General features: G+C 67.9%; 56 protein-coding genes and 1 tRNA gene (2 of these 57 only partly in view). 39 read left to right on the top strand and 18 right to left on the bottom strand.

What is annotated here, in order from left to right; translation table 11 throughout:
• The 6 genes in view from argS to scpB are tightly spaced (at most 13 nt apart) and all read left to right on the top strand, a layout consistent with a single transcriptional unit that may run on beyond the window.
• On the top strand, nt 1-1,419 hold the 3' portion of the coding sequence (gene argS / locus Y958_RS18155; protein ID WP_088873369.1) for an arginine--tRNA ligase. 336 nt of this gene lie to the left of the window's left edge; 1,419 of the gene's 1,755 nt are visible here — the last part of the coding sequence; its start codon lies beyond the left edge, outside the window; its stop codon occupies nt 1,417-1,419.
• Nucleotides 1,420-1,423: 4 nt separating this feature from the next.
• Entirely contained in the window at nt 1,424-2,425 is a 1,002-nt protein-coding gene (locus tag Y958_RS18150) for an SPOR domain-containing protein (protein ID WP_088873368.1), read from the top strand.
• A gap of 13 nt (nt 2,426-2,438) precedes the next feature.
• Entirely contained in the window at nt 2,439-3,473 is a 1,035-nt protein-coding gene (gene nagZ / locus Y958_RS18145) for a beta-N-acetylhexosaminidase (protein ID WP_088873367.1), read from the top strand.
• A gap of 5 nt (nt 3,474-3,478) precedes the next feature.
• Complete coding sequence (locus tag Y958_RS18140; RefSeq protein ID WP_088873366.1) at nt 3,479-4,171, top strand: site-2 protease family protein; 693 nt, start codon at nt 3,479-3,481, stop codon at nt 4,169-4,171.
• Complete coding sequence (locus Y958_RS18135; protein WP_088873365.1) at nt 4,171-5,022, top strand: segregation and condensation protein A; 852 nt, start codon at nt 4,171-4,173, stop codon at nt 5,020-5,022. The genes Y958_RS18140 and Y958_RS18135 overlap by 1 nt, the downstream gene beginning before the upstream one ends.
• Nucleotides 5,019-5,672, top strand: coding sequence for an SMC-Scp complex subunit ScpB (gene scpB / locus Y958_RS18130; protein ID WP_425600679.1), 654 nt, complete (start codon nt 5,019-5,021; stop codon nt 5,670-5,672). The genes Y958_RS18135 and scpB overlap by 4 nt, the downstream gene beginning before the upstream one ends.
• Here the strand turns inward: scpB and Y958_RS18125 are convergent.
• Nucleotides 5,669-6,160: a MarR family winged helix-turn-helix transcriptional regulator gene (locus tag Y958_RS18125; protein ID WP_088873364.1), complete on the bottom strand. Its 492-nt coding sequence runs from the start codon at nt 6,158-6,160 to the stop codon at nt 5,669-5,671. The two genes, scpB and Y958_RS18125, sit on opposite strands and share 4 nt — an antisense overlap.
• 65 nt (nt 6,161-6,225) lie before the next feature.
• Between Y958_RS18125 and Y958_RS18120 the strand changes: the two genes are divergently transcribed.
• Nucleotides 6,226-6,516: a DUF1330 domain-containing protein gene (locus Y958_RS18120; protein WP_088873363.1), complete on the top strand. Its 291-nt coding sequence runs from the start codon at nt 6,226-6,228 to the stop codon at nt 6,514-6,516.
• Between the two features lie 23 nt (nt 6,517-6,539).
• Here Y958_RS18120 and Y958_RS18115 read toward each other — a convergent pair whose 3' ends face one another.
• Nucleotides 6,540-7,004: a HEAT repeat domain-containing protein gene (locus Y958_RS18115; protein ID WP_088873362.1), complete on the bottom strand. Its 465-nt coding sequence runs from the start codon at nt 7,002-7,004 to the stop codon at nt 6,540-6,542.
• 153 nt (nt 7,005-7,157) lie between these two features.
• On the opposite strand from Y958_RS18115, the gene Y958_RS18110 reads away from it, so the two are divergent.
• Nucleotides 7,158-7,829, top strand: coding sequence for an SCO family protein (locus Y958_RS18110; protein WP_186291335.1), 672 nt, complete (start codon nt 7,158-7,160; stop codon nt 7,827-7,829).
• 55 nt (nt 7,830-7,884) lie between these two features.
• Here the strand turns inward: Y958_RS18110 and Y958_RS18105 are convergent, their stop codons facing one another.
• Nucleotides 7,885-9,000, bottom strand: a complete 1,116-nt coding sequence (locus tag Y958_RS18105; protein ID WP_004274220.1) for a branched-chain amino acid ABC transporter substrate-binding protein — start codon at nt 8,998-9,000, stop codon at nt 7,885-7,887.
• Nucleotides 9,001-9,039: 39 nt separating this feature from the next.
• Nucleotides 9,040-10,149 (bottom strand): branched-chain amino acid ABC transporter substrate-binding protein, encoded by a 1,110-nt coding sequence (locus Y958_RS18100; RefSeq protein WP_088873360.1) that lies wholly within the window; start codon nt 10,147-10,149, stop codon nt 9,040-9,042.
• A 191-nt stretch (nt 10,150-10,340) separates the two neighbouring features.
• On the opposite strand from Y958_RS18100, the gene gor reads away from it, so the two are divergent.
• Nucleotides 10,341-11,705, top strand: a complete 1,365-nt coding sequence (gor, locus tag Y958_RS18095; protein ID WP_088873359.1) for a glutathione-disulfide reductase — start codon at nt 10,341-10,343, stop codon at nt 11,703-11,705.
• A 32-nt stretch (nt 11,706-11,737) separates the two neighbouring features.
• On the opposite strand, the gene Y958_RS18090 is transcribed toward gor, so the two are convergent.
• Complete coding sequence (locus Y958_RS18090) at nt 11,738-12,934, bottom strand: hypothetical protein (protein ID WP_145727833.1); 1,197 nt, start codon at nt 12,932-12,934, stop codon at nt 11,738-11,740.
• Nucleotides 12,935-13,376: 442 nt separating this feature from the next.
• Here Y958_RS18090 and Y958_RS18085 point away from each other — a divergent pair, with 442 nt between their 5' ends.
• From Y958_RS18085 to Y958_RS18070, 4 genes are all read left to right on the top strand, one after another.
• On the top strand, nt 13,377-14,315 hold the full coding sequence (locus tag Y958_RS18085) for an aspartate carbamoyltransferase catalytic subunit (protein WP_004272168.1): 939 nt from the start codon (nt 13,377-13,379) through the stop codon (nt 14,313-14,315).
• Between the two features lie 58 nt (nt 14,316-14,373).
• Complete coding sequence (gene pyrC / locus Y958_RS18080) at nt 14,374-15,672, top strand: dihydroorotase (RefSeq protein ID WP_088873357.1); 1,299 nt, start codon at nt 14,374-14,376, stop codon at nt 15,670-15,672.
• On the top strand, nt 15,672-16,358 hold the full coding sequence (plsY, locus tag Y958_RS18075; RefSeq protein ID WP_244909448.1) for a glycerol-3-phosphate 1-O-acyltransferase PlsY: 687 nt from the start codon (nt 15,672-15,674) through the stop codon (nt 16,356-16,358). Before pyrC ends, plsY begins: the two co-directional genes overlap by 1 nt.
• Before the next feature lie 72 nt (nt 16,359-16,430).
• A complete protein-coding gene (locus Y958_RS18070; protein ID WP_088873356.1) occupies nt 16,431-16,661 on the top strand; it encodes a hypothetical protein in 231 nt (76 codons plus the stop codon).
• 18 nt (nt 16,662-16,679) lie between these two features.
• Here Y958_RS18070 and Y958_RS18065 read toward each other — a convergent pair whose 3' ends face one another.
• The gene (locus tag Y958_RS18065) at nt 16,680-17,453 is read right to left on the bottom strand and encodes an alpha/beta hydrolase (protein ID WP_088873355.1); all 774 of its coding nucleotides are present in this window, start codon (nt 17,451-17,453) and stop codon (nt 16,680-16,682) included.
• A 163-nt stretch (nt 17,454-17,616) separates the two neighbouring features.
• Between Y958_RS18065 and Y958_RS18060 the strand changes: the two genes are divergently transcribed.
• The 4 genes from Y958_RS18060 to Y958_RS18045 all read left to right on the top strand — a co-directional run bounded on the left by Y958_RS18060 (nt 17,617) and on the right by Y958_RS18045 (nt 19,559).
• On the top strand, nt 17,617-18,201 hold the full coding sequence (locus Y958_RS18060; RefSeq protein WP_088873354.1) for a sigma-70 family RNA polymerase sigma factor: 585 nt from the start codon (nt 17,617-17,619) through the stop codon (nt 18,199-18,201).
• Entirely contained in the window at nt 18,198-18,839 is a 642-nt protein-coding gene (locus Y958_RS18055; RefSeq protein WP_088873353.1) for an NrsF family protein, read from the top strand. The genes Y958_RS18060 and Y958_RS18055 overlap by 4 nt, the downstream gene beginning before the upstream one ends.
• 68 nt (nt 18,840-18,907) lie before the next feature.
• Nucleotides 18,908-19,168, top strand: a complete 261-nt coding sequence (locus tag Y958_RS18050) for an AbrB/MazE/SpoVT family DNA-binding domain-containing protein (protein ID WP_211098603.1) — start codon at nt 18,908-18,910, stop codon at nt 19,166-19,168.
• A gap of 10 nt (nt 19,169-19,178) precedes the next feature.
• Entirely contained in the window at nt 19,179-19,559 is a 381-nt protein-coding gene (locus Y958_RS18045; RefSeq protein ID WP_088873351.1) for a type II toxin-antitoxin system VapC family toxin, read from the top strand.
• Nucleotides 19,560-19,571: 12 nt separating this feature from the next.
• Here Y958_RS18045 and Y958_RS18040 read toward each other — a convergent pair whose 3' ends face one another.
• Together Y958_RS18040 and uvrA are read right to left on the bottom strand one after the other, a co-directional pair.
• Nucleotides 19,572-20,270 carry an alpha/beta fold hydrolase gene (locus tag Y958_RS18040; RefSeq protein WP_088873350.1) on the bottom strand — a complete coding sequence of 233 codons (699 nt, stop codon included), beginning with the start codon at nt 20,268-20,270 and terminating at the stop codon, nt 19,572-19,574.
• The gene (gene uvrA, locus Y958_RS18035) at nt 20,267-23,149 is read right to left on the bottom strand and encodes an excinuclease ABC subunit UvrA (protein ID WP_088873349.1); all 2,883 of its coding nucleotides are present in this window, start codon (nt 23,147-23,149) and stop codon (nt 20,267-20,269) included. The genes Y958_RS18040 and uvrA overlap by 4 nt, the downstream gene beginning before the upstream one ends.
• A gap of 319 nt (nt 23,150-23,468) precedes the next feature.
• Here uvrA and ssb point away from each other — a divergent pair, with 319 nt between their 5' ends.
• Entirely contained in the window at nt 23,469-24,014 is a 546-nt protein-coding gene (gene ssb / locus Y958_RS18030) for a single-stranded DNA-binding protein (protein WP_088873348.1), read from the top strand.
• A 62-nt stretch (nt 24,015-24,076) separates the two neighbouring features.
• Here ssb and Y958_RS18025 read toward each other — a convergent pair whose 3' ends face one another.
• A complete protein-coding gene (locus tag Y958_RS18025) occupies nt 24,077-24,427 on the bottom strand; it encodes a hypothetical protein (RefSeq protein WP_088873347.1) in 351 nt (116 codons plus the stop codon).
• A 244-nt stretch (nt 24,428-24,671) separates the two neighbouring features.
• On the opposite strand from Y958_RS18025, the gene nadE reads away from it, so the two are divergent.
• The 5 genes from nadE to Y958_RS32020 all read left to right on the top strand — a co-directional run bounded on the left by nadE (nt 24,672) and on the right by Y958_RS32020 (nt 30,972).
• Nucleotides 24,672-26,432, top strand: a complete 1,761-nt coding sequence (gene nadE / locus Y958_RS18020; protein WP_088873346.1) for an NAD(+) synthase — start codon at nt 24,672-24,674, stop codon at nt 26,430-26,432.
• A gap of 112 nt (nt 26,433-26,544) precedes the next feature.
• Nucleotides 26,545-28,257, top strand: coding sequence for a ShlB/FhaC/HecB family hemolysin secretion/activation protein (locus Y958_RS18015; protein WP_088873345.1), 1,713 nt, complete (start codon nt 26,545-26,547; stop codon nt 28,255-28,257).
• A gap of 144 nt (nt 28,258-28,401) precedes the next feature.
• Nucleotides 28,402-29,850, top strand: a complete 1,449-nt coding sequence (locus Y958_RS18010) for an MATE family efflux transporter (RefSeq protein ID WP_088873344.1) — start codon at nt 28,402-28,404, stop codon at nt 29,848-29,850.
• Between the two features lie 46 nt (nt 29,851-29,896).
• A complete protein-coding gene (locus Y958_RS18005; RefSeq protein WP_088873343.1) occupies nt 29,897-30,727 on the top strand; it encodes a helix-turn-helix transcriptional regulator in 831 nt (276 codons plus the stop codon).
• Between the two features lie 95 nt (nt 30,728-30,822).
• Nucleotides 30,823-30,972 (top strand): hypothetical protein, encoded by a 150-nt coding sequence (locus Y958_RS32020; RefSeq protein ID WP_186291334.1) that lies wholly within the window; start codon nt 30,823-30,825, stop codon nt 30,970-30,972.
• Nucleotides 30,973-31,027: 55 nt separating this feature from the next.
• Here the strand turns inward: Y958_RS32020 and Y958_RS18000 are convergent, their stop codons facing one another.
• The 5 genes from Y958_RS18000 to Y958_RS17980 form a co-directional block, all read right to left on the bottom strand.
• Entirely contained in the window at nt 31,028-31,840 is an 813-nt protein-coding gene (locus Y958_RS18000; RefSeq protein WP_211098602.1) for a DUF4198 domain-containing protein, read from the bottom strand.
• 8 nt (nt 31,841-31,848) lie between these two features.
• On the bottom strand, nt 31,849-32,325 hold the full coding sequence (locus tag Y958_RS17995; RefSeq protein ID WP_088873342.1) for a hypothetical protein: 477 nt from the start codon (nt 32,323-32,325) through the stop codon (nt 31,849-31,851).
• Nucleotides 32,322-32,906: a HupE/UreJ family protein gene (locus Y958_RS17990; protein WP_088873341.1), complete on the bottom strand. Its 585-nt coding sequence runs from the start codon at nt 32,904-32,906 to the stop codon at nt 32,322-32,324. Before Y958_RS17990 ends, Y958_RS17995 begins: the two co-directional genes overlap by 4 nt.
• Nucleotides 32,903-33,625 (bottom strand): hypothetical protein, encoded by a 723-nt coding sequence (locus Y958_RS17985; RefSeq protein WP_088873340.1) that lies wholly within the window; start codon nt 33,623-33,625, stop codon nt 32,903-32,905. The genes Y958_RS17990 and Y958_RS17985 overlap by 4 nt, the downstream gene beginning before the upstream one ends.
• Nucleotides 33,626-34,212: 587 nt before the next feature.
• Nucleotides 34,213-34,620, bottom strand: coding sequence for a VOC family protein (locus tag Y958_RS17980; protein ID WP_088873339.1), 408 nt, complete (start codon nt 34,618-34,620; stop codon nt 34,213-34,215).
• 233 nt (nt 34,621-34,853) lie between these two features.
• Between Y958_RS17980 and gyrA the strand changes: the two genes are divergently transcribed.
• From gyrA to Y958_RS17965, 3 genes are all read left to right on the top strand, one after another.
• The gene (gene gyrA, locus Y958_RS17975) at nt 34,854-37,652 is read left to right on the top strand and encodes a DNA gyrase subunit A (RefSeq protein ID WP_088873338.1); all 2,799 of its coding nucleotides are present in this window, start codon (nt 34,854-34,856) and stop codon (nt 37,650-37,652) included.
• 100 nt (nt 37,653-37,752) lie between these two features.
• A complete protein-coding gene (coaD, locus tag Y958_RS17970; protein ID WP_088873337.1) occupies nt 37,753-38,310 on the top strand; it encodes a pantetheine-phosphate adenylyltransferase in 558 nt (185 codons plus the stop codon).
• 165 nt (nt 38,311-38,475) lie between these two features.
• A tRNA-Lys gene (locus Y958_RS17965) sits at nt 38,476-38,551 on the top strand.
• 59 nt (nt 38,552-38,610) lie between these two features.
• Here the strand turns inward: Y958_RS17965 and Y958_RS32015 are convergent.
• On the bottom strand, nt 38,611-38,865 hold the full coding sequence (locus tag Y958_RS32015) for a hypothetical protein (RefSeq protein ID WP_186291333.1): 255 nt from the start codon (nt 38,863-38,865) through the stop codon (nt 38,611-38,613).
• On the opposite strand from Y958_RS32015, the gene Y958_RS17960 reads away from it, so the two are divergent.
• Entirely contained in the window at nt 38,837-39,673 is an 837-nt protein-coding gene (locus Y958_RS17960) for a SphA family protein (protein WP_186291332.1), read from the top strand. The genes Y958_RS32015 and Y958_RS17960 overlap by 29 nt on opposite strands.
• Nucleotides 39,674-39,675: 2 nt before the next feature.
• Here the strand turns inward: Y958_RS17960 and Y958_RS17955 are convergent, their stop codons facing one another.
• Nucleotides 39,676-40,368 carry an SOS response-associated peptidase gene (locus Y958_RS17955; RefSeq protein WP_088873335.1) on the bottom strand — a complete coding sequence of 231 codons (693 nt, stop codon included), beginning with the start codon at nt 40,366-40,368 and terminating at the stop codon, nt 39,676-39,678.
• 104 nt (nt 40,369-40,472) lie between these two features.
• Between Y958_RS17955 and Y958_RS17950 the strand changes: the two genes are divergently transcribed.
• The 3 genes from Y958_RS17950 (at nt 40,473) to Y958_RS17940 (ending at nt 42,948) form a co-directional block, all read left to right on the top strand.
• Nucleotides 40,473-40,919, top strand: a complete 447-nt coding sequence (locus tag Y958_RS17950; protein WP_088873334.1) for a nucleotide triphosphate diphosphatase NUDT15 — start codon at nt 40,473-40,475, stop codon at nt 40,917-40,919.
• A gap of 263 nt (nt 40,920-41,182) precedes the next feature.
• Complete coding sequence (locus Y958_RS17945) at nt 41,183-41,950, top strand: phosphatase PAP2 family protein (protein ID WP_088873333.1); 768 nt, start codon at nt 41,183-41,185, stop codon at nt 41,948-41,950.
• 620 nt (nt 41,951-42,570) lie between these two features.
• Complete coding sequence (locus Y958_RS17940; protein WP_186291331.1) at nt 42,571-42,948, top strand: PilZ domain-containing protein; 378 nt, start codon at nt 42,571-42,573, stop codon at nt 42,946-42,948.
• A 52-nt stretch (nt 42,949-43,000) separates the two neighbouring features.
• On the opposite strand, the gene Y958_RS17935 is transcribed toward Y958_RS17940, so the two are convergent.
• On the bottom strand, nt 43,001-44,245 hold the full coding sequence (locus Y958_RS17935; protein ID WP_186291330.1) for a putative bifunctional diguanylate cyclase/phosphodiesterase: 1,245 nt from the start codon (nt 44,243-44,245) through the stop codon (nt 43,001-43,003).
• 430 nt (nt 44,246-44,675) lie between these two features.
• Here Y958_RS17935 and Y958_RS17930 point away from each other — a divergent pair, with 430 nt between their 5' ends.
• From Y958_RS17930 to Y958_RS17890, 9 genes are all read left to right on the top strand, one after another.
• Nucleotides 44,676-45,377: a YdcF family protein gene (locus Y958_RS17930; RefSeq protein WP_244909447.1), complete on the top strand. Its 702-nt coding sequence runs from the start codon at nt 44,676-44,678 to the stop codon at nt 45,375-45,377.
• Between the two features lie 51 nt (nt 45,378-45,428).
• Entirely contained in the window at nt 45,429-46,538 is a 1,110-nt protein-coding gene (locus Y958_RS17925; protein WP_244909446.1) for a lytic murein transglycosylase, read from the top strand.
• A 43-nt stretch (nt 46,539-46,581) separates the two neighbouring features.
• Nucleotides 46,582-47,673 carry a septal ring lytic transglycosylase RlpA family protein gene (locus Y958_RS17920; RefSeq protein ID WP_244909445.1) on the top strand — a complete coding sequence of 364 codons (1,092 nt, stop codon included), beginning with the start codon at nt 46,582-46,584 and terminating at the stop codon, nt 47,671-47,673.
• A gap of 188 nt (nt 47,674-47,861) precedes the next feature.
• Complete coding sequence (locus Y958_RS17915; RefSeq protein ID WP_088873329.1) at nt 47,862-49,034, top strand: D-alanyl-D-alanine carboxypeptidase family protein; 1,173 nt, start codon at nt 47,862-47,864, stop codon at nt 49,032-49,034.
• An 8-nt stretch (nt 49,035-49,042) separates the two neighbouring features.
• A complete protein-coding gene (gene tmk, locus Y958_RS17910) occupies nt 49,043-49,687 on the top strand; it encodes a dTMP kinase (RefSeq protein ID WP_088873328.1) in 645 nt (214 codons plus the stop codon).
• On the top strand, nt 49,687-50,805 hold the full coding sequence (locus Y958_RS17905) for a DNA polymerase III subunit delta' (RefSeq protein WP_040847993.1): 1,119 nt from the start codon (nt 49,687-49,689) through the stop codon (nt 50,803-50,805). The genes tmk and Y958_RS17905 overlap by 1 nt, the downstream gene beginning before the upstream one ends.
• A 64-nt stretch (nt 50,806-50,869) precedes the next feature.
• A complete protein-coding gene (gene metG, locus Y958_RS17900; protein WP_088873327.1) occupies nt 50,870-52,423 on the top strand; it encodes a methionine--tRNA ligase in 1,554 nt (517 codons plus the stop codon).
• Nucleotides 52,423-53,268: a TatD family hydrolase gene (locus tag Y958_RS17895; protein WP_088873326.1), complete on the top strand. Its 846-nt coding sequence runs from the start codon at nt 52,423-52,425 to the stop codon at nt 53,266-53,268. Before metG ends, Y958_RS17895 begins: the two co-directional genes overlap by 1 nt.
• An 8-nt stretch (nt 53,269-53,276) precedes the next feature.
• Nucleotides 53,277-54,044 (top strand): MBL fold metallo-hydrolase, encoded by a 768-nt coding sequence (locus tag Y958_RS17890; protein WP_088873325.1) that lies wholly within the window; start codon nt 53,277-53,279, stop codon nt 54,042-54,044.
• A 34-nt stretch (nt 54,045-54,078) separates the two neighbouring features.
• Here Y958_RS17890 and Y958_RS17885 read toward each other — a convergent pair whose 3' ends face one another.
• Nucleotides 54,079-55,391 carry the 3' portion of an OprO/OprP family phosphate-selective porin gene (locus Y958_RS17885; RefSeq protein WP_088873324.1) on the bottom strand. 340 nt of this gene lie beyond the right edge of the window, so only the last 1,313 of its 1,653 coding nucleotides appear in the window; the start codon falls outside the window, past its right edge — the gene reads right to left on this strand; it ends in the stop codon at nt 54,079-54,081.

Raw genomic sequence — 55,391 nt, 5'->3', positions numbered from 1 at the left:
TTCGGCGCCAGCACCATCGGCAACGGCACCCGTGTGAACGTGGAATACGTCTCCGCCAATCCCACCGGCCCGCTGCACGCGGCGCATGCCCGTGGCGCCGTGGTGGGTGATGCGCTGGCCGCCCTGCTGGAAAAGGCCGGCTACGACGTCACGCGCGAGTACTACATCAACGACGCCGGTGCCCAGGTGGACGTCCTGGCCCGCTCCACCCACCTGCGCTATCGCGAGGCCCTGGGCGAGACGGGCATCGAGATCCCGGCCGGCATGTACCCGGGCGAATATCTCAAGGACGTGGGCCAGGCCCTGGCCGCACGGGACGGCGCCAAGTGGCGCGACCTGCCCGAAGAGGAATGGCTGGCCCCGGTGCGCGCCTTCGCCATCGACCAGATGATGGCCGGCATCAAGGAGGATTTGGCCTCCCTGAACATCCACCATGACCTGTTCAGCAGCGAGCGCGCGCTGGTGGACAACGGGGCGGTGGACCAGGCGTTCAAGGCTCTGGAAGACGCCGGCCTGATCTATGTCGGCGTGCTGGAGCCGCCCAAGGGCAAGAAGCCCGACGATTGGGAGCCGCGGCCCCAGACCCTGTTCAAGGCCACCCAGTTCGGCGACGACGTTGACCGCCCGCTGAAAAAGTCCGACGGGTCGTGGACCTACTTCGCCAACGACATCGCCTATCACTACGACAAATACCGGCGCGGCTGCCCCGTGCTGATCGACGTGTGGGGGGCCGATCACGGCGGCTATGTGAAGCGCATGGCAGCGGCGACCAAGGCCATCTCCGACGGCAAGGCCGCGCTGGACGTGAAGCTGTGCCAGCTGGTGCACCTGCTGCAGAATGGCGAGCCGGTGAAGATGTCCAAGCGCGCCGGCACCTTCGTCACCCTGCGTGACGTCATGGACGCCGTGGGCCGCGACGTCGTGCGCTTCATCATGCTGACCCGCCGCAACGACCAGACGCTGGAGTTCGACTACGCCAAGGTGACGGAGCAGTCCAAGGACAACCCTGTCTTCTACGTGCAGTACGCCCACGCCCGCTGCCGCTCCGTCCTGCGCCAGGCCGCCAGTCTGCACGCCGACTGGGATCTGTCGCGTGAAGCGCTGTCGGCCGTGTCCTTCGATGGACTGGCCTCCACGGCCGAGGTCGATCTCATCCGCCTCATGCTGAACTGGCCACGCACGGTGGAGTCGGCGGCGGAGGCGCATGAGCCGCATCGCGTCGCCTACTACCTGCAGGAGCTGGCGGCGGCGTTCCACGGCTTCTGGAATCAGGGCAAGGACGATGCCACCCTGCGCTTCATCATCGAGGGAGACGATGCCCTGACCCGGGCCCGCCTGGCCCTGGTGACGGCGGTGTCCCTGGTCATCGCGTCCGGCCTCGCCATCATGGGCGTGGTGCCGGCCGAGGAGTTGCGCTGATCCCATGAGCGACATGCACGACCATCACGGCGACCCCGACTACGACTACGATCCCGGCTATGACTGGCAGGGGCGGCGCCAGCCGGCGCCCCGCCGGCGCGGGCTGCTGAGCCTGGGCGTGGTGGTGGCCGCCGTCGGCAGCTTCGGCGGGCTGATCTACTTCGTCTACACCCAGGGCCAGCGGGCGGGGACGGAGGCGGTCGCCCCCATCATCCATGCTGATCCCGGGCCGACGAAGGTGAAGCCGGAAACGCCGGGCGGGATGGACGTGCCCAACCAGGATCGGCTGATTTACGATCGTCTGCGCGCCGACACCAAGACGGACCCCGGTGTGGAACGCCTGCTGCCGCCGCCGGAAGCGCCCATGGAACGGCCCACGGCCCCGCCGCCGGCCGCCCAGCCGGCGCCACAGGCCGCTGCCCAAGCTCCTGCCCAGGCGCCAGCGCAAGCCCCGGCCGCCCAGCCGGCGGCCCCGACCGTCCTGCCGCCAACCGTGCTGCCTCCGACGGCGGCCGGCACCACCGCCGCGAAGCCGGTGACGCCGGCGCCGGTTCCGGCCGCCAAGCCGCCCGCGCAGCAGCAGACGGCGCAGGCCAACGCACCCACGCCGCTGGTGCCGCAGCCTACGCCTCAGCCGGCCCTCCAGCCGGTGGTGCCTAAGCCTATTGCCGCCGCCCCGGTCACGCCGGCGCCCAAGCCGGTGGAAAAGCCCGTGGCACCGGCCGCTGTTGCGCCCACGGCCGTGCCCACTGCCACCGGCGGCGGGTCGGTGAAACTGCAGTTCGCCTCCATCCCGTCGGAACCGCAGGCGGAAGCCGAGATGCAGCGGATCCAGCGCAAGCATGCGGCTGTCCTGGGCGGGCTCAGCCTGCGCCTGGTCAAGGCCGATCTGGGCGCCAAGGGCATCTATTACCGCGTCCAGGCGGGCCCCATCGACGAGGCCCAGGCCAAGCGCATCTGCGAGGCGGTGAAGGCGGCCAAGGACGGCTGCATCCCCGTACATTAAGGCGGTGCCTGCGATGACCACCCCCAACGTTCCAGCGGCCGTCATCTTCGGCTGCACCGGTCCCGTCCTGACCGAGGCGGAGCGGGCGCTGTTCGCGGCGGCCAATCCCCTGGGCTTCATCCTGTTCCGGCGCAATTGCGAGACACCGGAGCAGGTGATGGCCCTGACGGCGGCCCTGCGTGACAGCGTGGGCCGGCCTGATGCGCCCATCATGATCGACCAGGAGGGCGGCCGCGTGGCCCGCCTGCGCCCGCCGCACTGGCCGTCCCTGCCGCCGGCCGGTCACATCGGCGCCATCGCCGACGATGACCTGGCCAGGGAGGCTGCCTGGCTGCACGGCCGCCTGCTGGCCGCCACCCTGGCGCCGCTGGGCATCGATATGGACTGCGCCCCGGTGGCCGATGTGCCGCAAGCGGGCGCCCACGACGTCATCGGCGACCGCGCCTTCAGCCGCGACCCGGCCCGGGTCGCCCTGCTGGCGGGCGCCCAGGCGGAGGGCCTGCTGGCCGGCGGTGTGCTGCCCATCGTGAAGCATCTGCCCGGCCACGGCCGCGCCACGGCCGACAGCCATAAGGAGCTGCCGACGGTGACGGCGGACCTGGCGACGCTGGAGGCAGTGGACTTCGCCCCCTTCAAGGCCCTGGCCGACCTGCCCGCGGGCATGGTGGCCCACATCTTGTTCACCGCGGTGGACGCCCAGCATCCCTCCAGCACCTCGGCCCTGGTCATCACCAAGATCGTGCGCGGGCTGATCGGCTTCGGCGGTCTGCTGTTCAGCGACGACCTGGACATGCAGGCCCTGTCGGGCACGGTGGCGGAGCGTGCGGCCGCCGTGGTGGCCGACGGCTGCTGCGACGTGGCCCTGCACTGCAACGGCACGGTGGAGGATAGGACCGCCGTGGCCGCCGTGGTGCCCCGCCTGTCGCAACAGGCGCAGGAACGCTGGGCCCGGGCCCAGGCCCGCCGCCCGGCCTCGACCGCCGCCGACGCGGCCACTGTCGCCGCCTGGCGCGCGCGCCTTATCGACCTTGCCGGCAACTGGGACTGACCCCTTTGGACACCTCGATTCAGGAACTGATCGTCCGCCTTTCCGTGATGGCCATCCCCATGGTGCTGGCCATCACCCTGCATGAGGCCGCCCACGCCTGGGTGGCGTGGAAACTGGGCGACGACACCGCCTATTCCCAAGGGCGGGTCAGCTTCAACCCGGGCAAGCACATCGACCCCATCGGCACCATCCTGATGCCGGCGACGCTGTTCCTGTTCACCGGCTTCGTCTTCGGCTGGGCCAAGCCCGCGCCCATCACCCAGAGCCGGCTGCGCCGCCCGCGCCGCGACATGGCACTGGTGGCGTTGTCCGGGCCCGGCATGAATTTCCTGCTGGCCATCGTCTTCGCCCTTCTGCTGCACACCCTTTTCCTGCTGCCGGCCTCGGTGGCGGACTGGGTGGGGCAGAACTTCGTGGCGGGCATCCAGATCAACCTGATGCTGGGCGTGCTGAACATGCTGCCCTTCCCGTCGCTGGACGCTGGCAAGGTCATCGAGCAGATGCTGCCCTATCGCCAGGCGCAGTGGTTCGCGGCGCAGGAGGTGCGGGGCAACATGATCCTGCTGACGATTTTTTTCCTGCTGCCATACCTTTTCAATAAGATGGGCCTGTCGGCCTACGACCCCTATATGTGGCTGGTGCGGTGGCCGACCAGTGGCTTGTGGAACGTGATCGCCACGGTGACGGGACTGAGCTGATGGCCGATGCGCGGGGCCCGGATGACGAATGGAGCGCCGCCCCCGCCCTTGAACCGGCGGCGGAGGGGGAGCCCGCGCTGCTGGTTGACCTCGGGGAATTCGAAGGCCCCATCGACCTGCTGCTGACCCTGGCGCGCGACCAGAAGGTCGACCTCACCCGCATCTCCATCCTGGCCCTGGCCGAACAGTACCTGGCCTTCGTCGAGGAGGCGCGGCGCCTGCGGCTGGAGGTCGCGGCCGATTATCTGGTGACCGCCGCCTGGCTGGCCTATCTCAAATCCCGCCTGCTGCTGCCCACGCCCGAGACGGAGGAGCCGACGGGCGAGGAGCTGGCGCAGGCCCTGGCCTTCCAGCTGCAGCGTCTGGAGGCCATGCAGAACGCGGCCGCACGCCTGATGGCCCGGCCGCGCCTGGGTCGCGACATCTTTCCCCGGGGCGCACCCGAAGATCTGCCGGTGTTCGAACGGCGGGTCACGGAGGTAACGCTCTACGACCTGCTGCGCGCCTATGGCGACATCAAGCGCCGGCAGCAGAAGACCGGCCCCCTGCATCTGCCGCCGGTGGATCTGTTCACCATCGAGGACGCCATCCGCCGGGTGGAGGCCATGCTGGGCCGCCTGCCGGATTGGACCCGCCTGGACCGCTTCCTGCCGCCGGACTGGCGCGGCGGCGGCACGAGCCGGGAGGACAAGCTGAAGGCCCGGTCCGCCCTGGCGGCGACCTTCGTCGCCACCCTGGAACTGGCCAAGGCCGGCCAGCTGGAGGTGCGGCAGGATGGAACCTTCGGCCCCCTTTACGTTCGCCGCACCGATACGCCCGCCGCACCGCCGATCCCGGATAAAGAGCCATGACCGCCGAAACCGTCATAGAGGCGCCTGCCGAGCTGGAAGAGGGCTTCGACCGCCGCGCCGAGCAGATGCGCCTGGTGGAGGCGGTGCTGTTCGCCTCGGCCGAGCCGGTGGAGGAGGCCGCCCTGGCCGCCCGGCTGGGCGAGGGCGCCGACCTGCGTGGCATCCTGGACGAATTGCAGGCCCATTACAGCCATCGCGGTGTGCATCTGGTGGCGGCGGCTGGCCGCTGGGCCTTCCGTACGGCGCCGGATCTGGCGCCCCTGTTGCAGCGGGAGACGGAGGTCACCTCCCGCCTGTCTCGCGCTGCCGTGGAAACGCTGTCCATCATCGCCTACCACCAGCCGGTAACCCGGGCCGAGATCGAAAGCATCCGCGGCGTGGCCACCAGCAAGGGCACCCTGGACATCCTGATGGAAGCGGGCTGGATCAAGCCCGGCCGCCGGCGCGAGACGCCGGGCCGGCCGCTCACTTGGCTGACAACGCCGGCTTTCCTGGATCATTTCGGTTTGGAATCGTTGCGCGACCTGCCGGGCGTGGACGATCTGCGCGCCGCCGGCCTGCTGGACGCCCGCCCCGCCATCACCACCCTGTTCTCGCGCGGCGACGACGCGGCGCTGCCCCGGGCGGTGGAGGACAGCGCGGAGGATTAGGACACGGGCTGTTCCACACCCTCGGGGGCGGTGGGCGATGAGGGCTCCGCGACAACGGCCAACGCCACCATCGCCCGCCTCACCAATTGAAGTTGGTCATTGCCCAGGCGCCGCGATAACTCCGCTTGGGCCTGCCGCCATACCGGAAGGGCCTCCGCCAGCAGATGATGTCCTGAGGCCGTAAGGCTGAGACGCTTTCCCGCACGGCCGCGCCCGCCGTCGGCGTAGACCCAGCCCCGCTTTTCCAGGTTCTGGATATTTCGGCTGAGGGTTGTCGTATCGACCCCCGCGCTGAGCGCGAGTTCAACCAATGTGACGCCCTCGGCGGCGCCGATTCCCACCATCAGGCTGAATTGCTCGGCCGTCAGCCCCAGCGGCCTGAAGCAGGCGTTGTGATAGCGCGTGATCGCCCGCGCGGTCGCGCGGGCCTGGAAGCCCGGACATTCCGCCGCGATGGTCCGGAAGGCATCCCGGTCGACGTCGCTCATCTCCAATGGCCCCTGTACAATGGCGCATCGCCATATAATGTATATGCATCATTAGGAGATGCGTTATGCCCGCCTACGTGCATATCAATTTACGGATCATCGACCCCGCCAAGCAGGCGGCGCTCGCCCCCCGCTTCCAGACCGCCTTGCAAGAAGCTGGCGGCCGGATCCTGTACTTCGGCCGTGTCGCGCAGGTGCTTGAAGGCGATGACATGCCGCTGCCGATGGCGGGCGTGCTGGAGTTTCCGACACTGACCCAGGCGCTGGCGTTCTATGATTCCGAGGCTTACGCCCCGATCAAGGCGGAACGCCGAGAGGCTCAGCAGGCGACGATGTTCGTCGTCGAGACCGCCTGAGCCCCTGCTCGGCGCGCCGCCCTTTACTTTGCGCTCGCCTCGCAGGCCGCCACGGCCTCCGCCACCATCTGGTCCACCTCCTTGTCGCCGGTGGCCTTCAGCCAGCCGCGCAGGGGCTTGATCAGGTCGGGATGGGCGCACAGCGCCGCCGCCTCGAACACGGTGGGGTAGACCCCCTCGGCGCTCAGCGCCTCCAGCACGTGGGGACGGGCCAGGTCGCCGTCGCGCTGGGCCAGGGCCACCAGCGCCTCGGCACGCACGCTGTCATCCTCATCGTTCAAGGCACCGATCAGGGCGTCGCGGACGGCCTTGGTGTCCACCTCGGACTGGCCCAGGAGGAAGACGGCCCAGTCGCGGTTGGCGGCATCCGGGTCCTTGAAGAAGGACAGCAGGCGCTTGATCGTGGCCGTGTCGTCTGCCTCGATCTCCACATCCTCGTCGATCAAAGCCCGCAGGAAGTCCGACGGCGGCATGTAATCCTTGGCCATTCGCGTGTCCTTTCTCAACGTGCGCCGTTGGGGATAATCGGGTGGGTGGGCCTTGTAAAGGGCGCAACAGTGGGGCGGGAAGGGCGGATGACCTTGACCTGGCACCCGGCCGGGTTCCAAATGGCCCTGCCCCTGGGTTGCCTTGAGCTTGCCATGTCCCGCCCGACCGAACCGTCCCGTCGTTTCGCAGTCCTGCGTTGGGCGGGGCCCGTCCTGGTGCTGGGGGCCGTCGCCATCGGTGCCTGGGGCATCATCGGCCGGCCGCTGACGACGCCCAAGCCGGACGGTGTGACCAGCCTGGCCGCCATCGGCGGCCCCTTCGCCCTGACCGACCAGGACGGCAGGGCGGTCACGGACAGGACCTATGCCGGCAAAATCCTGATGGTCATGTTCGGCTACACCAACTGCCCCGACGTCTGCCCCACCGGCCTGGCGTCCATGAGTGTCATCCTGGACGGCCTGGGGCCGGATGCCGACCGGGTCCAAGGCCTGTTCATCACCGTCGATCCGGCGCGCGACACCACGGCGGTGCTGAAGGACTACATGGCCAATTTCAATCCGCACATCGCCGCCCTGACCGGCACCCCCGAGCAAATCGCCCAAGCCGCCGCCAGCTACAAGGTGGAATACCGCAAGGTCTCGACCGACGGCACGCCCTTGCCCCCCGACGCCCATCCAGCGGATTACGGCATGGATCACAACGCCGCCATCTTCCTGATGGATCCGGCCGGCCATCTGAAAAGCACCATCAACCCCTTCGAGCCCCCCACCACGGCGGAGGGCAAGGTGCGCCATGCGCTGGGGTTGCCGGTGGCCGCAGACTGACATGAAAAAGCCGCCGCCCGGTGGGCAGCGGCTTTCACGGTCAGATATGGGCGGCTTACTGCTTGGCCAGCGGGGCGTAGGCGCCGTTGTGCCAGGCGTAGATGACGTAGTCGTTCTGCTTGCGGTCGCCCTTGGCGTCGTAGGAGACGGGGCCGACGGCGGTGGTGAATTCCTGGCCGCTGTGCAGGACGGCGGCAACCTTCTTGGGATCGGTGCTGCCCGCTTTGGCGGCGGCCTGGGCCCAGACCTGGACGGCGGCGTAGGAGTAGAGCGAGAAGATGTTGGGCTCCCCGCCGTTCTTGCGGAAGCTGTCCAGCGCCTCCTTGGCGGCGGGACTCTGCCGCACGTCGGCGTTGTAGGCCATCATGACCCCTTCGCCCATGGCGCCGGCGGTGGTCCAGAACTCATCGCTGGCCAGGGTGTCGCCCGCCAGGAAGGCCGCCTTCAGACCGGCGGTACGCGACTGGCGCACCAGCAACCCGGCCTCGGGATACAGGCCGCCGTAAAACACGGCGTCCACATCCGCCGACTTCAGGCGGGTGACCATGCTGCTGAAGTCTTTCTCGCCCGCCGTCAGGGTGCCGTTCAGGGCCACGGGCACGCCCTTGGCCTTCAGCGTGGCGCGCACGGCGTCGGCCAAGCCCTTGCCGTAGGTGGTCTGGTCGTCGACGACGGCGATCTTGCCGCCCTTGTAATGCTCGGCGAGATAGGCGCCGATGACCTGGCCTTGCTGGTCGTCACGGCCGCAGGTGCGGAACAGCGTGTCCCAGCCCTGGGCGGTCAGCTCCGGACTGGTGGAGCTGGGGGTGATGACGATGACGCCCTCATCGGCGTAGACCTGGGCCGCCGGCATGGTGGTGCCGGTGGTCATGTGGCCCATGACCATGGCGACGCGGTCCGTCACCAGGCGGTTGGCGGCGGCGACCGACTGCGTCGGCTCTCCACCATCGTCCACCGCATCCACCACCAGCTTCTGCCCCAGCACGCCGCCCTTGGCGTTGATGTCGGCCACGGCCTGATCCGCGCCCCGGCGCAGTTGGGTCCCCACGGCGGCCAAGCGGCCGCTCAAGGGGACGCCGACACCGATCTTGATATCCGCCAGGGCGGGAAGGCTGATCGACAGCAGGGGCAGGGCGAAGACGGCGGCACGCGCGAAGGAAGGAACACGCATTGAACTGTTATTCCTGAACCGAGGGGAGGCTAATTCACACTATTTGACCTCGGTATAGGATCCATCGCGCCATTGGTAAACTGTGTAATCGGCAGTGGTGCGATCTCCTTTTGCATTGAAGGAGAGGGGGCCGATCACAGTCTGGAAGCTGCCTTTGTGCAAGGCGTCGGCCACCTTGGCCGGATCCGTGCTCTTGGCCGTGGTCACCGCCTGGGCCCAGGCCTGCACGGCGGCGTAGGAGTAGAGGGTATAGGCCTCGGGCTCGTAATTCTGGGCACGGAAGCTTTTCACAACCTCCGCCGCCACGGGCTGCTGGCGATAGTCGGCGCCGAAGGTGTTCAGCACGCCGTTGCCCATGGCGCCGGTGATATTCCAGAACTCGTTGGAGACGATGCCGTCGCCAGCCATGAACTTGGCCTTCAGGCCCTTTTCCGCCATCTGGCGCACCAGCAGGCCGGCTTCGGTGTGCAGGCCGCCGAAATAGACGAAATCGACCTGCGCGTCCTTCATGCGGGTGATGACGGAGGACATGTCGCGGTCGCCCACCGTCACCGCCTCATACACCACCTCCTTCAGGCCCAGCTTGGCCAGGGCGGCGCGGGTGGCGTCCGCCAGGCCCCGGCCATAGGTGGTCTGGTCCTGCAGGATGCCGATGCGGGCCTTGGGGAAATTCTTGGCGATGTATTGGGCCGCCACCTCGCCCTGCTGGTCGTCGCGCCCGCAGGTGCGGAAGGTGGTGTGGCTGCCCATTTCCGTCAGCTGCGGATTGGTCGAGCCGGGGGAGATCTGGACCACGCCTTCCTCGGAATAAACCTTCGCGGCGGCGATGGAGACGGCGGAGTTGTAATGGCCGATGACGGCCACCACGCCCTGGGTGATCAGCTTGTTGGCCGCGGCCACGCCTTGGCTGGGGTTGCTGGCATCGTCGGCCTGGATCAGCACGATCTGCTCGCCCAGCACGCCGCCCTTGGCGTTCAGATCCTTGATCGCCTGCTCGCTGCCCCGGCGCAGCTGTTCGCCCACCACGGCGTTGGGACCGGTCAAGGGGGCGCCCAGGCCCAGCTTGATCTCGGCACGGGCGGCGCCGGCCCCCAGGCCCGCCGCCACCATGATCGCCACCGCCGCGACGCGGCCCTTCATGCGCACCATGCCACATCCCCATTCTTAATGCCGGCGGCCCCACCCCAACGGGTGGCCCGCCCTGTTATGAGCCGAAGGTAGCACGCACCCGGCACCACAACTCCAGTGCGTCGCCATCCCTTGCGCGGAATGGGAAAAGATACGACATCTGGGCACGCCCGTTCGTGCAACACCCCCTTTCCACCACAGGGAATCCGGCCATGGCCGCCTATGACTACGACCTTTTCACCATCGGCGCCGGCTCCGGCGGGGTGCGGGCCAGCCGAATCGCGGCCGGTCACGGCGCCCGCGTGGCGGTGGCGGAGGAACGGTACCTGGGCGGCACCTGCGTGAATGTCGGCTGCGTGCCCAAGAAGTTCCTGGTCTACGCCGCCCAGTACTCCGCCGGCTTTCAGGATGCGGCCGGCTACGGCTGGGACGTCGAAGCGCGGGACCATGACTGGCGGCGCCTGATCGCCAGCAAGGATGCGGAAATCACCCGCCTAAACGGCATCTACCGCCGCCTACTGGAGAATTCCGGCGCCACCATATTCGAGGCGCGCGCCACCATCGTGGATGAGCACACGGTGGACGTGGGCGGCAAGCGCGTCACGGCGGAGCGCATCCTGATCGCCACCGGCGGCTGGCCGGAACTGCCGGAAAAGCCCGGCGTGCGCGACTACGCCATCACCTCCAACGAGGTGTTCCACCTGGACAAGCGCCCCGAACATATCGCCATCGTCGGCGCCGGCTATATCGCCACGGAATTCGCCGGCGTGTTCAACGGCCTGGGATCCCGCACCACGCAGATCTACCGGGGCGACAAGCTGCTGCGCGGCTTCGACGAGGACGTGCGGGATTTCCTAGGCGCGGAGATGGTCAAGGCCGGCGTCGACCTGCGCCCCAGCACCACCATCGAACGTCTGGAGAAGACTGGCCGCTGCCTGGTCGCCAGCCTGTCCGACGGCACGACGTTGGAGCTGGACGCCGTGCTCTATGCCACCGGCCGCCGGCCCAACGTGCGCGGCCTGGGGCTGGAGCGCGTGGGCGTGCAGTTGAACGAGCGCGGCGCCATCAAGGTGGACGACCAGTACCGCACCACCGTGCCCAACATCTATGCCCTGGGCGACGTGACCGACCGCGTGAACCTGACGCCGGTGGCCACGGCGGAGGGCCATGTGCTGGCCGATACCCTGTACGGCAACAAACCGCGCAGCGTGAACTATCACAACATCCCGACCGCCGTTTTCTCCATCCCCCCTGTCGCCACTTGCGGCATGACGGAGGAACAGGCCCGCGCCGTCTATCCGGCGGTCGACATCTACCGCACCAACTTCAAGCCCATGAAGCACACCATCTCCGGCCGGGACCAGCGCATGCTGATGAAGCTGGTGGTGGAACGCGCCAGCGACCGGGTGGTGGGCTGCCACCTGGTGGGCGACGATACGCCGGAGATGATCCAGGGCGTGGCCGTGGCCATGAACGCCGGTGCCACCAAGGCCGTGTTCGACAGCACCATCGGCCTGCATCCGACGGCGGCGGAGGAGTTCGTCACCCTGCGGACCAAGGTGCCGGACCCGGTTTGAGGGACGGCGCAGCGTCGTGACCCGGCCTGACCTCAGGCCGGGCGGGCCTGAGCCGCCACGGGCACACGCCGGCCGTTGGCGGCCAGGCCGGTTTCCACCAGCTGAGCCAGGCCCGGCACCATTTCCTGCCGCAGCCAGTCCAGCTTCTGCCCCGGGGCGCCCCGGCCGGCGGTGGGGAAGGCGCGCTTCCAGCCGCCCAGCTTCACCGCCAGGCCGCAGCACAGGGCGCCGACGCTGGTGTGATGCGCCTCGATCTCACGGCGCATGGCCTGGAATCCTTCGGCGGACAGATCGTCCCACAGCTGTTGCGTCATGCGGTCGAAGCTGCGGAAGCATCCCTCCAGCTGGGCCATGATGATGTCCAGGCTGGTGTCCACCGTGGTGATCAGGCGCTGGGCGGCGCTGTCGCTTTGCACCAGGGGCGCGCGTTTCAGATCCACCAGCCAGCGGCCGAACTCCTCCAGCAGGGCATGGGCGCCATCGCGGCAGCTGCGGAAATAGGCGACCGACAGGAAGATATCGCCGTACTGCGCCAGGAATTCGGGAATCTCGGTCAGCTTCAGGCCCAGCCGTCCGGCGATGCGCCGCAGGTTGGCCAGCGTCTCCGCCCGGTCGGGGCTGGAGAGCAGGGCCGTCAGGTCGCCCATGCTCTCCACGCGCGCCGCCTGCTCGCCATAGACGCGGCGCAGCAGGGGGCGGGTGAAGCCCTGCATGTAATGGGTCAGCTCTTCCTGCTTTTCCGGGGACAGCACCAGGTGCTGGTGCTCATCCACCGCGATGCCCAAGGCACGCAGCTCGATGCGCAGGGAGTAGACGTCGAACGACGCCACGGCGCCCAATTTCAGCAACAGGGCCATGTCGCGTTCCAGCGACGCCTTGTCGGCGGCGAACTCCCGGCCCAGGCCCTCGATCTGGATCAGCCCGGTGCCAGCGCGGGCATCGCGGAACAGTTCCACCATCGTTTCCAGCCGCGCCGTCTTCACCAGGCGCGCGCGCTTGAGGCCGCTGACGGTCAAGGGCAGCAGGTGCAGCGGCAGCAGGTGCAGGGCGTCGGTCTCATCCGACCAGGCGGCGGTATCACGAATGGGGCGATCGGCGGCGGCGTGGGAGATGCCGTCGGCCCGGGGCGGCTCCAGCGTGACCGGGCGCAGGGGCATGGCCCGGGACAGGGCGGGGGGCGGCGGCGAAGCCTCGGCGCTTGGGCGCGCATCGTGGACTGCAAGCGGCATATGGGTCGTCCTGAAAGCCGTAATGCGGTCCGTCACCCGAATTGGACGGCCGATGGGAAGGGCGGAGCAGGGCTGCCACCCTGTTCCTGCCGATCAGCATAAATCCAATTGAGTACTAGTAAAGTACTAACTGGATGAGCGGAGCGAGCGGGGCGTGCGTTTGCTCTATTTTTAGTGTCGTCGGCAATAATTACATCAAATCCAATATAACTATTCGTCACAATTCATCATTTTCCGTAGGGGAAGGAAGGTCTCATGCGGGCGAACGGGTCGGTGATCAAGGACAATGGCTGCGACGTCGCGTGGTCACGCCCCGCGTCCGCCGCCGGGCAGCCATCCCGTTCTTGCCTGTGGGCGGCGGCGGGGCCATAGTCCGCCCCCGATACGGCGGCGCCCCCGTGCGGGGGTGTATCCGTCCCCCTCTGACCGCCCTAGGGATCCCATGCGCTTTCCGCACCGGCACCTGCTTGGCATCGAAGGCCTGAGCCAGGCCCAGATCAACACCATCCTGGATCTGGCCGACACCTACGTCGAACAGAACCGCAGCCCCAACAAGAAGTCGGACGTGCTGCGCGGCAAGACCGTGGTCAACCTGTTCTTCGAGAACTCCACCCGTACCCGCACCAGCTTCGAGCTGGCGGCCAAGCGGCTGGGGGGCGACGCCATCAACATGTCGGTCGACGGCTCCAGTGTGAAGAAGGGTGAGACCCTGCTGGACACCGCCACCACGCTGAACGCCATGCACCTGGACGTGCTGGTGGTGCGCCATCCGGAGTCGGGGGCGGTGAAGCTGCTGGCCGACAAGGTCAACTGCGCTGTCATCTCCGGCGGCGACGGCGCGCATGAGCATCCGACCCAGGCCCTGCTGGACGCGTTGACCATCCGGCGCAACAAGGGGCGGCTGGATGGCCTGACCGTCACCATCTGCGGCGACATCCTGCACAGCCGGGTCGCGCGGTCCAACATCCAGCTGCTGAACATCATGGGCGCGCGCGTGCGCGTAGTGGCGCCGCCCACCCTGCTGCCCCGCGCCATCGGCGAGCTGAGCGTCGAGGTCCATCACGACATGGCCACCGGCCTGAAGGACGCCGACATCGTCATGATGCTGCGCCTGCAGCTGGAGCGCATGCAGGGCCAGTTCGTCCCCTCGGTGCGGGAGTACTACCGCTTCTTCGGCCTGGATTATGAAAAGCTGGCGGCGGCCAAGCCGGACGCCCTGATCATGCACCCCGGCCCCATGAACCGCGGCGTGGAGATCGACAGCCTGGTGGCCGACGACATCAACCGCAGCGTCATCCTGCAGCAGGTGGAACTGGGCGTGGCCGTGCGCATGGCCTGCCTGGATCTCTTGACCCAGCATGGCCGCAACGACCCGGCCTGACGCACCGGCCCGTCTCCGCCCCCGCCTTACCGCCTCTCGCTTTTCCGGGACCATCCCCATGGCCACACACGCCCGCACCGCCATCCTGAACGCCCGCCTGCTGGATCCGGACAGCCGCCTGGACCAGCGCGGTTCCTTGCTGATCGACGGCGGCAAGATCGCCGACCGCGGGCCCGGCCTGTTCCGCGACGGCGTGCCGGAGGGCATCGAGGTCATCGACGCCGACGGGGCCTGCGTCGCCCCCGGCCTGGTCGACCTGCGCGCCCAAGTGGGTGAGCCGGGGCACGAGGATAATGAGACGCTGAAGACCGCCAGCCAGGCGGCGGCTGCCGGCGGCGTCACCGCCCTGGCCTGCCTGCCCGACACCGACCCAGTCATCGACGACGTGGCGGGCCTGGAGTTCATCGCCCGTCGCGCCCGTGAGGTGAAGCTGGTCAAGGTCTTCGCCTATGCCGGCATCACCCGCGACCTGGGCGGCAAGGAACTGACCGAGATGGGCCTGCTGGCCGAGGCCGGTGCCGTAGGCTTCACCGACGGCGGCAAGGCCGTGGCCGACGCCCTGGTCATGCAGCGGGCGCTAGCCTATGCCAGCATCTGGGGCCGCCCCATCCTGCAGCACCCGCAGGAACCGCGGCTGGCCACCGGCGCCATGAATTCGGGCGAGATCGCCACCCGGCTGGGCCTGTCCGGCATTCCCGCCGTGGCCGAGGTCATCATGCTGGAGCGTGATTTGCGCCTGGTGGAGGCCACGGGCGGCCGCTATCACGCCGCTGACATTTCCACCGCCGAGTCCGTGGCCGTCATCCGCGCCGCCAAGCGCAAGGGCCTGAAGGTCACCTGCGACACCGCCCCGCCGTACTTCACCCTGACGGAGCGGGACGTCGGCGACTACCGCACCTTCTTCAAGCTGTCGCCGCCGCTGCGCACCGAGGACGACCGCCAGGCCATCGTGGAAGGGCTGGCCGATGGCACCATCGACTGCATCACCAGCGACCATCTGCCCTGGAACCAGGACGCCAAGCGCGTGCCCTTCGCCCAAGCGGCCTTCGGCTCCGTGGGGCTGGAGACTCTGCTGCCCCTGACGCTGGACCTGGTGCATAAGGGCCACATGAGCCTGCTGGACGCCCTGGCCACCGTCACGATCAAGCCGGCCGCCGTGCTGGGCCTGAACCTGGGCCGCCTGCGCACCGGTGCCGCCGCCGACCTGGTCATCTTCGATGCCGAACGGCCGTGGCGCGTGGATGCGGAGGCGCTGCACAGCAAGTCCAAGAACAGCTGCTTCGACAAGCACCCGGTACAGGGCAGGGTGCTGCGCACCCTGGTGGACGGCCGCACCGTCTTCAACCTGGCGGCCTGATGCCCATGGACACGGCGGCGCTGCCCCTGATGCCCTTGCTGCTGGCGCTGGCTGGCGGCTACCTGCTGGGCTCCATCCCCTTCGGCCTGGTGTTGGCCTACCTGGGCGGCTATGGCGACATCCGCAAGATCGGCTCCGGCAACATCGGCGCCACCAACGTGCTGCGCACGGGCAACAAGCCCCTGGCCGCCGCCACCCTGGTGCTGGACAGCGGCAAGGGCGCCATCGCCGTGGGCGTCGCTCATTGCCTGGCCATGAGCTTCCTGCCGTCCCCGGACGCACCGCACCTGGCCGCCCTGGTGGCCGGCGGGGGCGCCATGCTGGGCCATACCTTCCCGGTGTGGCTGGGCTTCAAGGGCGGCAAAGGGGTCGCGACCGCCCTGGGCGTGCTGCTGGCCACCTGCTGGCCGGTGGGCGTCATCGCCTGCCTGACCTGGTTGCTGGTCGCCGTTCTGTTCCGCATCTCCTCCTTCTCCGCCCTGGTGGCCCTGGCCTTGGCGCCGCTGGTCGCGTGGTTCCTGCCGGCGGTGTGGCCGGACGCCGCCGACTTCGGCGCCGGTGGGGCGGAAGCCATCCTGGCGCTTGCCATCGCCGTGCTGGTGTGGATTCGCCACCACGCCAATATCCGCCGCCTGCTGGCGGGGACGGAACCCCGGATCGGGCAGGGGAAAAAGAAGGAAGGCTGACCCAGCTCAGCCCCTTTGAACCTCGGGACGCCTATCCTTATGTCAAGGGTGTCCCCTTGAGGAGGAACAGTGATGAGCAAGAAGACGGATAAGGACGCCGATACCGGCAGCATCCTGGGCAACATCATCCTGGAAGAGGTGGTGGAGGCAATCGAAGAGGCGCGCTCCCCCACGCCCGACATCTTCCCGCCCATCCCGCACGAGGCGCCGCAGCCCAAAGGCACGCCCGCTGTGAACAAGCGGGAGGATGAGCAGGAATCCCCGAGGAAGCGGCCGGACGCGCCGGGGCACCACAGCCGCTAGCCTCGCGGCGTCCACACCTCAGCCCTGGCCGGCGGCCTTCAGGATCAGGCCGGCGATTTCCTGCGCGTGCGACACCAGGGTCAGGTGGCCGCCATCGACCTCGATGGTGTCCGCGTTCATGCGCTTGGCCAGGAAACGCTCCAGGTCGGGGGAGATGGTCAGGTCCTGCTTGGACACGGCATAGTAGCTGGGCTTGTCATGCCAGGCGGCGGCGGTGGTGCGGCCGGCGAAGATGCTGGCGGCCGTCGGGCCCTGTTCGGCATACAGCGCCTTGGCCTGCGCCGGGGCGACACCGTTGGCGAAATAGTCCAGGAAGCCCTTTTCCGAGATGACGGTCATGCCGTCATGGTTCTGCACCTCTGCCCGCACAGGCATGGTGGGGAACTTGGCCGACAGGGCCACGAAGTCCTCGTTGGCGTCCGGGGCGCGGGCGGCGACATAGACCAGGGCCGTGACCTTGGGGTCGGTGCCCACGTCGCTGATCACTGTACCGCCCCAGGAATGGGCCACCAGCACGGTGGGACCGTCCTGCTGCGCCAGCACCGCGCGGGTGGCAGCATCCGACTCAGCCAATGAGGTCAGCGGGTTCTGCACGGCTGTGACATGCAGTCCCTTCGCCTGCAGGATCTTTATGACCTCGTTCCAGCTGGATCCATCGGCCCAGGCGCCATGCACCAGCACGACGTTATGAACGGGGGCCGGGCCGGCTGGGGTGGTGGCCGCGGCGGCGGGCAGGGCGACGGTGGCCGCGGCCAGGGCCAGGGCGGCAACAAAGGACAGCTTGCGAAACATGGCGGGTCTCCTAGCATGGGATCGAACAGGGAGGGGAAGCGCAGCGGCTTCTTTCCTGTCTTCGGCGGCCCGGCCCCGGGCGTAACAGTGCCCGCGACTTTTTTTTGAGAATCTTTTTCGAGCCGCCCTGTAACAACCCGGCCCCCGCCGGCGAAGGATGGATATGGACCCGTTGGAAGAGCGGTGGGCGGAGGCGATGCGCGCGGAACGGCGTGGCGACACCGCCGCCTATCAGCGCTTCCTGGCCGAGGCGGCGACGCTGTTCCGGCGGGTGGTCCATAACCGCCTGGGCCGCTTCGGCCTGGGCACGGCGGAGACGGAAGACATCGTGCAGGAAATCCTGATCGGCCTGCATACCAAGCGGCACACTTGGGACCCTGGCCGGCCCCTCATGCCCTGGCTGCACGGCATCGCGCGCTACAAGTTCCTGGACGCGGCCCGCAAGCTGCGGCGGGAGGCGTCGGGCACCGCCGACCTTACCATCGACGACCTGGCCGACGCCCTGGCGGCGCCGGAGGAGGAGCGGGAGCGCGCCCTGGTGGACGTGGATCGCCACATCGCCCAGTTGCCGGCCGGCCAGCGGGGCGTGGTGCGGGCCCTGGCTGTGGAGGGGCTCTCACCCCAGGCTACGGCCCGGCGGCTGAACCTCAGCGAAGGCTCGGTCCGCGTACTGTTCCACCGCGCCCTGAAGGCCCTGTGGAATGCTGCCGATCCGCCCGTTGGGAATGAGAGAGGGAGGAAGCCATGAACCGCTCGACCGAGACCTTGATCGCGCAGCTGTCGGGGCAGGCAGGGCGCCGTTCCGGCTTGCGCATGGAGACCTTCCCTGCCGTGTTGCTCCTGGCGCTGACCCTGTCGCTGGCCATCGCCATCGCCGTGGTTCTGGCCCTGGCGGGTGTGCGGCCGGACATCGGCACGGCGGCGACGCAGGCGCCTTTCCTGTTCAAGGTGGCCGGCACCGGCGCCTTAGCGCTGGCCGGTGCCTGGTTGGTGCTGCGCTCCGCCGCCCCCGGGCGCGGGTTGCCGCGCCTGGCACCCCTACTACCCGGCTTCCTGATCATGACCTTTCGCGCGGCCACCGATCGTTCCGGCCTGTCCTATCTGGGCCTGCATACCTATTCCGCCCTGACGTGCATGAGCATCATCATCGCGGCCTCCCTGCCGGCCCTGGCCGCCCTGATCCTGCTGCTGCGCCACGGGGCACCGACCGAACCAGTGCGCGCCGCCGCCGTGGCCGGCGGCCTGGCCGGGGCCTTGGGTGCGATGGCCTACGCCCTGGCCTGCGAGAACGACGCCGGCACCTTCGTGCTGCTGTGGTACAGCGCGGCCATCGCCATCATGGCGGCGGTGGGCGCAGTGGCAGGGCGTATGGCGTTGCGGTGGTAGGGGGCCCTTGTCAAAGTCTACAGAGAGACTAATGTAAGGTAGCTGTAGCCTTACTGATGATGGGTGCCATGGCATTGGAACTGACCATTACCGCCAAGGGCCAAGTCACGCTGAAACAGGCTGTGCTTGACCATCTCGGCCTCGGCCCCGGCCAAAAGGTCGGCGTCGTTTTTCTGCCTGACGGACGTATTGAACTTCAGCCGGCTGCGTTACGTCCCAGTATTGTCCGTGCACGCGGCATGCTCCAACGGCCAGGACAGCGCGTGATTTCGCTGGAGGAAATGCAGGAGGCGATCGAGGCGGAGGCCGGTCGCGCCGTCAAAGCATGAGCGCCAAGGCGTGAAGGTCGCTATCGATACCAATGTGATGGTCCGCTATCTGACCTGGGATGACGAGGCGCAGGCCCAAAAGGCGGCAGTCGTCATCGAAGGTGCGGAAACACTGATCATTCCCCTACAGGTATTGTGCGAGACGGTATGGGTTCTGAGACGGCTTTATCGGTATGGCGATCACGAAATCGCAGCAGCCCTACGGACGGTGACCGAGGCTAGGAATGTCCAGGTGAACCGACCTGCACTGGAAACCGGCCTCTCATTGCTGAGCCAAGGTGGTGATTTTGCCGATGGTGTCATCTTGGCGGAAGCCGATGCAGCGCGCGCCGACACGCTGATGACATTCGACCGGACATTCGCGTCGCTATCGAAAGCGACTTTATTATAGAACTCACGCTGTCTAGACTTCAGCCCCCATCCACTCCACCAGCGCCTGGTTCACCGCCGCCGGCTGTTCCAGGGTGGAGGCGTGGCCGCACTGGGGTACGACCACCAGCCGGGCGCCGGGGATGGTGGCGGCCATGTCATGAGACCGCTCCGGCGGCATCAGGGGGTCGCTATCCCCCACCAGCACCAGGGTGGGCACATGGATGGTAGGCAGGGTGGGGCGGCTGTCGGGGCGGCCGATGATGGCCGCCGTCTGGCGCGCCAACCCCTCCACCCCGACCGTCAGGCCCATGCGCAGGTTCACCGCCGCCAGGTCCGCATCATCCCGGCGGTCGGGATGATGCATGGCGGACATAGCATGGCGCAGCACGGTGGCGAACTTGGCCTTGCGCGCCAGGGCGACAAAGGTCCGGCGCTGCTCTGACTGCTCCGGTGTATCGGGCAGCGCCTGGGTGCTGATCAGCGCCAGCTTCACCACCCGTTCCGGCGCCTGGCGCATGATCTCCAGGGCGACGTAGCCGCCCATGGACAGGCCCGCCAAGGCAAAGCGGGGCGGGGCCTGGGCCAGGATGGCCGCCGCCATGTCCGCCATCGTCTCCCCCGTCAAGGTGTTGGCCACGGTGACGGGGCCGTGCGGCCATAGCGCCGCGACCTGCGGGGCGAACACCTCGGCCGTACACAGCAGGCCGGGGATCAGGACGATGGGCGTCATGCCCCCTTCACCTTGCGCTTCTTGGGCGCCACGGCTTCCACGGCCGGCGGCACCTCCGACAGGTAGGGCTTCAGGTAATGGCCGGTGTGGCTTTCCGGCACCGTGGCCACATGTTCCGGCGTGCCCTCCGCCACGATGCGGCCGCCGCCGGCGCCGCCCTCGGGGCCCATGTCGATGATCCAGTCGGCGGTCTTGATGACCTCCAGATTGTGCTCGATCACCAGCACGGTATTGCCCTGGTCCACCAGGGCGTGCAGCACCTCCAGCAGCTTGCGCACGTCCTCGAAGTGCAGGCCGGTCGTAGGTTCGTCCAGGATGTACAGGGTGCGGCCGGTGGCGCGGCGGGACAATTCCTTCGCCAGCTTCACGCGCTGGGCCTCACCGCCCGACAGGGTCGTCGCCGCCTGGCCGACATGGATATAGCCCAGCCCGACCTCGTTCAGCGTTTCCATGCGGTCACGGATCGCGGGGACGGCCTGGAAGAAGCCGGCGGCCTCCTCTACCGTCATGTCCAGCACGTCGGCGATGCTCTTGTCCTTGTACAGGACCTCCAGCGTCTCGCGGTTGTAGCGCTTGCCGTGACAGACGTCGCAGGTGACGTAGACGTCGGGCAGGAAATGCATTTCGATCTTGATGACGCCGTCGCCCTGGCAGGCCTCGCAGCGGCCGCCCTTGACGTTGAAGCTGAAGCGGCCCGCGCCATAACCCCGGGCCTTGGCCTCCGGCAACCCCGCGAACCAGTCACGGATGGGCGTGAAGGCGCCGGTGTATGTCGCGGGATTGGACCGCGGCGTGCGGCCGATGGGCGACTGGTCGATGTCGATGATCTTGTCCAGGTGCTGCAGGCCCAGGATGTCATCGTGCGCGCCCGGATGCTCGCGCGCGCCGTTCAGGCGCTTGGCCAGGGCCTTGTACAGCGTCTCGACGATCAGGGTGGACTTGCCGCCGCCGGACACGCCGGTGACGCACGTGAAGGTGCCCAGGGGGATGCGGGCATGCACGTCCTTCAGGTTGTTGGAGCGCGCGCCGATGACCTCCAGGAACTGGCCCTTGTGGCCGGCGCGGCGGCGATCCGGCAGGGCGATGCGGCGGCGGCCCGTCAGGTAGTCGCCGGTGACGCTGGCCGGGTTGGCCATGACCTCCGCCGGGGTGCCGGCCGCCACCACCGTGCCGCCATGGACGCCAGCGCCCGGCCCCATGTCGACCAGATAGTCGGCGGTGCGGATGGCGTCCTCGTCATGCTCCACCACCAGCACGGTGTTGCCGAGATCCCGCAGGCGCTTCAGCGTGGCCAGCAGGCGATCGTTGTCGCGCTGATGCAGGCCGATGGACGGCTCGTCCAGCACATACAGCACGCCGGTCAGGCCGCTGCCGATCTGGGAGGCCAGGCGGATACGCTGGCTTTCGCCGCCCGACAGGGTGCCGGAGGCGCGGTCCATGGCCAGGTATTCCAGGCCAACGTTGTTCAGGAAGCCCAGCCGCTCGTTGATCTCTTTCAGGATGCGGCCGGCGATGTCCTTCTGCTTCTGGGTCAGGTGGGCGTCCAGGCCCATGAACCAGGCGCCCGCCTCCTGGATGGACATGCGGCTGACCTGGGCCACGTTCAGGCCGTTGATCTTGACGGCCAGGGCCTCCGGCTTCAGGCGCGCGCCGCCGCAGGCCTCGCAAGGCTGGGCCGACTGGTACTTGGAAAGCTCCTCCCGCATGAAGTTGCTTTCCGTTTCCTTCCAGCGGCGCTCCAGATTGCGCACCACGCCCTCAAAGGCCTTGTTGGTCTCGTAGGAGCGCAGGCCGTCGTCATAGCGCAGGGTCACCGGCTTGCCGCCGGAGCCGAACAGGATGAGGTTCTTCAAATCTTCCGGCAGGTCGCTCCAGGGCGTGTCCATGCGGGCGTTGTGGTGCCGCGCCAGGCTTTCCAGGGTTTGGGCGTAGTATTGGGAGGTGGAGCCCGCCCAGGGGGCGATGGCGCCGTCCTTCAGCGACAGGCGCGTGTCCGGCACCACCAATTCGGGGTCGAAATACAGCTTCTGCCCCAGGCCGTCGCAGGCGGGGCAGGCGCCGAAGGGATTGTTGAAGGAGAACAGTCGCGGCTCGATCTCTTCAATCGTGAAGCCGCTGACCGGGCAGGCGAACTTGGCGGAGAAGACGGTGCGCTCGCCCCCGTCCGCGTTCTCTGCGAACACCAGGCCGTCGGCCAGTTCCAACGCCGTCTCAATCGAATCCGCCAGGCGGTTGCCTAAGCCTTCCTTCACGACGATGCGGTCGACCACCACCTCGATGTCGTGCTTCAGCTTCTTGTCCAGGGCCGGCGCCTCGTCGATCTCCATCATCTCGCCGTTGATCTTGACGCGCTGGAAGCCGCGCTTGCGCAGTTCCTGAAGCTCTTTCTTGTACTCACCCTTGCGGCCGCGCACGACGGGGGCCAGCAGGTAGAGGCGCGTGCCCTCGGGCATGGCCATGATGCGGTCCACCATCTGGCTGACCGTCTGGCTTTCGATGGGCAGGCCGGTGGCGGGGGAATAGGGGATGCCGACCCGCGCGTAGAGCAGACGCATATAGTCGTAAATCTCCGTCACCGTGCCGACGGTGGAGCGGGGATTACGGCTGGTCGTCTTCTGCTCGATGGAGATGGCGGGGGACAGCCCCTCGATGCTGTCCATATCCGGCTTCTGCATCAGCTCCAGGAACTGGCGCGCATAGGCCGACAGGCTTTCCACGTAACGCCGCTGCCCCTCGGCGTAGATGGTGTCGAAGGCCAGCGATGATTTGCCCGACCCCGACAGGCCGGTGATGACCACCAGCTTGTCACGCGGCAAATCCACGTCGACGTTCTTCAGATTGTGTTCCCGCGCGCCGCGGACGCTGATATATTTGTTCATGGTATGTTCTGAATAATCGATCGGGGCAGGCGCTGGCAAGGGGAATACGCTAGTAAGGCGCCTTCCCACCGGCCAGCCGGCGACAGCGCCTTAATATGGGGATGCCTGTGTCAAAAGGCGACAGCAGGATGCACCCCCTCAACGACGATTTCGTCACACGGGGGCAGGGTGCCCCAAAAGGACGTCCTGATCGATATTTTGGGTATACCGGGGGCCCGTACCACCATCGCTGTGGCATTGCACATGAACGGCGGTGTAGGCTCTCCCCATCAACGGCGGGGCGTTTTTCGCCCTCTTTTGGATTCAGGACGGATCGGACATGGCTGGCAGCGTCAACAAAGTCATCCTCATCGGCAACCTGGGCAAGGAGCCCGAGGTCAGGTCCATGCAGAACGGCGGCAAGGTGTGCAACCTGCGCATCGCCACCTCTGAAACGTGGAAGGACCGCAACAGTGGGGAGCGGCAGGAACGCACCCAGTGGCACCAGGTGGTGATCTTCAATGAGGCGCTGATCGGCGTGGCCGAGCGCTTCCTGAAGAAGGGCTCCAAGGTCTACATCGAGGGCCAGCTGGAAACCCGCAAGTGGACCGACCAGTCCGGCCAGGAGAAGTACACGACCGAGGTGGTGCTGCGTCCCTTCCGCGGGGAGCTGACCATGCTCGAAGGCCGTGACGGCGGTGGCGGCGGGGGTGGCTACGAGTCGGGCGGTGACTTCGGTGGCGGCGGCTCCAGCTACGGCGGCGGGTCCTCCGGTGGCGGTGGCTACGGTGGGGGTGGTTCCTCCTCCGGCGGCGGTTCGCGCGGTGGCTTTGGCGGCGGTGGCGGCAAGCCGGCCGACGACCTGGACGACGAAATCCCGTTCTGACATTCAGACGATAAGAGCCGAGGGCCGCGGTGACGCGGCCCTTTCGCCAGGGCACTACGGCATCAGGACGTGCGGCCCCGCCCCCGGCTGCTGTTGCTCGTCGTCGCCGTGCCGGCGGTGCTTTCGGAGCGATCACCCTGCGGTCCCCGCTGGCCGCTGCCGGCCGCGTCCCAGTCTCCCTTGGACCCGCTGGCGCCCCCGGTGCCGCCGGTCTTGGGCGGGGCGTCATGGCCGGCGATCGGCCCCTCCATCCCACGCGACTTCTTGGTCGCGGCGTGGCCGGTCATGGCCCACTCATCCTTCAGGCGCTGCGTGTCGCTGGCCTCGCGCACATCGTGCTTTTTGTCCGCCGCGCCGCGCTGGTCCGGTTGCGCGGCCTGTTGGTGGGCGTGGTCGTGGTGATGCTGGGGCATGCTCTCCTCCGGCGTTCGTCGTGCGGTTCATCTGCTGCGGCCGGGTTGCCCGGCACCTTCTTAAGGCTCGGGAGCGGACATTCGTTCCGCCGGTCGCTTCGGCGCCAGCTTGGGATTGGACATGGGCCATCTTCGCTTTCGGGGGATTGCCGCCGACCGGCCCGGGAATGGTAGGCTGGCCGCCAACAAGTAACGGCGGCGCTGGCCTTGTAGCGTCGGCGCCCGGCATAGCGAGATTGAGACCATGCGCACGCTGAAGGTCGCCCTGCACCAGATGAACTACACCACGGGCGATTTCCGGGGGAATTTCGAGCGGACCAAGGCTAGCATCCTGGGCCAGCCCGACGCCGACCTGCATGTCTTGCCGGAATGCGCCGTCGCCAACTATGCCGCCGGCGACTACTTGCTGGAGGCCGACTACCAGCAGGCCATCGTCCACTGGACAGAGCAGTACCGCCTGCTGTCGGAAGAGGCCGGCACCACCATCGCCGTAGGCACCCCCCTGCGCGGCAAGGTGCAGGGGCGCAAGATGGGCAACGGCCTGGTGGTGTTCGAGCGGGGCCGCGCGGTGCTGAGCCAGTTCAAGACCCACCTACCCAACTATGACGTTTTCGACGACGTGCGCTGGTTCGAGGCGCGGGGGGAACAGACGGGCGCCGATGCCGAAATGGGCGTGCTGCGGTTTCAGGCCGCCGGCGGCCCCGTCACCCTGGGCTTCTGCATCTGCGAGGACATCTGGTTCGACGACGTTACCCATGACCTGAGGCAGATGGGCGCGGAGGTCATCGTCTCCCTCAACGCCAGTCCCTACGCCATCGCCAAGGGCAATTTCCGCCGCCGCCTGTTCGCCCAGCGCATCCAGGAAACGGGCCTGCCCCTGGTCTACGTCAACCAGGTGGGTGGCAATGACGAGCTGGTGTGGGAAGGCTGTTCCGCCATCATGGATCCGGCTGGCGCCATCCATGAGATGGCGATCGGCGGGGAAGGGGGCGCCACCGTGACCCTGGCCGACGAGGGCCAGGGCTTCCGCCTGACCGAAACGCAGGCGCCCGTCCAACTGACCGACCCGCAGGAGCGCTATCTGATCGTCGGCCTGGGCCTGCGCGACTACATCGAGAAGAACGGTTTCCAGGACGTGGTCTTCGGCCTGTCCGGCGGCGCCGATTCCACCCTGGTGGCGGCCCTGGCGGCCGACGTGTTCGGCCCGGCCAAGGTCAACGCCGTCATGATGCCGTCGCCCTACACCAGTTCCGGTTCCAACACCCGGGCGGCGGAATTCGCGGCCGGCGTGGGCGCGGGCTTCAGCGCCATCAGCCTGCCCATCACCGTGGAATATGAGGCCGGGCTGGCCAAGTTCCGCAACGCCTTCGGCCGCGACATGGGCAGCCTGGCGGATGAGAACCTGCAGGCGCAGATCCGGGGCAACACCTTGTCCGCCATCTCCAACGACCATGGCCGCCGCGCCATCCTGGGCACCAGCAACAAGAGCGAAATCCTGATGGGATACGGCACGCTCTACGGCGACATGCGCGGCGCCTTCAACCCGCTGAAGGACCTGTACAAGGCCATCGATGTCTTCCCCATCCTGGAGATGCGCCTGGCCCAGGCGCAAAACCCGGACCCGCTGTTCGCCCGCATCTGGGAAGGGGCCTTCGGCAAACCGCTGGAGGCCTATGACGCCAAGGCCCAGGCCGCCCTGCGCGCCGTCATCGATGTGGAGCCCAGCGCCGAGCTGAAGCACAACCAGCGCGACACCGACAGCCTGCCCCCCTATCCCCGCCTGGATGCGGTGTTGTGGGAGATGGAGGACGCCAAAGAGCGCCAGACCGACGTGGAGATCGCGGCAAAGCTGGGGGAGCCGCTGGAATTCGTGCGGGACATCCGCCGCCGCGTCCGCCGGGCGGAGTTCAAGCGCTTCCAGTCGCCACCTGGCCCCAAGGTGCACCGCAAGTCGCCCACCACCAAGGACCGGCGGTTCCCCCTGACGGCGCGCTTCACAGGCTGATCGCAGACCCGTGACCTTTCTGTAGCGGGCCCATCGCGCCGGTGCGGCCAACCCGCTACCGCAGTAGGATGCAACCTGTTGGTGCGGAAACAGGCCTGCAGGCTGGTCTCGAATGCGTCGATCGTTTCCAGCGTGGTCCGCCGCGACGCTTGCCGTCCTTGCCCTGGTTCCTGGCCAGGCTTCGGCCCAGCAGACGCCACAGACACCGGATGCCGGCAGTATCCTGCGCGACACCGAACGCACCACCCCGCGCCTGACGGCGCCGCCCGCGCCCCTGCGCCCGGTGGTGCCGGAGGCGCCGCCCTCGGAGCGCCCGGCCCAAGGGCCCACCGTCCACGTCACCGCCTTCCACATCACGGCCACGCTGTTTCCGGAGGCGGAGTTGCAGGCGGTGTTGGCGCCTTTCCGTGATCGCGACCTGACCTTGGGGGAATTGCAGTCGGCCGCCGCCGCCGTCAGCGCTTATTACCGCCAGCACGGCTATCTGGCGCGCGCCTACCTGCCCCGGCAGGAAATCCGCGACGGTGTCGTCACCATCGCCGTGCAGGAAAGCCGACTGGGCCGGGTGGTGGTCGATCCCAGCAGCGACACGCGCCTGGACGCCGACACCGCCGCCGGCTACCTGCTGGACCGCCAAGCCATGGGCGAGGCCCTGCGCCTGGACGCGCTGGAGGGGGGTGTCGCGGTGCTGAACGCGCTGCCAGGCATCACGGCCACGGCGACGGCGGAGGCGGGGCAGGCTGCCGACCAGACCGACATCCGCCTGAAGCTGACCGAGGGGCCGCTGTTCAGTGGCGTCGCCCTGGTGGACAACCAGGCGCAGCGGGCCAGCGGCGGGTGGCGCGGCATCGCCGTGCTGTCGGCCAATGACCTGGCAGGCATCGGTGATCAGACCGTCCTCACCGGCGTGCGTAGCCTGGGCAGTACCTATGGTCGCTTGGCCGCCACCCTGCCCGTGGGCTATTCAGGCCTGCGCCTGGGCGTCAATGGCAGCGCTTTCGACTATCGCGTCGCCCATGACTTCAACGCCGGCACGCCTGACGGGTGGGGCGCCACCGGCGGGGCCGCGGCCACCCTGCCACTGTGGCGGACGGAGGATACGGCCCTGGACGGCCGTCTGGTCTATGAGCATCGCCGTTTGGTCAACCGCACGGCGGAGATCGTGACGGGCATCACCGTCATCGATGCCGCCACCCTGGGCGTGAGCGGGGTGGCGCGCGACGGCTGGGATGGCGTCGACCAGGTGGATGGGACCCTGACCGCCGGCAATGTCGACCTGGGTGGCGTGCCGGAGAACCAGGCGGTGGACGATGCCTCCGCCCGCACCCAGGGCGGTTACGCCAAGCTGGCCCTGACCCTCAGCCACGCCCAGCCCTTGGGTGAGGGGGTGGAGTTGGTGGCGCGGCTGGCCGGCCAGTGGGCCAGCAGCAACTTGGACAGCTCCGAACGGCTGGCCCTGGGCGGCCCCGACGCCATCCGCGCCTATCCCGTGAACGAGGGGCAGGGGGCGGAGGGGGCCTTGGGCACGCTGGAGCTGCGCTGGCGCCCCGTGGACAGCCTGCGCCTGGCGGCCTTCTGGGATGGCGGGTGGATCCGGCAGTTCGTCAGCCCCTGGGCAGGCTGGAACCGGGGCACCGACCTGCCCAACGACTATGGCCTGCAAGGCATCGGCGTCGCCGTCAGCTGGCGGCCGGTGGACTCCCTGACGCTCGATGCGACGCTGGCCCATGTGGTGGGCGACAACCCCGGCCGGATCGCGGGGACCGACAGCGACGGCTTGCGCCGCCACACCCGCGCCTGGGTGCGGGTGACGGGTAGCTTCTGACGGGCCGCCAGGGCATCGCAAGCCGGACGCCCGGCAGCCGTGCGCCGCTCGTGGGTTGCGGCGGCGCGCCCGGCGCGGTAGGCAAGGAGGACGCCCGGACGGCCGGCCGTTGGGCGATGATAAAGCCACCAGAGCGCGCCCGTCATGGCCCAGTCCGAGATCCCCGTGCCGCCGGAACTGTCGGCGGCGGTGACGCCCCTGCCGCCCCTGGATGAGGCGGCGGTGGAGAAGGCCTGTCCCGGCTTGCCGCCCCGGGCCCCCAATGAGCGCCTGTTGCCCCGCATCCTGGTCCATGCCCGCGACCTGGTGCTGCTGGCCACGCCCCTGATGCTGACCCGCATCGGCCAGCTGTTCATGCAGACGGTCGACACCGCCATGGTCGGGCGCTACAGCGCGGAGGAACTGGCCTACTTCAGCCTGGGCGGCACCCCGGTGGGCACAGCCTTCGCCACCGTGGTCGGCCTGATGATGGGCACCATCATCCTGGTGGCCCAGGCGGTGGGGGCGGGGCGCCCGCGTGACGCCGGCGCGGTCTGGCGCCGCTCGCTGCCCTACGCCCTGCTGATCGGCAGTGTCGTCGCCCTCGGCTGCCAGTTCGGCGAGGCCTTCTTCCTGCTGACGGGGCAGGAGCCTGGGATCGCCCATGGGGCGGCGCCTGTCATCGCCATCCTGGGCCTGGGCATGCCGGCGGCGGTGCTGCAGATCAGCACCTCCTTCTTCCTGGAGGGCATCAAGCGGCCATTCCCGGCCATGGTTTCCATGATCGTGGCCAACCTGTTGAACTTCGCCCTGGATTACACCCTGGTGTTCGGCCATTTCGGCATGCCGGCGCTGGGGGCGGTGGGGTCCGCCATCGCCACCACCACCATACGCTGGCTGACGGCACTGGGCCTGATCCTGTATGTATGGACCATGCGCGACCATGCCCATTACGGCGTGCGCGGATCCTTCCTGGAATGGCGGGAGGGGCGGCCGCACCGCCACCTGGGGTATGCCGCGGGCCTCAGCCAGGGTGCGGAATCCACCGCCTTCGGCACCATGGGCATCTTCGCCGGCTGGCTGGGCGCCTTGGGCCTGGGGGCCTATGCCGTGGGGCTGAACCTGCTGGCCCTTATCTTCATGGCGGCCTTGGGCCTGGCCTCGGCCACCGCGGTGCAGGTGGGGCAGGCGCATGGTGCCGGCAACCGGCGAGAGGCCACGCTGGCCGGGTGGACGGGCCTGGCCCTCACGGCCCTGATCATGGTCGTCGTCGGCGTGGTGCTGTCGTCGGTGCCGGAGGGCATCGCGACCCTCTACGCCAGCGATCCCGACCTCATCCGTGTGCTGGTGCCTGCCATCGCCTTCATGGCCTGGATCGTGGTGGCCGACGGCGGCCAGACGGTCATGGCCAGCGCGCTGCGCGGCCAGGGCGACAGCTGGATCCCCACCGCCCTGCATTTCTTTAGCTATTACGGCGTCATGATCCCCACGGCGGCTTATGCGGCCTTCCACCTGGGGCATGGCATCATGGGCATCTTCGAGGGCATCCTGGTGGCCAGCATCGTGGCGGTCACGGTGCTGATGGTCCGGTTCCACCTGCTGTCGCGGCGCTGAGCCGCATCTGTTATCCTCGCGGCTTAGGAAACCAAGGCCGCGGGTCATGACGGAACTGACGGTACAGGCGCTGCTGGACACGGCCACGGCGCGCATCCGCGACGTGGCCTGCGCCGGCACCTGCCGGCATCGCAGCGTGGAGGAGTGCGCCGGCGCCACCACCCTGGTCTTTCCCTATCGCGGCATCTACGTCCGCCACCTGGGCCGGGATGAGGCGGTGGCCGAGGCCAACCAGGTGCTGTTCTTCAACAAGGGCGATGAATACAGCGTCAGCCATCCGGTGACGGGCGGCGACGCCTGCCTGTCCATCGCCGTAGATGACGCGCTGTTGCAGGAACTGGCGCCGCGCGAGCATGTGCGCGACCAGGCCGACCTGGCCTTCCGTCACCAGCGTCTGCGCATCGACCCGCGCGGCCAGGTGCTGGCCGCCCTGCTGCGCCACAGCCTGGCCCAGGGTACGGCCGAGACGCTGGAGGCGGAGGCGCTGACCCTGACCCTGATCCGCCGGGCGCTGGGGGAGCGGACCTCGCACGCGCCCCAGGCCAGCGTCGGCCATCGGAAACTGGTGGACCGGGCCAAGCTGGCGCTGAGCGGCGACCTCACCCGCCGCTGGACCCTGGCGGAGATCGCGGGCGAGGTGGGCGTCTCCCCCGTCTACCTCACCCAGGTGTTCCAGCAGGTGGAAGCGGTGCCCCTCTATCGCTATCAATTGCGCCTGCGTCTGGCCCGGGCGCTGGATCTGCTGGGCGAATACGACGACATCACCACACTCAGCATGGACTTGGGCTTCTCCAGCCACAGCCATTTCAGCGCCGCCTTCCGCCAGGCCTATGGCCGCACCCCGGCGGAATTCCAACGCTCCGTCCGCGCCCGGTAAGTCGCTAAAGATTCCGACAGCGGCGGGGGCGGGCGAAATGGTCTCTTTCCCCTGGGCCGGAACGGCCGGCCTTGAGTGACCGGAGGAGAACCACCATGAGCGAGAAGACCTGCGCCGCCTGCGATTACCCGCTGGATGAAAACGCCATCAGCGTGACCATCGGCGGCCGCACCGTGGAGGCCTGCTGCCAGGAATGCGCCGACAAGCTGCGCGAGGCCCAGGCCGCGGCTGGCGGCGGCGACTGAACCGGCGGCGGCGGCAAAAAGGGCGGGGTCTCGCGGCTCCGCCCTTTTTTACGCCTCAGCGTCGTGGAAAGCCGAAGCTGAGGCTGGAAAAGACGGTTTCGAAATCCGTCTCCGCCGTGGGCGGCTGCGGCTTGGTCCAGATGACGTTCAGCAGCCAATCGCCGGCATCGGGCAGGGGGAAGCGGGCGCGGCCGTCGCCGTCGGTGCGGTGGGTTTCCAGCGGCTCCGCGTCATGGGCCAGGTCCGTCAGCTTGACCAGGGCGCCCGCCAGGGGCCGGCCCTCATAACAAATCCGCACCGGCAGGTCGGCCGGCCGGGGCAGGGCGTAGGGATCAACCTCCGGCACGATCTCCAGCGTCAAGCCCAGGGGACGAGTCACCGGCGCGCTGCTGCCGCCGGATCCCACCCGCACCAGCACCTTGGCCCGGCGGCTGTAATTCTCCGCCCCGTCGGCGTCCATGCGATGGCCGGCGCGGCGCAGTTCGAGGGCGGGCGTGAGCCCCTCCACGGTCAGGTAGTCGTTGAAGCGCAGGGCGGGCAAGTGACTCTGCGCCCTATCGTCCGTCTCCAGTACCAGGACATGGGTGCCGGGGGCGGTGAGGCGGACGGCGCCGTCCTCATCGGCCTCGCCGGGGTGCAGGGCGGCGCGCAGGTCGGATGCCGTCCCATCTGGCGCCACGTCCTGGAAGCGGACAATGCGGCGCACGGGCAAGGGGGAGCGTTGGCGGTAGGGGCCGTGCCCCACCTGCAAGGTCAGGGGCAGGAGGGCGCCGGGGGCGGGATGGAAGCTCTGCGGCTGCAGCCAGAAGTCATGGGCCGACGCGGGCAGGGCCACCAGCATCGCCAGCAAGGCTAGCGTTCTCATCATTGCGCACCTCATTCCAGATGATCCGGCAGATAGCCGGGCGTCACCGGCAGACAGGCCAGGGTGACCGCCAGCACGGCCACGGCGACCAGCCAGCTGGACATGACCCGCACGGCGGGGAAGGACAGGTGGCCCAGGGCCCAGGCGGCGGCCGGCAGCAGGGCCAGGGCGGGCAAGGCCGCCAGCAGATCCAGCGGCGCGCCCGTCACGGCGGCGAGCGCGCCGGACCACAGGCCGGCATTGACCGACAGGCCCCAGGCCAGCGGCCGATCGGTGCGGCAAACCAGGCCGCCGGCCGCGGTCACCGCCACGCTGATCCAGCAGCCGACGAACACCCCGTCATGCCAAGGGGGTGGGAGGGTGGCCGCAACACCTGCCGCCAGGGCCAACAGCCCCAGGCAAAGCCTCCAGGCGCGCCGGGGGGCGGAGGCCAGGGACAAGGCCAGCGCCGCGTAAAGCAGCAGCAGGGGCGGCAGCGCGCTTCTCATGGCAACACCGCGCGGGTGAGGAAGCCCAGGCCCAACAGGGCGATGGCCCCGCCCAGCCCCCGAGTCACGCGCATCTCGCCAGGCCGGCTGTTCAAATGGCCGATGGCGACGCCCGCCAGATGCAGCAGGCCGGTGGCCAGGACGAAGCCGGCGCTGTACCCGGCCGGATCGGCGGCCGACGGCAGCTCCCGTCCATGGGCGTAACCGTGGAACAGGGCGAAGACGGCCACCAGCGCCAGGGCCAGCCAGACCGGCGCCTTGATCCCGCCGGCGACGCAGCCGCCCAGCACGAGGACGGAGCAGGCGATGCCCAGCTCCATCGGCGGCAGGGGCACCCCCACCATGCCGGAAATGGCGCCCACCACCATCATGGCAGGGAACAGGATGGGCAGGGCCAGCAGCAGGGGATTGCCCAGAACGGCGCCCCACAGGCCCACCGCCACCATGGCCAGCAGATGGTCCAGGCCGCTGAAGGGATGCAGGAATCCCGGTCCGAATCCACCTGGCAGGCCGGTGCCGCTGTGCGCCGCCGCCGGGTGGCTGACGGCCAGCGCGGCGGCGATAAGGATCCAGCACCTCATGACGGCGGCACCTCCGGCGCCAGCAGGAAGGGGAAGATCGTGTTGGACGGCGGGTACTCATCCCGCGTCAGGCCGTCGGCCACACCGGCGGCGGTGCCGTTCACCAGGAAGGAGCGATAGATGTTCGAGGCGTCGTAGGTCAGCGTCCGGCCGCCACAATCGGACCGCAGCGCCCGTTCGTCCGACAGGGCCGCCAGCTCCACGGCGAACATCTGCGTGCAGATGCCGGTGGCGCTGTTCACCCACAGCCTGTCATCGGCGAGCGTCGCCGCCAGGCGGTGATAGCGCCGCGCCGGCGACGCCTTGGCATCGGCCAGCCACTGGTTGCCGCACCGGCCGTCGAAGCTGTCGTAATAGGCCAGGCCCCTGGCGATCTCCGCCTCGAAGCGGGCGCCGTCGGCGGGGGTGGCGGCGTTGTACGCTTCCTTCCACCGGTCGCCCTCCTCATCGGAACGCAACTGGCCCAGCAGGGCATTGCCGGTCAGCGGCCGGCCGGCACGGTCCACTTGGCCTTTGGCCCCCGTGGTGGCCGCCCAGACGGCCAGTAGCGGGCCACCCTGGTTCACCGCGTCCACGTCCACCGACGCCACGATGGCCATGGGCGTCCAGCCGGCCAGCAGGTTCTTGGCCGGGCCGCCGTCGGTGTGGCGCCACTTGTCCAGAATCTCGGCCGAGGTGGCGGCGTCGAAGGCGGGACAGCCGGCCTTGTCCTTGACCACGCCCCGGGGCCAAGGCCGCCTCCGCCACCTGATAGGCCTGGCGGGTGCCGCGCACGTTGTTGAAGAAGGGGTCGTCGCGCAGGCCGGCGTACAGGCGGAAGCGATGGTGTTCGCTCCATAGCCCCTCCGTCGAGTTGGCATCGCCCTGGACGCGGTCAATGCCGCCCAGGCGGCAATCCGCCTGCTGCGGGCCGGGGAAGCGGCAGGTCAGGTCCATGCTTCTTCCCGAGACGCTTCCGGGTTTGCTGAAGCGGCGGGCGCTGTCGATGTGGAAGGTGTAGTCCAGCCGGTCGGACAGGCTGTGCCCGACGATGGTCATCACCAGGTTCAGCTGGCGCCCGTCCGGGCTCATCCAGGCGTAGAGGTCACCGATATCGGCGCGCGGGTCGGCGATGACGGCGGGCGTGTCCAGGTGATCGGACGCGAGGGCAGGCCCGCTGAGGGGCGGCAGCCCAAGGGGCAACAGGGCCGCCAGCAGCGGGATGAGGTGCCTGAACGGGCGCATGATGGGCTTTCCAGCTTGTCTCCAGATGGGCGGAAGCAAGCCGGAAAGCCGATGGGCGCGCTGTCGGATTCTTTAGCGACTTTCAGCGGGGCAGCAGCAATTCCACCTGCGTGCCCTGCGGGTCTCGGACATAGAGCGAAAGGGTGGGACCATGGCGGTTGTCGCCCACCCGCTCTTCGATGATGTCCAGGCCATGGGCCGCCAGATGGCCGCGCACCGCCGCCTCGTCACAGGGGGCCAGCGCGATGCACAAATGGTCCAGGTTGCGGCCCGGCCCCGACGGCGGCTGGGCCCAAGCCCCCTCCGGCACCGTCACGTCCACCAGGAACAGGTCGGCGTCGCCCACCCGCAGCCGCACCAGCGCGTCCTCCGGCCATTCCGCCGTCACCGGGCATCCCAGGACATCGCGGTAGAAGGCCAGGCTGGCCGCCATGTCGGTGACGGGCAGGGCCAGATGGTCGAAGCCACGCGGGGTGAAGGGCGGAGTCATGGGTCGAGGCCCTGGGCGAGGGGAAAGCGCCCGCGCACTGTAGCGCTGGGGTGGGGGCTGCGGAACCCCGCAGCCGAGTCGCGCGCGTACGCGGGTACCCTAGAGATACGCGGCGTGCCGGTTTCATTGTTCGCATGCGCGAATGATGCTAGAAAAGCGGCCGATCCCCATCGCCTGCGGGCGGCTGTGCAGCCACCCGTGAGGCTTGGTTTTCCTTGCTTTTGGATTCTGGTTTGGTCACGACTCCGACGCCCCCCGCGGCCCCCCCCGCCAGCGACATCACCCCCATCGCCATCGAAGAGGAGATGCGCAGCAGCTATCTCGATTACGCCATGAGCGTGATCGTGAGCCGCGCGCTTCCCGACGTGCGGGACGGCCTGAAGCCGGTGCACCGCCGCATCCTCTACGCGATGAAGGAAAGCGGCTACGACAGCACCAAGCCGTACCGCAAATCGGCCAAGGCGGTCGGCGACGTCATGGGTAACTACCACCCCCATGGCGACAGCTCGATCTATGAGGCCATGGTCCGCATGGCGCAGGATTTCTCCATGCGCCTGCCGCTGATCGACGGCCAGGGCAACTTCGGCTCCATGGACGGCGACCGCGCCGCGGCCATGCGATACACCGAGGCCCGACTGGCCAAGTCGGCCGAGGCGATGCTGGACGATATCGACAAGGACACGATCGACTGGCAGAAGAACTACGACGAGTCGAAGGATGAGCCGACCGTCCTGCCGTCGCGCTTCCCCAATCTGCTGGTCAACGGCGCCGGCGGCATCGCCGTGGGCATGGCCACCAACATCCCGCCCCATAACCTGGGCGAGGTGATCGACGCCTGCTGTGCCTATGTCGACAACCCGGACATCACCATTCCGGAGCTGATGGAGATCGTCCCCGGTCCGGACTTCCCCACCGGCGCTCTGATCCTGGGCCGCGCCGGCATCCGCTCCGCGTTCGAGACGGGCCGCGGCTCCGTCGTCATGCGCGCCAAGAGCGAGATTGAGGAGATCCGCAAGGACCGCTGGGCCATCGTCTTCACCGAGATCCCCTACCAGGTGAACAAGGCCAAGCTGATCGAGCGCATCGCCGAGGTGGTGCAGGAGAAGCTGGTCGAGGGCATCTCCGACGTTCGTGACGAGTCCGACCGCGACGGCGTGCGCGTGGTGGTGGAGCTGAAGCGCGACGCCGTGGCCGACGTGGTGATGAACCAGCTGTTCCGCCACACGCCGCTGCAGACCTCCTTCGGCGTCAACACCCTGGCCCTGAACGGCGGCCGGCCGGAGCTGATGAACCTGAAGGACATCATCGCGGCCTTCGTGAAGTTCCGCGAGCAGGTCATCACCCGCCGTACCGAGTTCGAGCTGGGCAAGGCCCGCGAGCGCGCCCACACCTTGGTGGGCCTGGGCGTGGCCGTGGCCAACCTGGACGAGATGATCGCCCTGATCCGCCGCGCGCCCGACCCGCAGTCGGCGCGCGAGGAGATGGTGGCCCGCGAATGGCCGGCCCTCGACGTGGCGCCGCTGATTACCCTGATCGATGAGCCGGGCCGCGGCCTGTCGGAGGCCGGGACCTACCGCCTGTCGGAAGCCCAGGCCAAGGCCATCCTGGAACTGCGCCTGCACCGCCTGACCGGGCTGGAGCGTGACAAGATCGGCGCCGACCTGACGGCGGTGGTGGAGCAGATCCGCCACTTCCTGGAAATCCTGTCCTCCCGTCCGCTGCTGCTGGACATCCTGCGCAACGAGCTGGTGGAGGTGAAGGCGCGTTTCGACACGCCCCGCCGCACCAAGATCGAGGATCTGGAGTTCGAGGCGGACATCGAGGACCTGATCCAGCGCGAGGACATGGTCGTCATCGTCACCCAGGGCGGCTACATCAAGCGCGTGCCGGTCTCCACATACCGGGCGCAGGCACGTGGCGGCAAGGGCCGCAGCGGCATGCAGCTGAAGGCGGAGGACACGGTCAGCGACCTGTTCGTCGCCAACACCCACACGCCCATGCTGCTCTTCACCAACCGCGGCATGGTCTACAAGCTGAAGGTCTGGCGTCTGCCGCTGGGCCAGCCGCAGACCCGGGGCAAGGCCCTGGTGAACCTGCTGCCGCTGGAGGAAGGCGAGGTCATCACCACCGTGATGCCCATGCCGGAGGACGAGGCCAGCTGGGGTGACCTGAACGTGCTGTTCGTCACCAGCCACGGCAACGTGCGGCGCAACAAGCTGTCGGATTTCACCAACATCCGCGCCAATGGCCTGATCGCCATGAAGCTGGAGGAAGAGGGTGAATTGCTGATCGCCGCGCGCACCTGCGGCGAGGCGGACGACGTGCTGTTGGCCACGCGCCTGGGCCGCTGCATCCGTTTCCCGGTGGTGGACGTCCGCGTCTTCGCCGGCCGCACCTCCACCGGCGTGCGCGGCATCCGCCTGGCCGAGGGGGATGAGGTCATCGGCCTGTCCATCCTGCACCACACCGAGTACACGGCGGAGGACCGCGCCGCCTACCTGAAGCAGGCCAGTGCCGAACGCCGCCAGCAGGGTGAGGAGGTCGAAGAGGCCGCCGACGTGGACCCCGAGGTCACCGGCGATGTCGGTACCCTGTCGTCTGACGTCTATGCCGAGATGAAGGCGCGCGAGGAATTCCTGCTGACCGTGTCGGTCCAGGGCTTCGGCAAGCGCACCTCGGCCTATGAGTACCGCCTCACCGGACGTGGCGGCCAGGGCATCTGGAACATGGACATGGGGGCCCGCAACAAGGCCATCGCCGCCGTGTTCCCCATCGCCGAAACCGACCAGGTGATGATGGTCAGCAACGGCGGCCAAGTCATCCGTATGCCAGTGCACGACGTGCGCATCACCGCGCGCAAGAGCAAGGGTGTGACCCTGTTCCGCCTGTCGACGGATGAGGGCGTGGTGTCGGTGGCGCGGCTGGCCGACGATGGTACCGAGGACGGCGGGGCGGACGACGCCACGCCAGGTGAAACCGGCCCGGTCGCGGGTCCGGCCCCTGATGGTTCAAACGAGGGAACCGGCGGCTGAGGAACAGGGGTTCGAATCCCCCCAGGGGTTCGAACCCGCCTTGGGAAACGCCGGCGGAGGGAGCTGACACGATGGGTGAATGGGATCAGCGGGGGCGGGGATGAGCGAGCGTCGCATCGGGGTTTATCCCGGCACCTTCGACCCCATCACCAATGGGCATTTCGACATCATCCAGCGCGCGGCCAAGCTGGTCGACCACCTGATCATCGGCGTGGCCAGCAACGCCGGCAAGGGGCCGCTGTTCTCCACGGCGGAGCGCGTGGCCCTGGTGCAGGATGAATTGGGGCCGCTGGCCGCCAAGGGCATCTCGGTCGAGGTACGGCCCTTCGACACCCTGCTGATGAATTTCGCCGTGGGCTGCCAGGCTCAGGTGATTATCCGCGGCCTGCGCGCCGTCTCGGACTTCGAGTACGAGTTCCAGATGGCCGGCATGAATGCGCGCCTCAACCCGCAGGTTGAGACCGTGTTCCTGATGGCGTCGGATCGGCACCAGTTCATCTCCTCCCGCTTTGTGAAGGAGATTGGACGGTTGGGCGGCGACATCGCCCACTTCGTCAGCCCGCGCGTGGCCCATCGCCTGGCCGAGCGTTTCGCCCAGGACGCCCGCCAAGGGGTGGGCGGGGGTGTCGAGCCCGCCACCGGCGGCGCCGGCGAATAAGCCCCAGGACGGTTGCGGCAGGGGCCCTATGCACCGTTGATGTGCCAGGCCCCGCCGCTTTCCATTGACCTCGCCCATACCCGTCATTATGGTGCGCGCCACACCGGGACGGGGCCATGGCCCCCGTCTTCGTTCGCGGAAAACCCAGGCGTTTTCCCCGCGGTCGATCCCGTAGCTCAGCCGGTAGAGCACGTGACTTTTAATCATGGGGTCGTGGGTTCGAATCCCACCGGGATCACCACTTTTTCAATAGCTCAGCTATGTTTCCGATCGACGCTCGCAGTCGTCGTCGTGTCTGATCTATTCGTGCGGCGCGATGGCAACCACACGATGCATCGCCCAAACCGATGATACCGTATTGAATAATGCGCCTTGTCCGTCATCGTCATTTTCGATGATTTTCTCCTCATCAAAATAAAAGGTGGCCGTCTGCACACGGATCGCCAAAATGAGGAGGAAATGCTCTGTGAAGAACTGGGCAATGGGCGCGACAATTCTGTGCTCGATTTCGTTTGCAAATTCGCATATGGCGCGCGCCACTGAAAGCGGCGGCAACAGTTATCCGCCGGGCGCCAGCATCTACCTGGCCGGTGCGATGCCGCCACCGGGCGAGTACATCCTGTTCCAGCCCAACTACTATACCGCTGACCAGATGAACGACGGTGGCGGCAACAAGCTGCCCCTGGATTTCAGCGTCGAATCCGTTTCGCAGACCTTTCGCGGCTTCGTCGTCACGCCCTACCGGCTATTCGGCGCCCAGGTGGCGTCCGAGGTGATCCTTCCCATCGTCGACCTGCATGCCGAGGTGGCGGGGCAAAAGACCAGCAAGCTGGGCTTCGGGGACGTCGGCATCACGCCATTGATGCTGGGCTGGCGCCTGGGCCCCAACCTGTCCCTGGTGTGGGGCACCGACATCTTCATGCCGGTGGGCCAATACAACGCCGCCGCCCTGGCCAACATTGGCCGCAACGTCTGGTCCTTCCAGCCCACGCTGGGCTTGGCTTACATCGATCCGCAGGGTTGGCAGGCGCAGGTTTCACCGCGCCTGGCGTTCAACACCACCAACGATGCCACGCGCTATCACTCCGGGTCGGACTTCGACCTGGATTTCGCCGTGGCCCGCAATGTCGATGGCTGGCGCTTCGGCGTCTCCGGCTACTTCTACCTCCAGTATGAGGATGACACCCAGGATGGGGTGAAGGTCGGCGCCGACGGCTATCGCGGTAAGGCCTTCGCGGTGGGACCGGCCATCAGCCATGACATCGGGCCGCTGCAGGCGACCTTCACCTGGCAGCACGAGTTCGTGGCCGAACACCGTGCCCAGGGCGAGAATCTGTGGATGCAGTTAGGCCTGCGCCTCTGAGCTCAGAACAGAGTTGAGGTGACCTGTGGGGCCAGGAGGTCGGCATCGTCGTTGCGCACGTTGCCGACGCGCGGCCCCACCGCCCAGAAGCGGGTCTCATTGGCGGGGTAGGGGCGCAGCAGATCCAGCAGGGCGGAGGCATCGGCATCCGTCTCGCCCAGCCAGGCGGGCCAGTGGTCGGGCGTCAGAATGACAGGCATGCGGTGGTGGATGTGGCCGATGACGTCGTTGGCCGCCGTGGTCAGGACGGTGTAGGTCCGCATCCATTCACCACTGGCCGGATCCTTCCAGCCCTCCCACAACCCGGCGAAGGCGGCCGTATCCGGGTTCGCTGGAGCGATGGCATAGGCCTGCTTGGTGCCATTCTCCACCCGCCATTCATAAAAGGCGGTCATCGGCACCAGGCAGCGGCGACGGGCGAAGGCCTGCCGGAACGTGGGCTTCTCCGTCACGCTTTCCGAGCGGGCGTTGATCATCTTGACGCCCCCCGCCATATCCGCCGCCCACGACGGCACCAGGCCCCAGCGCAGCATGTCCAGGCGCCGTTCCCCTGTCTGTGCGTTCCAGCGCACCACCGGCGCCGATTGCGTCGGCGCGATGTTGAAGCGGCCAGGGAAATTGGGCAGGGCGCCCAGGGTCTGGAACAGCGCCTCCATGGCCTGGGGCGGGGTAATGGCGGCATAACGACCGCACATGGCGGGGACGACTCCGGAATGTGGGCGGGCGCTTGGCGCCGGGGCGGCGGCATGATACCGCTGCCAAGGCCAAATGCGCCACAGCTAGTATCCGGAGCCATAGCATGACCCAATCCCTAGCCTCCGCCGCTGCGGGCGTGCCCAAAGTCGGCATCGGGGTCCTGATCCAGCGTGAGGGCCGCATCCTGCTGGGACGCCGGCGCAACAGCCATGGCGACGGCAGCTATTCCTGGTGCGGCGGCCACCTGGAATATGGCGAGACCTTCGAGGAATGCGCCATTCGCGAAGTGAGGGAGGAGTGCGGCCTGGTGGTGCGGCGCCTGCGCTTCCTCTGCCTGCACAACATTCTAGCCTACGACAAGCATTACGTGGACATCCAGTTCACCGCCGAGGAGGTGGAACCGGGCGAGCCGCAGGTGCTGGAACCGCACAAGATCGCGGACTGGGGCTGGTACAGCCTGGACGCCCTGCCACGGCCGCTGTTCCGCCCGGTGGAACTGGCCTTGGATGCCTGGGCCGCCCGGCGCAGCTACACGCCACTGGCGCGCTAGGTCGTTCGGCGCGACCAATCTGTGACCCACGACCTATTTCCAAAGAACGTCTTTGGCGACGCCGTGCGCGCCATATAAAGTTTTTGTTACATTTTGTTGGCAGTTGCGAGTCGAGGTGGCGCGGGGTCGCCTGCCCGATATCGCCGGTATTTCCGGGGCAATAGGGGGAATAGCGCACGTCCGGCCGTCATCGCGGCCGGCGATGCTTGAGGTTTGCCCGATCGCCAGAGAGACGAGTAGGGCCAGGGAGGAAGAACGTAGAAATGAACGGCTTCGACAGTGCCATCCAGGAATTCCTGACCACCCACGCCTTCACCTCGGACGTGGTGAACCACGCCATCCGCACCATTGCCGACTTCTCGATGTTCAAGGGCCTGTTCCCGGTGGCCATCCTATGGTGGGTCTGGTTCCGGGGCGGCCGGCGCGGGCTGTGGGAAAAGGAGATGGTGATCGCCACCTTCGTCAGCGGCCTGCTGGCCCTGGGTGCCGGGCGCCTGCTGGCCCACTTCCTCCCCTTCCGGGAGCGCCCCATCTACGATCCCACCGTGCCCTTCCACTTTCCCTTGAGCGGCACCAGCGAAACCATCTTGCGGACCTGGAGCTCATTTCCCAGCGACCACGCCATGCTGTGGATGGCGGTTTCCACCGGCATCTTTCTGGTGTGGCGCTGGATCGGTGTGCTGGCCATGGCCTACACCGCCATCTTCGTCTGCACGGTGCGCGTCTATTTGGGACTGCACTTCCCCACGGACGTGCTGGGTGGCGCCATCATCGGCGTGCTGATCACCCTGGTCATGACCCGCGACGCCGTCCGGCCGCTGTACACCACCCCTATCCTGCGGGTCATGATGCGCTTTCCCGCTCCCTGTTATACCCTGGCATTCCTGTTTTGTTTCGAGTTGGTCACCCAGTTTGACGAGATCCGCATGATTGGCCAATCCGTGCACAAAGTGCTGGAGGCCCATCACGGCAACGCCGATCCGTCCCTGTATGGGGCGGGGCCCGAGGAGACCGCGGCCCGGCCCAACTGAGACGTCGGCGCCCGCGCGCGATCCCGTCCCTGTGCCACTTTGGAGATAGACCGCCCGTCACAATTCCATGGCCGTTTCGCAGCCTGTATAAATAACTTTCGTTGTAGATCAGTGCCCACAATTGTCCGGGAGACGTGGACCGTGTCCGATCTTCATGACGATCGCGGGGGTGGTCCCACAGCAACGATAGGGAGCGCCTGCCCCAAGAACCGACCGGCACATCCGTGCGTGGCGGCTGATATCGCCCTGACACGGGCGGCGGAAATGCTTCTGGGCATCCGCGGCACCCGGGCGTACGCCGATGCCACCCCTGAGGAACGGCTGGAGCTTGAATCCTACGTTCTTGAGCTGGTCGACGGACGCGCCCCGAACTGCGCCACGCGAACGCATTTCAGTGCACCCTAGCGCTTATTCCCCGATCACCAGGCTCATTACGCACCCGCAACGGCGGATGGCACCGACCATAAGACGCGCGCCGTGCAAGAACCTCGCGGCAAAGGCATTCCGCTCAGGCATTTGTATCGCGACGCCTTTGGCGGCACACTCCAACCATGGCATGGCTTACGCTATCCCGTTGTCGGGAAATCGTCGGCCCGTCTGACTTCGCAGGGGAGGGGTTAATGGCCTGGGGCGGTATCAAGCGCATGCTGTCCAACCTGGTGCGGCCCAGCAACCGCCGGACCTATGACCGCCTGTCGGTTGACAGCCAGGTGCAGTTGAGCTGCGGCGACGTCCTTGTATCTTGCCGTATCGCCGATGTTTCCGCCGGCGGTGCCTTTCTTGTTCCTGATCCTGACCTGCCCATCGGGACGGAGGGAGTGTTGCGCCTGCCGGGCGCGCCTGTGGCCGCCGCCGTCCGCATCGTGCGCCGCACCGAAAACGGCGTGGGCGTCGAGTTCCTGCGCGACGGCGTGGGCGCCATCGTCGCCGGCTGGGTTCGCGCCGTCAGCGGCACGGGGGCGGGGGCCCGGGATGATGCCGCGCACACGCCGACCTGACGGGCCTTTGTCCAGACTATGAAAATGATTGCCGGCGAAGCGGCCCCGGCGCCTACAGCCCGCAGAACAGCTCGAATTCCTTGACGGGCAGGGGGCGGGCGAACAGATAGCCCTGGCCTTCCTCCACGCCCATGCCGCGCAGCAGGCTACGCTCCCCTTCCGTCTCCACGCCCTCCGCCACCACTTTCAGGCCCATGGCCTTGGCCATGGCGACGATGGCCTGGACGATGTGGCGGGTGCCGCTGTCCTGTTCCATGTCCTGCACGAACTTGCGGTCGACCTTCAGACAATCCAGCGGCAGCTCGCGCAGGTAGGACAGCGAGGAATAACCGGTGCCGAAATCATCCAGCGCCAGGGCCACGCCGCAATCGGCGATCCAGGCCATCTGGCGCAGCGCCCCCTCCAGATCTTCCGGCAGCACCGATTCGGTGATTTCCAGCTGCAGCAGATGGGGCGGGATGCCCGTCTCCCGCAACAGGACGTCGATCAGGGCTGGCAGGTGGCCCCAGCGGAACTGACGTTCCGAGACGTTGACGGCGATCTGCAGCGGCTGGCGGCCGGCCTCGATCCAGGTCTGGATTTGCCGGCAGGCGGCGCGCAGGGCCCATTCGCCGATGGGCACCATCAGGCCCGTCTCCTCGGCGATGGGAATGAATTCCATGGGATAGATCAGGCCCCGGGTGGGATGGCGCCAGCGGATCAGCGCCTCCCCCCCAATGGGGGTGCCGTCGGCGATGGCCACCTTGGGTTGGTAGTGCAGGACGAAAGCCTCGTCCAGGATGGCCTGGCGCAGCTCCGTCTCCGTGATCAGCTGGTGGCGCAGCCGCTCCCGCATCTGTTCGGTATAGTGCAGGTAATGGGCGGAGCCGGACTTCGCCACCTCACCTTGGGCGATGGCCGCGTTGCGCAGCAGCGCCTGGCCGCTGGTGCCATCGTCGGGCGACACCGCCACCCCGATCTTGGCCACCATATACAAGAGCCGCCCCTCCACCAGGATGGGCTCCCCGATGCGGGCAGCCAGGGCGGAGGCGGTGAACAGCGCCTTGCTGGCATGGCTGAGGTTGGGCAGGAAAAGGGCGAACTGCGCCCGGGCAATCCGGCAGACGGCGTCAGCGCTGCCGCACAGGCCCAGGACCCGCTCGGCCATGACCGCCATGGACGTGTCCAGCGCCTGCTGGCCCAGCAGCTTGTACAGCTCCGCCATGCGGGAGATCTCGATGACCAGCACGGCGCAGGGGCCGCTGTGGCTGGCCAGATGATCATCGATACGGCGGGTGAAAACGGAAATATCCTGCATGGCACCGGCACCGGCAGGTGCAGCGTCGGTTCTGGCGACGACGGTCAGGCAGGCATCGGTCACGATCAGGGCTGGGCCGGCTTGTTCTCGATTGGGTTTGACCTTAGACCATTTCCTGTCCGGCCCGCATGAGGAAACTGCGCCGTCCATGCAATATTCGACAAATACGATGGAATCTGACGGTATCCGGACCGCTTTGGCCTGAAGCGCTGGCTACAGGGGTAGGCCGGTTACAGGAGTAGGCCTGCCAGGCCTAGGCTTTCCCGCTCAATGATTATGGGAGGCAAATGCCTTGAGTTTTGCCCTGTCCAAGATCTTCTGGACGCTGACGGCGCCCGGCAACCTATTGCTTTTGTTTTTGTTGGTTGGCCTTTTTGCAACCGGGGGCTTCAGGACGCGCCGATCCCTGTTCTGCGCCCGGGCCGCAGCCTTGGGGCTGGCCATCATCGCCGTGCTACCCGTCGGGGCGTGGAGCATGCGCACGCTGGAGCAGCGCTTTCCGGCGCCTGCGGGCCTGCCCGCCCATGTCGACGGCATCATCGTCCTGGGCGGGTCCGTCGACCAGGTGGCGACGGCCGAGACGGGCCAGCCGGAGGTGAACGCCGCGGCGGAGCGGCTGATGGTGATTCCCGACCTGGCTCGCCGCTATCCCGACGCCCGCATCATCTTCTCCGGCGGTTCCGGGGAGCTGCGCGACCCCGATGAAAAGGAGGCGCCGGTGGCCCGCGCCGCCCTGGAAGAGATCGGCATGGACATCGGCCGCGTGACCTTCGAGGGGGAGTCGCGCAACACTTGGGAGAACGCGCTGTTCAGCCGTGACCTGATGCATCCGCAGCCCGGGCAGACCTGGCTGCTGGTGACATCGGCCTTCCATATGCCGCGCTCGGTGGGCATCTTCCGCCATGTCGGCTGGCCGGTGGTGGCCTACCCGGTGGACATCCGGGCCCCCAGGACCCTGCTGTGCCGGCCGGACTTCGACCTGTTGCGTGGGCTGGAACTGCTGTCGCAGTCGGTGCACGAATACATCGGACTGGTGGCCTACCGCCTGCTGGGCCGTACCGACAGCCTGTTCCCCGCACCCGATACCGCCGAAGGAAGCGGGAAAGGTGACGGCGCCACCAAAACGCCCTGATTTCATTCCTAGTTTTCGACCACCTTTCCCGCTTGCCTGAGGAATTCGCCTGTGACCCGCTTTCCCGTCAGCCGCCCCCTCCTGTCCCGCAGCGCCGGCATCGGCCTGCTGTCGGCGCTGTTGCTGACGGGGTGCGCCGGCGGACCGCCGGCGGCGGCGAACGCCCAGCAGCCACCGGCACCCCCGCCCGCCCCAGCGCAACCACCGGCCCCCACGGCGCCCGCCCCCACCGTCATAACGCCGGAACAGCAGGCGGACTTCGCGCGCTGGCTGGAGGGCGTGCGACAGGAAGCCCAGGCCCAGGGCATCTCCAAGGCCACCCTGGACCTCGCGCTGGCCAATGTGCAGGAGCTGCCGCGCGTCATCGACCTGGACCGCAAGCAGCCGGAAGGCACGGTCACCTTCGCCACCTACGCCGACCGCGTCCTGACCAAGGATCGCATCCAGCGCGGCCGGGACATGATGCGCCAGAACGCCGCCCTGCTGGCCCAGGTCGGCGCCAAGTACCACGTGCAGCCGCAGTACATCGTCGCGCTGTGGGGGCTGGAGACCAATTACGGCCGCGTCACCGGCGGCTTCCGCATCATCGACGCCCTGGCGACCCTGGCCCATGATGGCCGCCGCCCGGCTTATTTCCGCAAGGAGCTGATCCAGGCCCTGCGCATTGTGGAGGAGGACAAGGTCGACCCCGCCACCATGAAGGGGTCATGGGCCGGCGCCATGGGCCAGGTGCAGTTCATGCCCAGCGCCTTCTTCAAGTTCGCGCAGGACTTCGACGGTTGCGGCCGCCGCGACATCTGGACCCGGACGCCGGACGTGCTGGCCTCGGCCGCCAACTACCTGTCCACCGTGGGCTGGGACGCCGGCACCACCTGGGGACGGGAAGTGACGCTGCCGGCGAAAGGTCTGGACGCGGCGGCCGCCGCCGGCCTGGACAAGAAGCGCACGCTGGCGGAATGGGCCAAGGCCGGGGTGCGGTCCCTGGACGGCAAGCCGCTGCCGGCCCGCGCGCTGTCGGCCTCGCTGGTCATTCCGGACGGGCCGGACGGCCGCGCCTTCCTGGTCTATGACAACTACCGCACCATCATGAACTGGAACCGGTCCACCTATTTCGCGACCACCGTCGGTTTGCTGGCCGATCAACTTGGCGCGGCGCCGTGAGATGTTGTAGGGTGCAGCCACAATCCATAGCGGTGTGCGAGTGATGAGCCGGGCAAATCTGGTGAAGCGGACGGCGACGGCCGCCGCCACCAACGAATCGATGTGGCAGTTCCCCTGGAAAGCGCCCGCCCTGGCCGGGGCATCGCTGGCTGGCCTGCTGATGGCCGGCTGCGCCCACAAGCAGGAGGCGCCGGGCCCCGCCGCCACCGTCAAGACCCAGGCCCCATCGACCGCAGGCGCGGGCCAGCCCACCTACAAGGTGGGCAACCCCTACCAGATCGGTGGCATCTGGTACTATCCGCGCGCCGACTATGATTACGACCAGACCGGCATCGCCAGCTGGTATGGCCCGGGGTTCCACCAGGAGCGCACCGCCAACGGCGAAACCTTCGATCAGAACGAGCTGACGGCGGCCCACCAGACCCTGCCCATGCCCAGCCTGGTGCGGGTGACCAACCTGGACAACGGCCGTTCCATCGTCGTGCGCATCAACGACCGCGGCCCCTTCGCCGCCGGCCGCATCATCGACCTGTCCCGCCGCTCCGCCCAGTTGCTGGGTATGGAACAGCAGGGCACGGCCAAGGTGCGGGTGCAGATCCTGGCGGATGAAAGCCGCGCCATCGCGGCGGCGGCCATGCAGGCCGGCGGCAGCCAGGTGGCCCTGACCGCGCCGCCCAGCAGCACAGCGCCCGTGCCCACCACCATGGCGGACGGTAGTCCGGTGCCCAAGGCCGCCCCGCGACCCAGCGTGACGGTGCAGGGCCAGGCCTTGCCGCCGGCGCAGGGGCCGAATCCGGCCCCGGCGCGGCCTGTCTCGGCCCCCACCACCGTTCCCGGCACGACGGAGCCGGACGGCCGATTCCTGCCGGCGCCCGTGGTGCAGCAGGTCGCGGTCGGCCCGGGGCCGAAGCGCATCTACGTGCAGGCTGGGTCCTTCACCCTGTTCGACAACGCCAACAAGCTGCGCGCCCGGCTGGCCAGCATCGGCCCGTCCTTCTTGGCGCCCAGCATGGTCAACGGCACGCAGTTCTTCCGCGTCCGCGTCGGGCCGCTGGACACGCCCGAACAGGCCGACCAGGTGCTGGACCAGGTGGTGGCCGCAGGCAACAACGGCGCCCGCGTGATCGTCGAGTAAGGCGCGGGTTAAGCTTGAAATGGTCCCGCCGGCCGCCGCACCCTGTGCACCGGGGGCGCCGCCGGTTGGGACATTTTGGCCATAGGCCGTCTGGAGACTGGCATGGACGGCCGTTCATGGGGCATCAGTGCCCCCGCATGCTTTAAGGCTATTAGAGCTATCGGACACGCAGTCGGGATAGAAGAGACATGGAACTGAAGGTTTTGGCGACACGCGGCGCGGTTAGGGCCGCCCTGGTTATAGGGCTGCTGGGCGGTCTGTTGAGCAGCGTGGCGCACGCCGCCACCATTGATACCGAGGCGCGCCAGGCCATCCTGATGGATGCCGACACCGGCACCGTCCTGTTCGCCAAGAACGCCGACCAGCACATGCCGACGTCGTCGATGAGCAAGGTCATGACCATGTACATGGTCTTCGACCGGCTGAAGAACGGCAAGCTGTCGCTGGAGGACAGCCTGCCGGTCAGCCGCCGCGCCTGGGAACTGGGCGGGGCCAAGACCGAAGGCTCCACCATGTACCTGCCGCTGGGCGCCAACGTGAAGGTCGAGGATCTGATCCGTGGCGTGCTGGTGCAGTCCGGCAACGACGCCACCATCGTCCTGGCGGAAGGTCTGGGCGGCACGGAGGAAGCCTTCTGCCGCAACATGACCAAGCGCGCCCACGACATGGGCATGAAGGACAGCAACTTCACCAACGCCGCCGGCCTGCCGGACGCCAACCACTATTCCACGGCGCACGACCTGGCCATCCTGGCCATCCACACCATCCACGACTTTCCCGAGTACTATCATTATTTCTCGGAGCTGGAGTTCACCTACAACAAGATCAAGCAGGGCAATCGCAACCCGCTGCTGTACCGCAACATGGGCGTGGACGGCCTGAAGACCGGCCATACCGAGGCCGGCGGCTACGGCCTGATCGCCTCGGCCAAGCGCGGCGATCGCCGCCTGGTGCTGGTGATCAACGGCCTGACCAGCATGCAGAGCCGCGCGGATGAGCCCGCCCGCATCCTGGAATGGGGCTTCCACGAGTTCGACGACTATGCCCTGTTCAAGGCGGGCGAGACCGTGGACACCCTGCCGGTATCGCTGGGCACCGCCGACACGGTGCCGGTGGTCATCCCCGACGCCCTGAAGATCACCCTGACCGCCGAGCAGCGCCGCGCCATGAAGGTGGCCGTGGTGACGCAGCTGCCGCTGGCCGCCCCGGTGGCCAAGGGCGCCACCGTCGCCACCCTGAAGGTGACGGCGCCGGACCTGCAGACCCTGGAAATCCCCCTGCGGGCCGCCAACGACGTGCCGCGCCTGGGCCTGTTCGGCCGCATGGGTGCCGGCCTGCACCGCATGATCTTCGGCAGCTGAGGCGGCTAATGGCGACCGGCCGGTTCATCACCCTTGAGGGCGGAGAGGGGGCAGGCAAGTCCACCCAGATCCGCCTGCTGGCCCAGGCCCTGACGGACCGGGGCGTGGAGGTGGTGACCACCCGCGAGCCGGGCGGCGGTTCCGATGGCGCCGCCGCCATCCGGGGCCTGCTGGTGGCCGGCGACACGCCCTGGCAGCGCCTGACCGAGGCGCTGCTGCATAACGCCGCCCGGCACGAGAATGTCGAGGCACTGGTGCGCCCGGCCCTGGCCCGGAGCGCCTGGGTGCTGTGCGACCGCTATGTCGACAGCACCGTTGCCTATCAGGGCTACGCCATGGGCGTGGACCGGGGCGTCCTGGCCGACCTGCACCGCCTGTCCACCGGCGGCCTTATGCCCGATCTGACCCTGGTGCTGGACCTGCCGGTCGAGGCCGGTCTGGCGCGTGCTGGATCACGGCCCGGCGCCGAAGACCGGTACGAGCGCATGGGCATGGATTTCCATGAACGCCTGCGCCAGGGCTTCCTGGACATCGCCGCCCATGATCCCGGCCGCTGCGCCGTGATCGACGCCACCGGCGACATCGCCACCATCCAGGCCCGGCTGCTGGCGGCGGTGGAGCGGCGCCTGGGTCCCCTGGGGAGGGCCGCCTGATGCCGGCGCCAGCGTTCGACCGGGAAAGCGTGCCGGCGCCCATCGCCACGCACGACCTGATGGGCCATACGGCGGCGGAGCAGACGCTGCTCAAGGCCGCCACCGGCGGACGCCTGCACCACGCCTGGCTGATCGGCGGACCGCCCGGCATCGGCAAGGCGACGCTGGCCTACCGTTTCGCCCGCTTCCTGCTGTCCGGCGGGGCGGAGCCGCAAGACGACGGGCTGTTCGGCGCCCCACCGCCGCCCACCAGCCTGTACGTCTCACCCGAGAACCCCATCGCCAGGCGTGTGGCCGCCGGCGCGCATGGCGACCTGCTGACCATCCAGCGCACCTGGGATGAGAAGCGCAAGCGTTTCAAGCGCGACCTGCCGGTGGAGGAGGTGCGGCGCATCGCCCCCTTCCTGCGGCTGACGGCGGCGGAGGGCGGCTGGCGCATCGTGGTCGTGGACGGCGCCGACCAGATGAACCCCAGCGGCCAGAACGCCATCCTGAAGATCCTGGAGGAACCGCCGCCCCGCGCCCTGATCCTGCTGGTGGCGGACAACCCTGGCGCGCTGCTGCCCACCATCCGCTCGCGCACCCGCACCCTGATGCTGGAGCCGCTGCCCACCACCACGGTGCGCAGCCTGGTCAACCGCATGATGCCGGACCTGGAGATGGGCGACGCCGCCGCCCTGACCACCCTGTCGGACGGCAGCATCGGCCGAGGCCTGGACCTGGCCGCCGCCGGGGGCCTGGATCTCTACCGTGTGCTGCTGGGCGTGCTGGACACTCTGCCGCGCCTGGATTTGGCCGCCGCCCATGCCCTGGCCGACCAAGTGGCCCGCGCCGGCCAGGACACGGTGTGGGAGACGACGACCGACCTGCTGCTGTGGTGGTTGGCCCGCTTCAACCGCGCGCTGGCCCGTGACCAGGCAGCGGCCGAGATCGTGGAGGGCGAGGCGGCCTTGATGGAACGTCTGTCCTTCGCGGCGCGCCGGGATCGTGCGCTTGATCGCTGGATGGAGGTATGGGACAACGTCAACCGCCTGTTCGCCAAGGCGGAAGGCGCCAATCTCGATCGCAAGCAGGTGATGTTGAGCGCGCTGCGCACGATCGAGGCGGCGGCGTCCTGAACGCTGAAAAGTGGTCGCGCAGACCTAAATAATAAACCGACAGCCTGTTAGCCGGAGAGTTGCCATGTCCGGGCGCCCGCCCTTCTACATCACCACGCCGATCTACTACGTGAACGACGTGCCGCACATCGGCCACGCCTACACGACGATCGCCTGCGACGTGATGGCCCGCTTCAAGCGCCTGGACGGCTATGACGTCAAGTTCCTCACCGGGACGGACGAGCACGGGCAGAAGGTGGAGAAGTCGGCTGAGAAGGCCGGCATCGACCCGCAGGCCTTCACCGACCGTGTGTCGCAGAACTTCCGCGACCTGACCGGCCTGCTGAACATCTCCAACGACGATTTCATCCGCACGACCGAGCCACGGCACATCAAGTCCGTGCAGGCGCTGTGGCAGAAGCTGGTGGACAGCGGCGACATCTATCTCGGCTCCTACGCCGGCTGGTACTCCGTCCGTGATGAGGCCTATTACGGTGAGGATGAGCTGCGCACTGAGGCCGACGGCCGCAAGTTCGCGCCCACGGGCGCCGAGTGCGAATGGGTGGAGGAGCCCAGCTACTTCTTCCGCCTCAGCGCCTGGGCCGACCGCCTGATCGCCTTCTATGAGGCCAACCCGGATTTCATCCTGCCGGCCGGCAAGCGCAACGAAGTCATGAGCTTTGTGAAGGGCGGCCTGAAGGATCTGTCGGTCAGCCGCACCACCTTCGACTGGGGCATTCCGGTCCCGGGCGATGAGAAGCACATCATGTATGTCTGGCTGGACGCCCTGGCCAACTACACCACCGCCATCGGTTATCCCGAGACGGGGGAGGGCACGCCCTACGCCCGCTACTGGCCCGCCCTGCATGTGGTGGGCAAGGACATCCTGCGCTTCCACGCCGTCTATTGGCCGGCCTTCCTGATGTCCGCCGGCCTGCAGCCGCCACGCCGCGTGTTCGCCCACGGCTGGTGGACCGTGGAGGGCGAGAAGATGTCGAAGTCGCTGGGCAACGTGGTGGCGCCCTCAGAGCTGCTGGAAAAGTACGGCCTGGACCAGACCCGCTATTTCCTGATGCGCGAGATCCCCTTTGGCAACGACGGCGACTTCTCCCGCCGCGCCATGGTCACCCGCATCAACAGCGAACTGGCCAACGGCTACGGCAATCTGGCCCAGCGCTTCCTGTCCATCATCCAGAAGAACTGCGGCGCCGTGGTGCCCACGCCCGGTGCGTTCACCGAGGCCGACAACGCCCTGCTGGCCGCCGCGCGCGGCCTGCTGCTCACCATGCGGGCGGAGCTGGACGTGCAGGCCTTCCACAAGGCGCTGGACGCCCTGTGGGTGGTGGTGGGTGACGCCAACCGCTACATCGACGAACAGGCCCCCTGGGCCCTCAAGAAGACGGATCCGGCGCGCATGGCCACGGTGCTGTACGTGTTGGCGGAGGCCATGCGCCACGTCGCCATCCTGACCCAGCCCTTCATGCCCGGTTCCATGGCCAAGGTGCTGGACCTGCTGGCCGTGCCGGCGGATGCCCGCGACTTCGCCCACCTGGACCAGGCGCTGGTGCCCGGCACGCCGCTGCCGCCGCCGCAGGGCGTGTTCCCCCGCCACGTCGAGGAGACGGAGGGGGCCGCCTGATGCCGGACGGTCTGATCCAGAAGCCCTTCCTGATCGACAGCCACTGTCACCTGGACTTCCCCGACTTCGCCGACCAGCGCGATGCGGTGGTGGAGCGGGCGCGGGCGGCTGGGGTCGGCGCCATGCTAACCATCTGCACCCACCTCAGCCGCTTTCCCCAGGTGCACGCGGTGGCGCAGGCCTATCCCGACGTCTGGTGCACGGTGGGCGTCCACCCCCATCAGGCGCTGGAAGAGCAGGAGCTGTGCACCGTTGAGACGCTGCGTGAGTTGGCGGCGTACCCCAAGGTCGTCGGCCTGGGTGAGACCGGCCTGGACTATTACTACAACAAGAGCCCGCAGGAGGTTCAGGAGGCCAGCTTCCGCGCCCACCTGACCGTGGCGCGCGAAACCGGCCTGCCGGTCATCATCCACACCCGCGACGCGGATGAGGACATGATCCGCATCCTGCGGGAGGAGGGCGGGGCCGAGGGCAAGCTGCGCGGCCTGCTGCACTGTTTCAGCTCCAGCCCTGAACTGGGGCGCCAAGCGCTGGAGATGGGCCTGCACATCTCCTTCAGCGGCATCGTCACCTTCAAGAAGTCGGACGAACTGCGGGAATTCGCCAAGGAAGTTCCGCTGGACCGCATGCTGGTGGAAACCGACGCGCCCTTCCTGGCGCCGGTACCCATGCGCGGCAAGACCAACGAACCGTCGTTCGTGGCCCACACTGCCCGCCTGCTGGCGGAGGTGAAGGGTATGGATCCGGCGGACCTGGCCCGGGCCACCACCGCCACCATGCTGACGCTGTTCGACCGTATCCCCCCCGCCGAGTGCGGCACCCTCGTCGCGGGGTTCCCGGCGTGAGGAACGGCATGCGGGTACGGATCCTGGGCTGCGGCGGGTCCGGCGGCGTGCCCATGATCGGCAACGTCTGGGGCGACTGCGACCCCAATGAGCCGCGCAACCGCCGCCGCCGCGCGTCCATCCTGGTGGAGACGGACGGCACCAGCGTGCTGATCGACACCGGGCCGGAAATGCGGGAGCAGCTGCTGGACGCGCAGGTCACCCGCATCGACGCCGTGGTCTACACCCACGCGCACGCCGACCACGCGCACGGTATCGACGACCTGCGCCAGGTCAACTGGATGAATCACAAGCCGCTGCCCGTCTATGCGGACACGGTGACCCTGAGCCAATTGCAGGAAAAGTTCGATTATTGCTTCAAGCCGCAGGACCGGCCGGACTGGTTCCCGCGCCCCTGCCTGGTGCCGCACACCATCACCGGCCCCTTCACCATCGGTGATCTGACCTTCATTCCCTTCCACCAGGACCATGGCCGCTTTCCCAGCATGGGCTTCCGCATCGGCGACTTCGCCTATTCCACGGATGTCGTGCATCTGGATGAGAAGGCCTGGGCCGTACTGGAGGGCGTGGACACCTGGATCGTGGACGCCACCCGCATCGAACCGCACCCGGTGCATGCCCATCTGGACCTGGCGCTCAGCTGGATCGAGCGGCTGAAACCCCGCCGCGCCTACCTTACCCACATGAACCACCAGATGGACTACCGCTCCCTGATGGCAATGCTGCCACCGGGGGTGGAGCCGGCCTACGACGGCCTGGTGCTGGAGATGGCGTGAACCATCCGGCACCAGACCGTCCTGGGGCGCCGCCTCAGTAGGCGACCTGGGCGCGGAAGCCCACGGCCTGGTAGCGCAGGCCGGCCTGGTTCTGCAGGGTGGCGCCGCTGAGCTTGCTGACGTCCACGATCTGGTAGTCGGCCATGAACTTCAGATGGTCGTTGGGGTACCAGTTCAGCCCCAGTTGAATGACATCTTGCTGGCCGCCCGCCACGCCGCCGGTCACCGACTGGGCCAGGAAACGCTGGACATGGCTGTTCAGGTTGATGTCGCTGTAGCGCGCCGCCACCTCGAACGCGCCCCAGTCGCCCGTCTCGGGATTGAACGGGTGGGCGACTTTGAGCCCGCTGAAGCCGCCGCGGGCCGACTGGTACAGGCGCGGCTCGCCCGTCAGCACCCAGGACGCGTCCACATAGGCGCCATGGAAGGTGAGGTCGGGCGTCTGGCTGGCACCGCCCAGGCCGGCCCCGGCTTGATGCTGGCGGTTGATGCCAATCTCCACATACTCCGCCTGGACCAGGAAGTTCTGGTAGCGCAGGCCCACTTCCGGGTTCCAGGTGTAGACGCCCGTCGCCGGCATGGAACCGGTGTTGATCAGCTTGCTGGTGTCCACCCGCAATTCCGGTTGCACCGACAGGGCCAGGTTCTGCGCCAGCCGGTTGCTGTCGTTCTGGTTCATGCTGAACACCTTGGACCCGCTGAAGCCCAGGTGGACGTCGTAGTCCTCGCCATAGACCGGGCGGCCCGCCACGCGCATCACGGCACCCGTCTGCTGCCCGTTGGAGGGCTGGGTGGTGGAGATGGCGGTGGTGACCGATCCGGTGGCGCCGACGGATGAGGTCGCGGTGGTGGTGGACTGGCCACCATATGCCTGGCCCGTCAGGAAGCCGGAGACGAAGAAGCGGTCCTGGTAATAGCGGGCGCCCACGGCGGCGCGGGCGTCGCCGGCGGCGATATTGCGCTCCACATCCATGATGGCCGGGCGTTCCATGAACATGAAGTCGTTGGAACTGGGCGCGTCCTGCAGGCTGATGTTGGGCTGCAGATACCCCAGCGCTGCCGTGAAGCCCTTGAAGGGCATATAGGCTAGGTTGGCCTCATACAGGTACTGGGTGTTCTGGCGGCCATCCGGCGACCCGCCGAAGTCGGGCGTGACCGTCGCCGTGACATCGCCATAGCGGAAGACGAAGGGAATGCGGATGCGGCGGGCGTTGACGCCATCGCCCAGATCCACGCCCGATCGCTTCACGCTGGCGTTGTCCTCGAAATAGGCCGCCGCGTCGAACTGCGCCTGCAAGCCGATCTGCAGCGTGCCCTTGCCGCCGAAGGCGGTGAAGGTGGGGCGGC

The organism is Nitrospirillum viridazoti CBAmc (assembly GCF_000730165.1).
Lineage (GTDB): Bacteria > Pseudomonadota > Alphaproteobacteria > Azospirillales > Azospirillaceae > Nitrospirillum > Nitrospirillum viridazoti.
The sequence above is the reverse complement of the archived record's forward strand: the minus strand, read 5'-3'. Positions and strand labels throughout refer to the sequence as shown.

Bases quoted from the DNA above. Each gene is read 5' to 3' on its own strand.
- Y958_RS18135 (WP_088873365.1), top strand. From the start codon at position 4,171: ATGGCCGATGCGCGGGGCCCGGATGACGAATGGAGCGCCGCCCCCGCC.
- Y958_RS18125 (WP_088873364.1), bottom strand. From the start codon at position 6,160: ATGAGCGACGTCGACCGGGATGCCTTCCGGACCATCGCGGCGGAATGT.
- Y958_RS18105 (WP_004274220.1), bottom strand. From the start codon at position 9,000: ATGCGTGTTCCTTCCTTCGCGCGTGCCGCCGTCTTCGCCCTGCCCCTG.
- Y958_RS17895 (WP_088873326.1), top strand. From the start codon at position 52,423: ATGCCGGACGGTCTGATCCAGAAGCCCTTCCTGATCGACAGCCACTGT.
- Y958_RS17915 (WP_088873329.1), top strand. From the start codon at position 47,862: ATGGAACTGAAGGTTTTGGCGACACGCGGCGCGGTTAGGGCCGCCCTG.
- Y958_RS18070 (WP_088873356.1), top strand. From the start codon at position 16,431: ATGAGCAAGAAGACGGATAAGGACGCCGATACCGGCAGCATCCTGGGC.
- Y958_RS17995 (WP_088873342.1), bottom strand. From the start codon at position 32,325: ATGAGAAGCGCGCTGCCGCCCCTGCTGCTGCTTTACGCGGCGCTGGCC.
- Y958_RS18000 (WP_211098602.1), bottom strand. From the start codon at position 31,840: ATGATGAGAACGCTAGCCTTGCTGGCGATGCTGGTGGCCCTGCCCGCG.
- Y958_RS17935 (WP_186291330.1), bottom strand. From the start codon at position 44,245: ATGCAGGATATTTCCGTTTTCACCCGCCGTATCGATGATCATCTGGCC.
- Y958_RS18090 (WP_145727833.1), bottom strand. From the start codon at position 12,934: ATGCCGCTTGCAGTCCACGATGCGCGCCCAAGCGCCGAGGCTTCGCCG.
- Y958_RS17905 (WP_040847993.1), top strand. From the start codon at position 49,687: ATGCCGGCGCCAGCGTTCGACCGGGAAAGCGTGCCGGCGCCCATCGCC.
- plsY (WP_244909448.1), top strand. From the start codon at position 15,672: ATGCCCATGGACACGGCGGCGCTGCCCCTGATGCCCTTGCTGCTGGCG.
- Y958_RS18010 (WP_088873344.1), top strand. From the start codon at position 28,402: ATGGCCCAGTCCGAGATCCCCGTGCCGCCGGAACTGTCGGCGGCGGTG.
- Y958_RS18040 (WP_088873350.1), bottom strand. From the start codon at position 20,270: ATGACGCCCATCGTCCTGATCCCCGGCCTGCTGTGTACGGCCGAGGTG.
- Y958_RS18055 (WP_088873353.1), top strand. From the start codon at position 18,198: ATGAACCGCTCGACCGAGACCTTGATCGCGCAGCTGTCGGGGCAGGCA.
- Y958_RS17960 (WP_186291332.1), top strand. From the start codon at position 38,837: ATGGCGCGCGCCACTGAAAGCGGCGGCAACAGTTATCCGCCGGGCGCC.
- Y958_RS17920 (WP_244909445.1), top strand. From the start codon at position 46,582: ATGAGCCGGGCAAATCTGGTGAAGCGGACGGCGACGGCCGCCGCCACC.
- scpB (WP_425600679.1), top strand. From the start codon at position 5,019: ATGACCGCCGAAACCGTCATAGAGGCGCCTGCCGAGCTGGAAGAGGGC.
- nadE (WP_088873346.1), top strand. From the start codon at position 24,672: ATGCGCACGCTGAAGGTCGCCCTGCACCAGATGAACTACACCACGGGC.
- nagZ (WP_088873367.1), top strand. From the start codon at position 2,439: ATGACCACCCCCAACGTTCCAGCGGCCGTCATCTTCGGCTGCACCGGT.
- ssb (WP_088873348.1), top strand. From the start codon at position 23,469: ATGGCTGGCAGCGTCAACAAAGTCATCCTCATCGGCAACCTGGGCAAG.
- Y958_RS18060 (WP_088873354.1), top strand. From the start codon at position 17,617: ATGGACCCGTTGGAAGAGCGGTGGGCGGAGGCGATGCGCGCGGAACGG.
- Y958_RS32020 (WP_186291334.1), top strand. From the start codon at position 30,823: ATGAGCGAGAAGACCTGCGCCGCCTGCGATTACCCGCTGGATGAAAAC.
- Y958_RS18115 (WP_088873362.1), bottom strand. From the start codon at position 7,004: ATGGCCAAGGATTACATGCCGCCGTCGGACTTCCTGCGGGCTTTGATC.
- Y958_RS17950 (WP_088873334.1), top strand. From the start codon at position 40,473: ATGACCCAATCCCTAGCCTCCGCCGCTGCGGGCGTGCCCAAAGTCGGC.
- Y958_RS18120 (WP_088873363.1), top strand. From the start codon at position 6,226: ATGCCCGCCTACGTGCATATCAATTTACGGATCATCGACCCCGCCAAG.
- Y958_RS18015 (WP_088873345.1), top strand. From the start codon at position 26,545: ATGCGTCGATCGTTTCCAGCGTGGTCCGCCGCGACGCTTGCCGTCCTT.
- Y958_RS17890 (WP_088873325.1), top strand. From the start codon at position 53,277: ATGCGGGTACGGATCCTGGGCTGCGGCGGGTCCGGCGGCGTGCCCATG.
- tmk (WP_088873328.1), top strand. From the start codon at position 49,043: ATGGCGACCGGCCGGTTCATCACCCTTGAGGGCGGAGAGGGGGCAGGC.
- Y958_RS18110 (WP_186291335.1), top strand. From the start codon at position 7,158: ATGTCCCGCCCGACCGAACCGTCCCGTCGTTTCGCAGTCCTGCGTTGG.
- Y958_RS17945 (WP_088873333.1), top strand. From the start codon at position 41,183: ATGAACGGCTTCGACAGTGCCATCCAGGAATTCCTGACCACCCACGCC.
- Y958_RS17990 (WP_088873341.1), bottom strand. From the start codon at position 32,906: ATGAGGTGCTGGATCCTTATCGCCGCCGCGCTGGCCGTCAGCCACCCG.
- Y958_RS17940 (WP_186291331.1), top strand. From the start codon at position 42,571: ATGGCCTGGGGCGGTATCAAGCGCATGCTGTCCAACCTGGTGCGGCCC.
- Y958_RS18050 (WP_211098603.1), top strand. From the start codon at position 18,908: ATGGCATTGGAACTGACCATTACCGCCAAGGGCCAAGTCACGCTGAAA.
- Y958_RS18065 (WP_088873355.1), bottom strand. From the start codon at position 17,453: ATGTTTCGCAAGCTGTCCTTTGTTGCCGCCCTGGCCCTGGCCGCGGCC.
- Y958_RS18100 (WP_088873360.1), bottom strand. From the start codon at position 10,149: ATGGTGCGCATGAAGGGCCGCGTCGCGGCGGTGGCGATCATGGTGGCG.
- Y958_RS18025 (WP_088873347.1), bottom strand. From the start codon at position 24,427: ATGCCCCAGCATCACCACGACCACGCCCACCAACAGGCCGCGCAACCG.
- metG (WP_088873327.1), top strand. From the start codon at position 50,870: ATGTCCGGGCGCCCGCCCTTCTACATCACCACGCCGATCTACTACGTG.
- pyrC (WP_088873357.1), top strand. From the start codon at position 14,374: ATGGCCACACACGCCCGCACCGCCATCCTGAACGCCCGCCTGCTGGAT.
- Y958_RS18150 (WP_088873368.1), top strand. From the start codon at position 1,424: ATGAGCGACATGCACGACCATCACGGCGACCCCGACTACGACTACGAT.
- uvrA (WP_088873349.1), bottom strand. From the start codon at position 23,149: ATGAACAAATATATCAGCGTCCGCGGCGCGCGGGAACACAATCTGAAG.
- Y958_RS17955 (WP_088873335.1), bottom strand. From the start codon at position 40,368: ATGTGCGGTCGTTATGCCGCCATTACCCCGCCCCAGGCCATGGAGGCG.
- coaD (WP_088873337.1), top strand. From the start codon at position 37,753: ATGAGCGAGCGTCGCATCGGGGTTTATCCCGGCACCTTCGACCCCATC.
- Y958_RS18085 (WP_004272168.1), top strand. From the start codon at position 13,377: ATGCGCTTTCCGCACCGGCACCTGCTTGGCATCGAAGGCCTGAGCCAG.
- Y958_RS18005 (WP_088873343.1), top strand. From the start codon at position 29,897: ATGACGGAACTGACGGTACAGGCGCTGCTGGACACGGCCACGGCGCGC.
- gor (WP_088873359.1), top strand. From the start codon at position 10,341: ATGGCCGCCTATGACTACGACCTTTTCACCATCGGCGCCGGCTCCGGC.
- Y958_RS17980 (WP_088873339.1), bottom strand. From the start codon at position 34,620: ATGACTCCGCCCTTCACCCCGCGTGGCTTCGACCATCTGGCCCTGCCC.